A 55,009-nucleotide genomic window follows, 5' to 3' on the forward strand; every position below is an offset into this window, starting at 1 on the left:
GGCGCCGCGTCCGGCGATGATGACGACGCGCTTGCTGCCCTCGATCAGTTCGCGGGCCGCCTCGATGCGGGCCGGATCGGGCAGCGTCCGGGACCCCGGGAGCAGCTCGTGCGACGGGACGTAGTCGCCCGGCTCGAACTCCTGCGTCTGCACGTCGAACGGGGCGCTCAGCATCACCGGCCGGTTCTCGGTGCGGGCCAGGTAGAAGGCGCGCTGCACGGCCTCCTCGGCCTGGTCGGCCTTCGACAGGTGCACGAACCCGCACTCGATCGCGGCGGCGAACCGGCGCTGGTCGAGGTACTGCACGGCGCCCTCGTCGCCCCAACTCGTCTCGCCGCAGAACGCGACCAGCGGCGTGCCGGCCCGGCTCGCGCACAGCATGGACGTGGCGAGCTGGGAGACGCCGGGGCCGCTGGTGGTGGTGACGACGCCCGGCCGTCCCGCCGCGCGCGCCCAGCCGTCGGCCATGCCGAGGCCGGAGCCCTCGTGCCGCACCTCGTACAGGCGCACGCCGCGCTGGGCGAGCGCGTCCATCCAGTGCATGTTGGCGTCGCCCATCATGCCGAAGACGTCGGTCGTGCCTTCCTTGACGAACGCCTCGGCCATGGCCTCGTAGGCCTTCACTTGGTAACCCCCCTGGACTTCAGCCGGCCGAAGACGCGCAGGGCGTTGCCGCCGTACACCGCGGCGCGGTCCTCGCCGGTCAGGTCGATGCCGTCGAGCAGGAACTTGACGTCGTCGAAGTTGCGGCCGGTCTCGGGGTCGACGCCGCGGACGGCGCCGATCATCTCCGAGGCGAACAGCACGTTCTCCGCCGGGATCACGTCCAGCAGCAGTTCCAGGCCGCGGCGGTGGTAGACGCAGGTGTCGAAGAAGACGTTGCCGAGCACCGCGTCCTCCAGCGGCGGCAGTCCCTTGTCCTGCATGAAGCCCCGGTAGCGGCCCCAGTGGTAGGGCACCGCGCCGCCGCCGTGCGGGATCACGAAGCGCAGCCCGGGGAAGTCCTTGAAGAGGTCGGACGTGCAGAGCTGCATGAACGCGGCGGTGTCGCCGGCGAGGTAGTGCGCGCAGGTGCCCTGCAGGGCGTCGTTCCGCGACATCGCCACGTGGATCATCGCGGGGACGTCCAGCTCGACCATCTTCTCGTAGAGCGGGTAGTAGACCTTGTCGGTCAGCGGCGGCGCCTGGTAATAGCCGTCCGACGGGTCGGGGTTGAGCAGGCAGCCGACGAAGCCGAGGTCCTCGACGCAGCGCTCCAGCTCCTCGACCGAGTTGCGGATCGAGGTCTCCAGCGCGTCGCCGGGCGACTGCGGGAGCTGGCAGGCGCCGACGAACCGGTCGGGGAACAGCCCGCAGACGCGGGCGACCAGGTCGTTGGCGACCCGGGACCAGTCGAGGCTGGTGCGCTCGTCGCCGTAGTGGTGCGCCATCTTGCCCGCGCCCGGCGAGAAGACCGTCAGGTCGGTGCCGCGCTCGGTCTGCAGCTTGAGCTGGCCGTTCTCGATGGCCGTGCGGATCTCGTCGTCGCTGATCTCCAGCTCGTCCGGGCTCACCCGGACGCCCTCGCCGAACGCCTTGATCTGCCGTTCCCGCCACGCGCCGAGGGCCTTCGGCGCGGTGGTGAAGTGGCCGTGGCAGTCGATGATCATCACAGTCCTCCTCAGGCGCGGCCGGTCAGCTCGCGGCCCCGGTCGAGCCCCGGGTACGAGCGCACGGGCATGGTCATCAGGAAGCGGTAGCCGTCCTTGACGACCTGCTCGACGTTCCCGGCCGTCACGTGCGGGTGGCCGACGGCGACGCCGCGCTCGCCGCAGATCTCGAGGATGCGGCGCTTGCATTCGAGGAGCCTCGGGTGCTCGTACTGGCGCGGGATGCCGAGCTCCTGGCTCATGTCGCCCTCGCCGACGATCACCAGCCCGATGCCGGGGACCTGGTCGAGGATGTCCGGGAGGTTCCGGATGCCGAGCTGGTCCTCGATCATGAGGGCGACGAGGATCTCGCCGTCCGGGTCCAGCGGCCACACGCCGCTGCGGGCGTAGTACTCGTCGTTCGTCAGGCCCCAGTAGCGGGCGGCGGCCGCCGGGCTGTCGCCGCGCACGCCCGCGGGCTCGTAGCGCTCGGCGTCCGGCAGCCGCGGGTAGCGGCACGCGGCGACGGCGTTGTACGCCTCCTCCACCGTCGTGATGTGCGGCCAGACGATGCCGTAGGCGCCCAGGTCGAGGGCCTGCTTGGCGTGCCACTGGCCCTTCTCGGCGCCGTTGGTCGGGATCCGCACCAGCGGGGTCACCGCCGGCGCGATGTCGCCCGCGGCCGCGATCTGCCTGCGGTTCAGCAGGTACTGGAGGCTGTCCTTGAGGCCGACGACGTCCCAGGGCTTGTGCTCCATCTCGAAGATCAGCCCGTCGTACTTCGCGGTGCCGAACTCCAGGGCCGCGGCCGGGTCCGGCGGCGCGAACGACGCGAACGCGTGCTGCCCCGCCTCCAGTGCCCGGATGACCCCGTTGAGCCTGGTCACGCCGTACCTCCTTGACCGGTTCGTGCGGAACGCCCGCTCCAGAGCGCCGACCACCAGGCGCGGATCCGGGCGGCGAACGTGGCGGGCCGCGCCGGCGCCACCGCGGCCGGCGCCGCTGCCGCCGCCGGGGTCTCCGGCTCGGCGGGCCCGGCGCACAGCTCCACCAGCCGCACCGAGAAGTCCTTGGTCATGCGGGAGACCACGACCCCCGCGCCCGCCTCGATCAGCGAGGTGAGCTTTCCGGTCAGCGTGATCTCGCCGTCCATGGCGACCTTCGAGCCGGTCCCGTCCTCGACGACGCGGAAGCCCGCCTCGGCGGTGAAACGGGTCGCCGCCTGGCCGTCCTTGCCGCGGGCGGTGAGCCGTCCCTCGAACGCGTCCTCGTCCAGCTCCAGGTGCACCCGGGCGCCGAACCTGACCCGGACGGCGCCGAACTTGACGACGAGCGTCCCGTCGAAGGACCCGTCCTCGTGCTCCTCGCCGAGCTCGGCGCCCGCGATGCAGGACACGACGTCCGCGGGACTGGAGATGACCTCCCACACCCGTTTCCGCGGGCTCGGGACGGCGATCGTCTCGGTGATCGATATCAACGTTGAACCTCTGTCTCTACGCGGTGGCGCCGGACATCTGCAGCTCGGACTTGAACAGGCCCCACAGGTCGTTGTAGAGCTCCGCGAACTCGGGCGACTCCACGAGGGAGCCGATGGTGCGGGGCCGCTCGAACGGCACCTCCAGGACCCGCCGGACCGTGCCGGGGCCGCTGGACATGACGACGACCTCGTCGGCGAGGTAGAGCGCCTCGTTGAGGTCGTGGGTGACGAAGACGAGCGTCCCGTTCTGCTCCTCCCAGAGGTTGAGCAGGTCCTGCTGGAGCTTCAGCCGGGTGATGGCGTCCAGCGGGCCGAACGGCTCGTCCATCAGCACGATGGACGGGTCGTAGATGAGCGCCCGGGCGATGGAGACGCGCTTCTGCATGCCGCCGGACAGCTCGCGCGGGTAGTGGTCCTCGAAGCCGGTCAGCCCGACCAGCCTCACCCAGTGGTCGATGCGCTCGTCGCGCTCGTCCTTGGGCACCTTGCGGAACTTCAGCGCGAGCCCGATGTTGGCCCGCACGCTCAGCCACGGGAGCAGGTTGGCCTGCTGGGTGACGTAGGCCGCTGCGGAGTTCACGCCGCTGACGGGCTCGCCGGCGAAGTGGACCTCGCCCTCGGTCGGGGCGAGCAGCCCCGCGGCCAGGTTGAGGATCGTGCTCTTGCCGCAGCCGGACGGCCCGATCACGGCGACGAACCTGCCACGCCCGACCCGCAGCGAGACGTCCTCGATCGCCGGCCGGTGCGTCCCGGGGAACCGCAGCGTCACGTTCTCGAAGCGGAGGGCCTCCGCTGGTGGATGGCTCGACATCGTTCCCTCCCTGACCCCGGCCGGATTGTCCGACAAGCGATGCCGAGGAACGTAACACGCCGGACATCCCGCGGCAAGGATTCGCCAGGAAGAAGGCGAGATGGTCAGGAAACCCTCAGGTTGGACACAGAGGATTGTTAGACAATGAGGCGCGAAGCGCGGGCCGCGCTACGCCAGGCGGCCTCGGGCCCTGAACGCGAGGTACGCCGCGAGCGACGTCCCGGTGAGGGCGGCGGCGACGAGGAAGACCGAGCCGGTCCCGGCCGCCCCGGCGACGGCGCCCAGGGCCGGCGCGCCGACCGCCTGGGACAGGTCCATCGCCATGAAGAACGTCGAGGTGGCCCGCCCGCGCCGCTCCCTGCCGGCCGCCAGCACGGCCAGGGAGTTCAGCGTCGGCTGGGCGGCCCCCATCCCCAGCCCGTACGCCGCGCCGGCGAGCATCAGCACCTGCGGGTTCGGGCACCACCAGACGCCGGCCTGGCCGAGGACGAGCAGCGCGATGCCCGGCGCGAGGACCCAGACGGTCCCCCATCGCCGCTCCAGGCGTCCGGCCGTCAGCCGCGAGACGGCGAGCATGAGGCCGCTGGCGACGAAGAACAGGCCCGAGTCGCCGATGCCACGTCCGAGCGCGTAGGCGGCCATGAAGGTGTTGATGCCGGCGGTGCCGAACATCAGCAGGAACATCACCGACGCGGGCCGCCAGGCGTCCCGGTCGACGATGCGGGTCCACAGCGGCCGGGCGGACGGCGTCACCCGGCCATCGCCGCGTTGGACCGCCTTTCGCCGCGCGTCCGCGCCGACGGCGGCCGAGCGCAGCGGGATGCGCAGCAGCACGTTGACGAGGCCGCAGGCGAACGCGGCGGCGAACGCCCACCGGTACCCGCAGGAGCCGCGCAGTTCCAGGGCCAGCCATGGCCCCAGAAGCTGCGCCACGGTCTGCTCCACGCCGAGGTAGCCGATGCCCTCGGACATCCGGCGTTCCGGAATGAGGTCGGTGGCCAGCGTCATCACGGCGGTGCCGTTGAGCGAGAACCCGGCGCCCTGCGCCACCCGCGCGGCCAGCAGCGCCCAGATCGGCAGCGCCAGGACGTACAGGCCGGACGCCGCGCAGTACAGCACGGACCCCACCACCATGACCGCGTACCGCCCGCGGTCGTCGACCAGGCCGCCCGACAGCGGCCGCAGCACGACCGCGGCCATCATGTAGAAGGTCGTGGTCAGACCCGCGACCGCGGGCGAGGCCCCGTGGTCGAGCACGTACAGCGGGATCAGCGCGATGAGCATCTGGGTGCCGGTGCGCAGCAGCCCGTTGGCGGCCATGAGCAGCACGAACGGGACGGTGAGGATGCGCTCCCGGCGCTCTGCGGCGGGCACGCCGGAGAGGATAACCAATTAGTTTAGGTAACGAAATACTTTGGCGGTCCGGCCGGAGACGTCCCCTCGCGCACGTTCTGCGCATATGATCATTTCCACGGCGATGCGAGGGGGAGGCGGAGTGTCGGAGCGTGTCCGGAAAGCGTGGGAGGTGCCGAGCGCGGTGTCCCGTCCGGTCGGCGAACCGGTGCGGATCGACACCACCGTCGCGCACTCGGCCCGGATGTACGACTACTACCTGGGCGGCAAGGACCACTACCAGGTCGACCGGGACACCGCGGAGATCGCCGCGCGCAGCTGGCAGGCGGTGCGGATCGCCGTCCGGGAGAACCGCTCGTTCCTGGGCCGGGCCGTCCGGCACCTGGTCCGCGACCACGGGATCACCCAGTTCCTCGACATCGGCGCGGGCCTGCCCAGCGCCGGCAACGTCCACGAGATCGCCCAGGCGGAGGACCCGTCCTGCCGCGTCGTGTACGTCGACAACGACCCCATCGTGCTGGCGCACGCCCGGTCGCTGCTCATCGGCACCCCGGAGGGGAAGACCGCCTACGTCCACGCCGACCTGCGCGAACCGGCGGCGATCCTGGACGATCCCGCCGTCCGCGGCACCCTGGACCGCGACCGGCCGGTCGCGCTGATGCTGGTGGCGATCCTGCACTTCATCGTGGACGAGCAGGACCCCGGCCGGATCGTCCGGCACCTGATGGAGGCGCTGCCGTCCGGCAGCTTCCTCGTCGCCTCGCACGTCACCCCCGAACACGACCCGGACGGGGTGCACGGCCTGGAGCAGGCCTACCGCAACGGCGGCGTCCCCGCGCAGGCCCGCACCCGGGACGCGTTCACCGCCCTCGCCTTCGACGGCCTGGAACTGCTCGACCCGGGCGTGACCCTGGTGTCGGAATGGCGGCCCGACGGCGACGCTCCCCGCCCGCCGGCGAACCAGGTCAATTGGTACGGCGGCATCGCCCGCAAACCGTAGGTCGGCCTACCGAGTACGGCGGGACTTCCGGCTCGCCCGGGCCCGATCGGTAGAAATACCGAACAGCCGGAATCCGGCATGGAATGCCGCGGATTCTGGGTTACAGTCGCGTTGCCGCGAGAGCCGGGCCTTGCCCGGCGCTTGTGAGCAGGCACGATGCCCACGAATTCACGTGGCGGGGGAAAATGCTGGGTCGTGAACACGGCGGTGAGCACGCCGATCTTTCCGCGGAGCAGATCGCGGCGCTGATGATCGAAGGACGTGGCGGGCAGCCACGGGAGGCGGGTAATCCGGACGTCGTTCTCGGGGCGTCTCCCCGCGAGGGGGCGTGGGTGCCGTCGAAAAGCGGGCAGCCGATCCATATCGGAATGGATGTGCCGGCGCCCGCCATAGGTGCCCGGATGCCGCGTCCCACCATGCGCGTGTTCACCGGTGCCGCGGCCGACACCGACGTCGTCGTGTTCACGACCGCCGACGGCGCCGCGTGGCTCACGGTCGTCCACGGCCCGGGCGCCCCGGCCCCGTTCCGGTACGTGATCACGTTGCCGGAGGGGCTCGCGCTGGAGCCCATGCCGTCCGGCGGCCTCGACTTCATGCATCCGCACTACGGCGCGACCGTCGGCAGGCTGTACCGGCCGTGGGCGTGCGACGCGATGTTCCGCCCGCTGCCCGCGGAGTACCTCGCGCAGGAACCGGCGGTGCTGACGGTGAACGTCGATGCCGCGAGCGCGTCGTACCCGTTCGTCGTCGGCGTGGTCTACGGCAGCGCCCCACGCCCCGCCTGATCCCCGGCAGCCGTCAACTGCCGACGTCAGCCGGCGGGCGCGGCCGGCCGCGCCGGCATGAACAGGGCGCTGACGTTGGCGATGACACGGCCCTCCGCCGTGAACGTCGCCGTCCCGGCGGCGAGGCGCCGTCCGGACCGGGTCGGGACGACAGCGATGTCGACCCACGCGCCGTCCTCGGCGGCGCCGACCAGGTCGCAGGACAGGTTGACGGTGATGAGCGGCGCCGGCGGATCCCGCCGGACGGCCAGGGCGTGCCCGATCACCACGTCGCCGACGGCGGCGATCACCCCGCCGTGCAGCAGCCCGCGGGCGTTGGTCTTGGGCGCCTCGACCAGGAAGCCCGCGCGCAGCGGGTCGTCGCGGTGGCGCAGGAACCCGCCGATGGCGGTGAGCAGCGGGCTCGGCCGCTCGTAGGGGACGAAGCCCGGGCGTCCGTCGGTCACGGTGCCTCCTCGGCGGCGGGACGGGGGATCTCTGACGCGGTCGCGGCCAGGCCGCGCAGCGCCGCGGTGACCGTCGAGCGGAAACGCCGGTCGGCCGTCTCGGGGGCGCCGGCCAGCAGCCCGGAGGCGTCCAGCGCGAGGAGGCCCTGCACCGTCGCGAACAGGCCGATGGCGGCGTCCTTGGCCGTGCCCGGGGCGCGGCCGGGCCCGAGGACGGCCGCGACCCGGCCGACGACGATCGCGTAGATGTCCTCGGCGGCCCGGGCGTCGGACGCGTCCGGACGGAACTCGGCGAACGGCCGGGAGAACATCACCTCGTGCAGGTGGGGGGCGCGGCGGGCGAAGGACCGCACGGCGAGCGCCAGGGCGAGCACGTCCGCCTCGGGATCGCCGGTGGGCTCCAGGGCGCGCAGGTCCGCGGCCAGCCGCGCGAAGCCCTCGGCGAACAGCGCGCGGACCAGCCCGGCCTTCCCGCCGAACAGCTCGTTCACCGCGGCCAGGGACGTTCCGGCGCCGGCGGCGACCGCCCGGGTGGTCACCGCTCCGGTGCCGCCCGTCTCCAGCAGCCCGCCCGCGACCGCCAGCAGCTCGCCGCGCAGCGCCTCGGTGCGCGTCTTCCGCCGTCCCATCCCGCCACCCTACCCCTTTTTCGGATCGCTGATCCGAAAAAAAAGGGGGCGGTTCACCAGGAGCCGCCTCCCCCGCCGCCGTCACCGCCGCCGACCCCTCCCCCGTCGCCGCCGAAGCCGCCGAAGCCGCCGTGGTCCGAGCCGCCCCACCGGGACGTGGACCGCCGAACGGTGGAGGTCGTCCGGGGCCGCGTCCCCGAAGCGCGCTTCGCCTTCCGCGCGGACGCGTCGACGAACATCGTCGCGACCTCGCTGAAGCGGTCCGCGAGCCCCTCGTCCGGGCCGTCGTCGGCGTACCACTCGGGCGGGGCGCCGTGGCTCGCGACGTATCTGCGCAGGATTCCCTGGTATCCCTTCGCCACGGAGTACGGGAGGTCCTCGGCGGCCGGCACCTTCTTGGTCACGAGGCCCCCGATGTAGCGATCCGCCTGGTCCCTGAGCCGCTGGGCGTGGCGGGTGAAGGGGTCGATGCGCCGCGAGCGCAGCCAGACGACCGGGGCGACCGCGAGCATCGCCGCACCCAAGGCCGTCACGTCCGTCACCACGCCCTCGGCGGCCGGGCCGTACACCAGGCACAGGAACCCCGCCGCGCCCAGCAGCGCCGACGCGAACCGCAGCAGGGGCACGCCCGCCGACAGGGGCCGCCTCCAGCCGTGCGCATCGACGGCCTCCACGACCAGGGGACGCAGGCGCCGCGCGAGCCCGAGACCGTCGACGTCCTCGGGGTCGGCTCCGTCGCGGTCACCGAACACCTCGTCCACGAACGCCTTCTCGTAAGGGCGGAGGTCAGCGGTGTCGCGGCGGCCCGTCAGCCGGAGCCGCGGCCCCTTGCCCGCCGGGCGGGTGATCCGCAGGTGCCCGCGGACGGCGAGGTCCACGGCGATGGCCGCGCCGAGGTCGCGCTCGCCGGCCCAGCCGGTGCCCAGGACGGTCAGTTCCGCCGGCGCCACCGCGGGGACCGGCGCGGCCGGGTCCAGGCCCGCCCAGTGGAGCGGGCGCAGGAAGACCACCACCTCGGACGCGACGGCGAGCAGCGCCGCCGCGACCGCGAGCCAGCCGAGCGCGCCGACCTGCCAGCCGTCCTCGCCCGCGGGCTCCCGCACCGCGCCCTGCGGAAGCGTCGCGCGGACGGTGACGCCCTGCCCCGCCGCCAGCCGCTGCGCGAAGACGGCGTTGCCCTGGCCGGTGTTCCACGCGCCGGCGCACGGCGCCGTCGAGCCGCGAGGGCCGGCGTAGCAGGCCAGGGACCGGTAGGCGGCAGGCGCCTTGAGACGGACGGTCGCGACGTCGATCGGGACCTTCCATTCCGTGCCCACCGCGTTCCAGTCCAGGACGTCCGACCGGACGGCGTGCGTCGCGGTGTAGTCGAGCGTGTAGGTGTGCACGCCCGTCACCAGCGTCGCCGGGTCGCCGATCCGCACGTCCACGGCGCCCTTGGAGCGGGTGACGGACCGTCCGGCCGGCGCGTCGGGGCTCCCGGCGGCCAGGTGCCCGATCGTGGTGCGGCCGGACGGGATGCGCCGCTCGATGCCGTGCCGGCGGGCGTCCCCGAAGTCGTAGACGATCGTCTCGTGCACGTGGAGGGCACCGTCCCCGCCCACCGTCAGCTCGACCGCGTACGACCTGATGTGCTCGGGCGCGGGCGCCGCCGCGACCGCAGGAGCGAGGAAGAGGAGCGCGAGGCAGGCGACCGCCGCCCCGACCAAGATCCGCCGCATACGCCGTAGGACGCCGAAAACAGGCGTACGGTTCTGCCCCGGCGCGCTCGGCCGGCGGCGGCCGTCACGCTGTGGGCGTGCCGGCTCCCGCGCCCACGACCCGGTAGTGGTGGTCGCTCTGGCCGAACATGGCGTCGATGGCGAGGAGCCGCTTCAGGTAGTGGCCGATCGGCAGCTCGTCGGTCATGCCGATGCCTCCGTGGGTCTGCACGGCGGCCTCGCCGACGCCGCGGCCGAGCCGGCCGACCTGCGCCTTGAGGATGGCGAGATCGCGCGGGGCGGCGCGGCCCGCCTCGGCGAGCGCGGCCGTGTACAGCAGGGTCGCGCGGGCCTTGGTGCAGGCGATCTTCATGTCCGCGAGCCGGTGGCCGACGGCCTGGAAGCGCGCGATCGGGACGCCGAACTGCTCGCGCGTCGCGGCGTAGCCGGCGGTCTGGCGGAGCAGGGCGTCCATGGCGCCGACCGCCTCGGCGGCCAGGGCGATGACGGCGCCGTCGACGGTCGTCGCGATCGCCCGGTGGGCGTCGGTCGTCAGGACGTTCTCCGCGGCGATCTCGACGGAGTCGAAGGCGATATGGGCGGCGCTCCTGCCGTCCACGGTGGTGAAGGGGGCGAGCCGGACGCCCGGCGTTCCGGGTTCGACGGCGAGCAGCGCCAGGCCCGCGCGCTGCCCGGGCTCGCCGGCGACGCGCGCGGTGACGACGAGCACGTCGGCGTCCGCGCCGCCCAGCACCAGCCGCTTCTCGCCGTCGAGGCGGTACCCGCCGCCGGACTCGGCGCACCGGGCCGCCACCCGCGACGGTTCGGCGGTGCCGCCGTCCTCCTCGTGGGCGAAGGCGGCCAGCGCGTCCCCGGCCATGATCCGGTCGAGCCAGCGCCTCGCCGTCGGGTGCTCGCCGGCCTCGGCCAGTGCGCGCCCGGCCAGCAGCACCGACGGCACATAGGGCTCGACCACGAGGTGCTCGCCGAACGGCTCGCCGACCGCGACGAGGTCGACGACCGAGCCGCCGAGGCCGCCGAGCGCCTCCGGGAACGGCAGGGTCAGCAGCCCGAGGCCGGCGAACGCCCGCCAGGCGTCGGCCGAGAACGGCCGGCCGGACCGCACGGTCGCCTGGCGTGCCTCGAAGCCGTGGTTCTTCGCCAGGTAGCGGGCGACGCTCTCGCGCAGCATCGCCTGCTCGTCGGTGAAACCGAAGTCCATCGTCGCCCTCCTGCGGTCAGCGGTTCGTGAGCGAGCGCGCGATCAGGTCGCGCTGGACCTCGTTGGTGCCCGCGTAGATCGAGGTGGCCCGGCTGTTGAGGTAGTAGGGCATGGCGACGAGGTCGAAGCCGTCGCCGAGCGGATCGGCGCCGCCGCCGACCTCCAGTGCCCCGAGCTGGAGCGCGAGCCCTTCGAGGCCGCTCACCCGTGCCATCAGCGACGTCAGCCGCTGGGTCAGCTCGGAGCCGATGGTCTTGTTGAGCGAGGGGAAGGCCGGGTCGTCGCGGATCGGGTGCCCGCTGATCGCGAGCTTGTCCAGGTGCTCCACGGACGCCACCTCCGCCTCCAACTCGCCGAGGTCCCGCTGGAACACCGGGTCGTCGGCGAGCGGGCCGCCGAACGGCGAGGTCCGTGCCGCGGCCGCCTCGCGGATCATCCGGACGTAGCGGTGGAGCCACGGGGACTGCATCGACCCGCCGCGCTCGTACCGCAGCAGGTGCTTGGCGACCGCCCAGCCCTCGTTCTCCGCTCCGACGCGACCCGACTGCGGGACGCGGACGTCGTCGAAGAACACCTCGCACTGCTCCGGGAAGCCGTCGAGACCGACGATCGGCCGGATCTCCATGCCCGGGTAGTCGACGCGGTCGAGCAGCAGGAACGTGATGCCGTGCTGCTTCTTGCCGGAGCTGCTGGTCCGCACCAGCATGAACATGCGGTTCGCGCGGTGGGCGAGGGTCGTCCAGATCTTGCTGCCGTTGATCACGTAGTCGTCGCCGTCGGGCACGGCCGTGCAGTTCAGCGAGGCCAGGTCCGACCCGGCGCCCGGTTCGGAGTAGCCCTGCGTCCAGTAGTCCTCGCCGGACAGGATGCCGGGCAGGTGCCTGCGCTTCTGCTCCTCGGTGCCGAGGTCGATGAGCAGCGGGCCGATCATCTTGAGGGAGTTCGGCAGCAGCGGCGGCAGGTCCCGCCGGCAGTACTCCTCGGCGAAGACGAACCGCTGTTCGGCCGTCCAGCCGGTGCCGCCGTGCTCCACCGGCCAGTCGGGCGCGGCCCAGCCCTTCTTGTAGAGGATCCTGTGCCAGGCCATGGCCTCGTCGAAGGGCGCGAAGACGCTCGTCGTCTTGCGGCCCGCCTCGCGGATCGCGTCCGTCGGCGCCGTGTCGAGGAACGCGGCGACCTCCCGGCGGAAGGCCTCCAGCTCGGGTCCGGCTTCCAGGTTCATCAGCGCGTCACTCCGATCGAGGCCGCCCGGTGAAGGCGGCGATCCGCTCGTGCATGTCGGGGCCGTGCCCTTCGCTCTCCATCACTTCCCATTGCAGCCCGGCGTCGAGGGGGCCGCCGTCCGTGGCCTCGAGCAGCCGCTTGGCGGCGGCGTGGGAGAACGGGGAGTTCGCCGTGATCTCCTCGGCGAGCGCCTCGATCTCGGCGTCGAAGCGCTCGTACGGCACCGCGTACTCGGCCAGGCCGATGCGGACGGCCTCGTCCGCGTCGATCATCCGGGCGGTGAACATCAGCCGCTTCGCGGTCGCGGCGCCGACGCGGCGCGGCAGCCGCTGGCTCATCCCCCACACCGGCGTCAGGGCCCACTTGGCGTGCGTGTCGCCGAAGCGGGCGTTGTCGGCGGCGAGGATGAAATCGGCGGCCAGCGCCACTTCCAGCGCGCCCGTGTAGCAGTGGCCGTGGACGGCGGCGATCACGGGCTTGGGCAGTCGCTCCAGCATCCGAAGGGTCTCGCTGTGCCAGCCGGGCGACGGCGGGTCCTCGCCGTCGGCGATGGCGGACAGGTCATGCCCGGCCGAGAAGCACCTGCCGGCCCCTCGCAGCACCACGCACCGGACGGCGTCGTCGGCGCGCAGGTCGATGACGTGCCAGCGCAGCTCCCCGAACATCTCCACGGTCAGCGCGTTGAGCTTGTCGGGCCGGTTCAGCGTCAGCAGGGTCCAGCCGTTCCGGTCGGTCCGGCTCACGAGGTCCGTCATGCGGGCCCTCCTGCCGGGCGAGCGGACGTGACGAGGACGAAGATGTCGGTGGTGTGGTCGATCAGCTGCTCGCGCGTCATCGGGAGCTGGCCCTGCAGCCAGCCGCCGAGGACCATCACGAGCCCGCCGACGAGGTAGCCGGCCCGGAACCGCAGCGGCGCCGCCGGCGCCGAGGCGGCGTGACCGGCGCGTCCGGCGTGACCGGCGTGACCGGCGGCCGACGACGCGACGAGATCGGCGAAGGACGAGACGGCCTCCGCGGTGCGCGCCCGGGTCCGCGGGGTCGCGGCGGCGATGATCTGGGCGGCCCTGCCCTTGCGCGGGTCGTCGGCCAGGACGCCGACGCCCGCCGCGATGGCGGCGTGCGCGACGGTGCGCGCGTCCGCTCCCCGGTTCTCGGCGAGCGCCTCCGTGATCGCGGTGGTCAGCTCCTCGGTGAGGGCGTCGAGGAGCGCCGACAGCACGGCGTCGCGGCCGTCGAAGTGCTCGTAGTAGTACCGCTCGTTGAGCCCGGCCTCGGCGCACAGCCGCCCGACGGTCAGCTTGTCCAGCCCCTGCGCGCCGATGATCTCGAAGGCCGCGCCGAGCAGCGCGGCCCGGCGCTGCGCGCGGCGCTCGCCGGCCTTCACCCCGCCGTACGGGCGTGCTGCGGTCACGGCGCGATCCTGGCATACCGCCCCATGTCTGGCAATGAATCCTGCCAGAATTCGTCCTCGCCGCCCGGCCGATCGCCGGCGACGGTCAGGGCTTGAGGGCGACGCCGCTCCACATGGTGGACGGGGTGTCGGCCAGGGCGGGGTCGTCCGGACGCCATTCGGGCGCCCGCACGAGGCCGGGCTCGACGAGGTCGAGGCCGTCGAGGAAGGCCGCCACCTGGTCGCGGCTGCGCAGCGTGATGGTCTGCGCCATCGCCTCGTTCAGCCGGTCGGCCATGTTCGCCATCCGCGTGGCCTGGATGTCGGTGGCCGGGTGGGAGATCGCCACGTAGCTGCCGCTCGGCACCGCGTCGACCAGCGTGCGGACGACCCCGTACGGGTCCGACTCGTCCGGCACGTACTGCATGATCGCGATCAGCATCACCGCGACCGGGCGGCGGAAGTCCAGGATCTCCCGCGCGGCGTCCAGGATCACGCCGGTGTCGCGGATGTCGGCGTCGATGTAGGACGTGGCGCCGGCCGGGCTGCCGGTGAGCAGGGCCCGGGCGTGCGCGAGCACGACCGGGTCGTTGTCGACGTAGACGACGCGGCTGTCCGGGGCGGCGGCCTGCGCGACCTCGTGGGTGTTGTCGGCCGTCGGGATCCCGGTGCCGATGTCGAGGAACTGCCGCACGCCCCGTTCGGCGGCGAGGAACCGGACGGCGCGGGCCAGGAACGCCCGCGTGTTGCGCACCGAGGCGACCATGTCGGGCAGCGCCGCGATGGCCTGCTCAGCGGCCTCCCTGTCGGGCTCGTAGTTGTCCTTGCCGCCCAGCCAGTAGTCCTGGATGCGGGCGATGTGCGCGACGCTGGTGTCGAACGAGGGCGCGTCCGCGCCGTCATGCGTCTCCCCGGCCATCATGGGACCTCCAGACCTCCCGGCGCCGAGCCGCCGCCCAGCCTAGACCGGCATGATCGGCACGGTGGGCGGTTTGCGGAGGACGCGTCGGCGTGCGAGGCCGACGCCGCCAGGACCAGCAGGAGGATCGCCGCCGCGCCGAAGACGGCGTTGCCGGTCAGGGCGACGGGAACGGAGACGCCCATCTCCTTGGCGTGCGTGAACCCGACCCACACGTAGGTCAGCAGCGCGCCGCCCGCCAGCGCCAGCCGGTGGGAGGCGCCCCAGCCGCGGCTCCGCGACCAGCGCGCGCACAACGCGACGGCCCCGGCGAGCACGACGAACCATGCCGCCACCGGCCACCAGACCGACAATCCCTCCGGCAGCCGGTCGCGCAGCCAGTAGAGGCTCGTGACGGCGAAGGCCGCGGCGCCGACCGTCCATGGGCGCGGCGCGTCCGCGTCCGGCACGGGCGCCGGACGGCGGCCGAGGGCGAACGCCAGGGCGATCAGCCCGGCGATCGCGGCTCCCGCGACGGCGAACTGGTACGGGGACGCGACGAAGTGCTCCGACTGCGCCTGCGAGACGCCCAGCAGCACGGCGGCGGCGACGAAGAGCAGCCCGACGGCCGGCAGCCCGGCGCGCCCGAGCCAGGGCCGGCGCGGATCGCGCATGAACGCCTCCACGAGCGCGATCGGCACGCAGATGCTCCAGATCGTGTGCATCGACACGACGTCCTGCAGCATCTCCACGCTCGTGCCGAGCAGCGGGACGTGCGTCGACGCGTACGCCGACCCCATGTCGAACCCGCCGTAGTGCGGGTTCCACAGCATCTGGTCGACCGGCCCCTCCTCGATCAGGGCGTAGGAGGCCGCGAGCACGATCATCGTCGGCCAGCCGCGTCCGGTCCGCCGGGCGGTCTCGCGCACCAGCAGGGCGCCGCCGCCGTACAGCGGCGCCAGCAGGACCAGGCCGCCCAGTTCGGTGATCGGCTGGTTGCCGAGCAGGAACTCCCCCACCAGCGGCGCGAGCAGGAACAACGCCACGGCGGGCAGGAGCCGGCGGCGCACGGAACGGCACATGCTCGCGAGCCTAGGAACGGCGCCCCGGACGCCGAATCGGCCAACGGTCGATGCCCCGATGGCCACCTGGCCGTCCCGCCCGCTACCTCGGTTCGCCCCGCTCCGGGTCGTCGCCGCGCTGGTCAGCGTGCGGCGCCAGGTCCCAGTCCAGTTCCCACAGCCGGGTCGTTCCGTCGTCGCTCCCGGAGAGCGCGTACCGGCCGTCGGGCGTCACGGCCAGGGCGCCGACGCGGTCCCGGTGGCCGTCGAGGGTCCGGACGCACCGCCCGGTCGCGGCGTCCCACAGCCGGACGCCGGAGTCCTCGCCGCCGGACACCGCGAACCGCCCGCCGGCGGTGAAGCGGACCGCCGTCGCGTTGCCCGGACGCTCGTCGAACGCCCGGATCAGGGCGCCGGTCCCGGCGTCCCACGACCGGATCGGCCGCTCGCCGTACCCGCTGGACAGGATCGTCCGCGCGTCGGCGCCCAGGCACACCGACTTCACCCAGTGCCCGTGGCCGTGCTCGATCGTGCGCACGCACGCGCCGGCGTCCAGGTCCCAGAGCCGGATCGTGCCGTCGTTGCTCGCCGACGCCGCCAGCCGCCCGTCGCCGTGCAGCCAGGCCGCGTCGATCCGGGCCCGGTGGCCGGCCAGCGTCCGCACGCAGCGCGCCTCGTCCAGGTCCCACACCCTGACCGCGTAGTTGTGAGAGCAGGTGATCGCGGAACGGCCGTCGGCGCTGAGCGCGGCCGAGGTAGCGCCGCCGGTGGCGCGGCGGTCCAGCCCGGCCAGGCGCTCGCCGGTCGCGGCGGACCACAGCCCGACGGCGCCGGTGCCGCTCGCGGACAGGACCCGTTCGCCGTCGGCGCTCACCGCGACCACGTCCGCCGGAGCGCTCGTCTCGATCTCGTGCAGGAGCGTCCCCCGGTGCAGGTCCCACACGTGGACGGTGCCGATGCTGCTTCCGCACGCGGCGATCCGGCCGTCGCGCGACAGGCCGGCCGAACGGACGATCCGCGCCCCGGGCTCGGGGAGGACGCGCGCCGTCCATCCGCCGCGCGGCCGGGCCAGGCCGATGCGGCGGGACAGCGCCCACCAGGCGTCCAGGACCCGGGGCGCCCGCTCGTGGCCGGGGACCGCACGCGCCCTGGTGAGGAGTTCGCGGGCCTCGTGGAGGCGGCCGGCGGACAGCGCCCGCTCCGCCTCGTCGACCAGCCGTCCGGCATCGGCGGCCAAGCGGGACAGCTCCGCGTGGCGGCGTGGCCGGCTCGGCTGGAGTGCGGCGACCGGCTCGGCCTTCGGTGGCCAGGTCCAGGTGCGGGCCGTGCGGTCCTGGCCGAGGGAGATCCCCGACCGGCCGCCGGGGTCCATCAGCACGCCGAGGACCTCCTCGTCCCCGTGCCCGTCGAAGGTCCGCAGGCAGCGGCCTTCCGCGACATCCCACAGCCGTACGGCGCCGTCCTCACCGCCCGACAGCAGCCGCCGGCCGTCGGCGCTCAGCGACAGCGCCGCGACGAAGCCGGACGACCCGGCGAGCGTCCGGACGTGCCGGCCGTCGTCCAGGCTCCAGACGCCGATCCGGCGGTCGGCGGTGGCGATCACCGCGGTCCGGCCGTCGGCGCTCATGCCCATCGCGGTGACCGCCGCCGCGAGGTCGCCGTCCAGGACCACGCGGCACCGGCCCGCGCCGACGTCCCACAGCTGGACCGTGTAGCGCTCGCGGGCGGTGGCGAGGACCCGGCGTCCGTCCGCGCTCACCTCGACCGCCACGTCCGGGCCGTGGCCGCCGATCGTGAGGCGGGGCGTCCGGGCGGGCGGGTCCCAGACCAGGACGCGGCCGTCGCGGACGGCGGCCACGGCGACGCGTCCGTCTGCGCTCAGCCGGACGGACGTGACACCGAGCTCGCGCGCCGCCTGCCCGGTCGCGGCGGTCCACAGGCAGCGGCCGGACTCCAGGTCCCAGTACCGCATCACGGCGTCGAGTCCGACCGAGACGGCGAAACGCGCGTCGGCGCTCACGGCCACCGAGTCCACCTGACCGCGGTGCGCTTCCAGGCTCGACCGCTCCGTCCCGCCGGCCAGGTCCCACAGGCGGAGGACGCCGTCGGTGCCGCCGACGAGCGCGAGCCGCCCGTCCGGGGTGAACGCGACGGCCTGGAGGAGGCGGCGGAGCGGGTCCGCGTGCCCCGGCAGCGCGCGCGTTCCGGTGCGGGCGGCCCCGGCGGTCCGGCCGGTGTCGATCGCCCGCAGCGCCGCCGCGACCTGCGGTTCGCCGGGCCGTTCCCGCTCGGCGGCGGCGAGCAGCTCGCGCGCCGCGGGCAGGTCACCGCGCTCCATGTGCACCTGGGCGAGCAGGTACCGCGCCTCCCAGGAGTCGCCCGACTCGCGTCCGGCGACCTCGACCGCGGTGACGAGGTCCTCGTCCGTTGCCGCGCCCCGCCGCCAGCGCAGCAGCCCGGCGTTGTAGGTCGCCTGCAGGTGCCGTGGGTCGGCGAGGAGGGCCTGGGCGAACGCCTCGCCGGACGCGGCGGGACGGTCGAGGTCCAGCAGCGAGAGCGCCCGGTTGTTCAGCTCGTCCGCGCGCAGTTCGGCCTCGGCCGGCGCCGGGCGAGGGTGGGCGTGGCCGGTGACCTGCCGGTAGACGGCGTCCAGCTCGTCGGCGACCTCGGCCATCGAGGCGGGGCGGGCGGCGGGTTCCGCGCGCAGGCACCGTTCCAGCAGGTCCGCCAGGGCGGGCGGCAGTGCGGGCGGGCCCGGCTCCGCGGGGCCCTCGACGCGCAGCGCCGCGAGCGCCTCTCCCGCCGCCGCGCCGACCCGCCAGGTCGCCCCACCGTTGAACATCTCCAGCACCGACACCGCGAAGCTGTAGACGTCGGTGCGGCGATCGAGCGGCTCCCCCTGCAACTGCTCAGGCGAGGCGTACCGCACGGTCATCCCGGCGTTGGTCACCGGGTCGCCGTCCCCGCCGGGCGCCGCGGAGGTCACGGCCCGGGCCAACCCGAAGTCGGTGACCTTGGCGGTCCCGTCGCCGTCGAGCAGGACGTTGGCCGGTTTTATGTCCTGGTGGACGACGCCGCGCTCGTGCGCGTGCCGCAGCCCCCACGCCATCTGGATCGCGAGATCGAGGATCCGGGCGGCGGCGTCACCCTCGTACAGCGCGCGGTCGTCGATGCGTTCCTGGAGGCTGCCTCCCGCCACGTATTCGGCGAACACGCAGGGCACGCCGTCGAGCGTGCGCACGTAATGGCAGCCGCACACGTTGGGGTGCAGCCCGAGCGACACCCATGTCTCCGCCTCGGCGACGAATCGCTTCCGGCCGGAGGCGTCCGAGAACATCTCGGGGCGCGGACGCTTGACCGCCAGGTCCGTCCCCCAGGACAGGTGACGGACCCGGTACACCAGCCCCATGCCCCCGTGCTCGTTGACCCCGAGCACCGCGTACCGGCCGGCGACGACGTCCCCCACCCGCCACGGCAAGATCACACAGGAAGCGTAACCGACAAACAGACATTCTCGTCTACCAGGTGGCGTCCCCTTCACCGCGCAGGCTCCCGTCCGACCAGCCCGGGGCCCCGATCGCCGCCGCGAGCGCGACCGCGCCGACGCCGATCAGTACCGCGGTCGCGGCTACGGCTCCCACGTCGAAGAGCCGGCCGATGAGCAGGTCGCCCGCGAAGGCGAACAGGCCGGCGGCGGACTGCAGGACGCCGTAGTACGCGCCGAAGCGTCCGGGCGGGGCACGGCGGGCGGTGCGCTGGAAGATCGCAGGCTGGATCAGCCCGTTCGACACGCCGTTGAGGACGGCCGCCAGCAACAGGGGCACCACCTGGGTGCCGTCCAAGGGCGCGAGTATGAAGAACGCCGCCGCGGCGCACAGCAGACCGAGGCGCAGCACCCACGGACGCTCGCCGCGGTGACCGGCGGCCACGAAGGGCTGGGCGGCCGCGGCCACCGCCGCCAGGACGCAGAAGCAGAGCGTCGCCGCGGCCGGGGTGAAATCCAGCAGCGGGACGGCGGTCAGCATGCCGTTGGCCAGCAGCGTCGTCGGTGCGGTCGCGAGCGCGAAGAGCAGGAAGGCGCGGTCGCCGAGCACCGTCCGCACGCCCGCGAGGAGTTCCCTTCGTGGTCTCGCCGCGGGCTTCCGTCCGCGATTCGGGATCAGCAGGAACAGCACGCCGCCGACCGTCCAGAGGGCGGCCGCCGTCGCGGCCAGCGGCGTGAACCCTCGCCCGAGCGAGAGAAGGGCGAGGCCCAGGACGGGGCCGAGCACCGTTGCCGCGTGCTGGGTCGCGACGAACCCGGCGAACCCGCCTGGCCGCCGGTCCGGGCCGACGCCGGCCAGCAGGCACTGGGCCGCCGGGTTGTAGAGCGCGCCGCCGGCGGCGAGGACGACGGCCGCGCACAGCAGCGGCCCGATGCCGTCCACCGTGCCGAGCAGGACGAACCCTAGCGCGCGCAGGACGCAGGCGATCGCTCCGGTACGGCGCGGGCCGAGCAGGTCGGTGACCGCGCCGACCGGCAGCAGCAGCGCGGACTGCAGGCCGGCTTGAACCCCGAGGATCAGCCCGACCGCTCCGGCGAGCAGCCCCAGATCGTGCCGCAGGTGGGCGACCAGGTGCGCCGCCACCGCGAAGTAGCCCAGGCAGGCGGCGAGCTGGATCGCGATCACGGTCGTGATCACCCTGCGGCCGGCCGGTTCCCCGGCGGAGCGGGCGTCCGCCGGGGCGGGAGTATCGACGATCACTCGCCGCAGCACACCAGAAAGATGGGCGATGTCCCAACACGGGTCTCCAGCACGCCTGCACCCACGTGCGAAGATACGGTTTCTGCTATCGATCGATGATCCATATCGGGCTTGGACGCCGGCGGCGCGGCCGTGCTGTCATGACCGCCATGCCCAGCTCCCCGGGAACCGCGGAAAGCGGGTTCCACCCGATGCGCGCCGAAGGGCGCGGGCCCTCCCGCCGCGCCGTGCTGATCAGCGCGGCGCTCCTGCCGCTCGCGGGGTGCGATGACCACCGCCGTTCCAGCCCGACGCCCTCGGCGCCGGGACGCCGCACGCCCGCCTCCCCGGACACTTCGCGGTTCGCCGCGCTGGAACGCAAGCACGGCGCCCGTCTGGGCGTCTACGCCGTCGCGACCGGCACCGGGGCCACGGTCGCCTACCGCGCGGACGAGCGGTTCGCGTTCTGCTCCACCTTCAAAGCGCTCGCCGCGGCCGCCGTGCTGCACGGCAACCCGGTGAGCCATCTCGACAAGCGCGTCACCTATACCAGGGCCGACGTCGACTCCATCTCGCCGATCACCAAGGACCACATCGCGACGGGGATGACGATCAGGCAGCTGTGCGACGCCGCCATCCGGTACAGCGACGGCACCGCCGGCAACCTGCTGATGCGCGACATCGGCGGCCCCGCCAGGCTGACCGCCTACCTGCGCGGCCTCGGCGACAGCGTGGGCCGCATGGACGACTACGAGCCCGAACTCAACAAGATCGGCCCGGGCGACCCCCGCGACACCACCACGCCCCGCGCCATCGCCGCCGACTACCGCGCACTCGTGCTCGGCGACGCGCTGCCCGCCGGCAAGCGCGCCCTGCTCAAAGACTGGATGCTGCGCAGCAGGACCGGCGCCACCCGCATCCGCGCAGGCCTGCCCAAGGGCTGGACGGTGGCCGACAAGACCGGCAACGGCAACTGGGGCCGCGTCAACGACGTCGCCATCGCGTGGCCGCCCGAGGGCGCCCCGCTGGTGATGGCCGTCATGACCGACCGCCCCGGATTCGGCACGCCGTACAGGGACGCCCTGATCGCCGAAGCCACGACCCACATCGTCGCCCAGCTCGCGACGTGACGCCCGCGCCGCGCGCCCATTGGGTCTTGCCGGAGCGCGGGCGGTGAACTGTACTTGAGCCGAGGCGGCCGGCCCGATCGCCGTCTCCGACCTTCCCGCGCCGCATCCGAGGATCGCCGGTGGACACTGCACGGAAAGGCGCCGTCGGCCTGGTGGTGGTCGCGCTGATCATCTGGGCCGCGTTCATCGTGTGGTGGGCCACGGACGCCTACTCGGCCGCGCATCACCTGAGCGCCACGGACTGGCAGGGCAACCACCGCGCCAAGGTGCGCCTGCTGCACAAGGCGTTCGTGGTCGGCGGCCTGCCTCCGCTGGGCGCCGCCCTCGCCTGGGTGTTCGGTCCGCTGGTGGCGCGCTCGAAACCGGTGCCGCTGTGCACCGCGGTGGGGTTCCTGACCGGCGCGCTGGGCCTGGGAGTGGCCGCCGTCGTCGAGTTCGCCATCGCCCTGTCCCGCTTCGAATTCGTCTTCTAGTCCGCATCGCGGGTGCGCCCGGCGCGGTGGATGGGCGAGGATCGGGATCATGGGATTGTCGACGGCGTTCACGGACATGTTCGGCGTGGCGCACCCGATCGCCCTCGCCCCGATGGGCGGGTCGGCCGGTGGGGCGCTGGCGGCGGCGGTCTCGCGCGGCGGCGGCCTCGGCCTGCTGGGTGCCGGAAACGGCGACCCGGACTGGCTGGCCCGCGAACTGCCGGTCCTGGCCCGCGAGGTCGCGGGCAAGCCGTGGGGCATCGGCTTCCAGACCTGGGCGATCGACGACGGCGCGATCGCGCGGGCGCTGGAGCACGGGCCGGACGCGGTGATGCTGTCCTTCGGCGACCCCGGCCCGTTCGCGGAGCGCGTCCGCGCCGCGGGCACGGCCCTGATCCTTCAGGTGACGGACATGGAGGAGGCCCGCAGGGCGGTGGACCTGGGCGCGGACGTGATCGTGGCGCAGGGCACCGAGGCCGGCGGGCACGGCGCGCGGCACGGGCGGTCCACGCTGCCGTTCGTCCCGGTCGTCGTGGACCTGGCGGCGCCGGTGCCAGTGCTGGACATCGTGCGGGGCTCTCGGTGGCCGGCGCGGTACACCGCGCGCACACTCGCCCATCCTTTCCTGGACGAATGGCGCGGCCGGGAGGACGAGCTCGCCGCGTCCGCCGACGCCAAGCAGGCGTACCGGGACGCGGTGGCGGCGGCGGAGGTCCCCGCGCAGCCGCGGTGGGCGGGCGAGGGCGTCGACCTCATCGACGACCTGCCGTCCGCCGCCGACCTGGTCGGCGCCCTGGCCGTCCAGGCCGAGGAGGCCCTGGCCCGGGCCGGCGGACGGTGACCGCGATGGTGAAGTGCGGCCGGTGCGGCACCGCGCGGAGCCCCGGCGAGGGGATGCCGCCGCTCGCCGAGTTCGGCCGGGCCGGATGAGCGCCGGGCCGGAGGCCGCGCCGCCGGAGTGCCGCGAACCGGTCGACGCGGCACCGCGGCGGACGGCCGGGCGGCTGGCGGCGGCCGTCCTGCCGGTCGTGTTCGTGCCGATCTGGAGCAGCGGCTACCTCGCCGGGACGATCGGGGCGCGCAGCGGCGCGTCGCTCGCCCTGGTCGCCTGGCGGTTCCTCGTCGCGTTCGCCGTCCTCGGGGCGGTCTCCCTCGCCACCCGAGCGCCGTGGCCGAAGGAGCGGCGGACGTACGCGCACCTGCTCGTCACGGGCGTGCTGCTGCAGACGGTGCAGCTCGGCGGGGTGTTCTTCGGGCTGGCGCACGGGGTGCCGGCGGGGCTGTCGTCGCTGATCCTGAGCGCCTGCCCGCTGATCGTCGCGGCGGTCGCGGTCCCGATGTTCGCCGAGCGGCTGACCGGACGGCAGTGGGCCGGCCTCGCGCTCGGGCTGGCGGGCGTCGTCGTCTGCGTCAGCGGGAACCTGTCCGGCGGGGCGCGGACCGCCGGGTACGCCTACACGGGCCTGGCCCTGGCCGGCCTCGCCGCGGGGACGCTCTACCAGAAGCGGTTCGGCGGCTCGGTGGACCTGCGGACGGGGACCACCGTGCAGCTCCTCGGCGCGGCGCTCACCACGTTCCCGCTGGCGATGGCGCACGGCGGGCTGCGCGTCCCGCTGACCGGGCAGGCGCTCGGGTCGCTGGCATGGCTGGCGGTCGTCAACTCGATCGGCGCGCTCGTGCTGCTGTTCGTCCTGCTACGGCGCGGCACGGGCGGCGCGGCGACCAGCCTGCTGTACCTGGTGCCTCCGGTGACCGCCGTGCTCGCCGTCCCGATCCTCGGCCAGGCCCTCACCGCGAGCGTGATCGCCGGCATGGCGGTCTCGGGGGCCGGCGTCCTGCTCGTGCTGGCCCGCACACCCCGGCAGGCGCCGCCACGGCGGCCCTGGCATCGTGTCCTTGATCGGTCCCGTGGTCCGCGGGACGGTGCCCGCGCCGGGGAAGGAGACGCAGGATGAGCACCTTCATCGTCGTCGGAGCCGGTCTCGCCGGCGCGGCGACCGCGTGGCAGCTGACCCGGCGGGGGCACGAGGTCACCGTGCTGGAACGCTCCACCCCGGCCAACGCCGAGGGCAGCTCGCATGGATCCGCGCGCATCCTCCGCTACGCCTACCCCGACCCGTTCTACGCGCTGCTGGCCGTCGACGCGCGGCGCGAATGGGACGAGCTGGAACGCCTCGCGGGCGAGCGGCTCGTCAGCCCGGCGGGGGCGCTGGACTTCGGCCCCTCGCGGGCCCCGGCGGACCTGGCGGCCGTGTTCGAGGAGGCCGGCGTCGAGCACGAACTGCTCACGGCCGGCGAGGCGGCCGCGCGCTGGCCGCAGTTCGACTTCGGCGGCGGGGACGTGCTGTGGCACCCGGCCGCCGGGGTGATCGACGCGGAGTCCGCGGTGGCGGCGATGGTGCGGCTGGCGCGGGCCGGCGGCGCCCGGATCGAGACCGGATGGCCGGTGGCCTCGGTCGAGCGCGTGCACGCCGGCCTCCGCGTGGTCGGCTCGGACGGGCGCGCCGAGGAGGCCGAGAACGTCGTCGTCACGGCCGGCGGCTGGCTGCCCGGCCTGCTCGGCGACCTCGGCCTGCCGGCGGCGTTCCTGTCCGGGTTCCCGCCTCTGCAGGTGATGCAGGAGAACGCCTACCACTTCCCCTACCGCGCCGGCTCGGGCGGACCGTGGCCGACGTTCATCCACGGGACCCGCGACATGCTGGTCTACGGCCTGCCGGGCGGGCGCGACGCCGTCCTTCCCGACGGCCGGTCCGGGCTGAAGGTGGCCGAGTACAACGGCGGTCGGCCGATCTTCAGCGCGGCGGCGCAGGACGGCGTGATCGACCCCGCCAACCGGGACCGGGTCGCGGAGTACGTCCGCCGGACCCTGCCCGGCCTCGTCCCCGAGCCCTACGCCGAGACGACCTGCCTGTTCACCAACACCCCGACCGAGGACTTCGTGATCGACGGCGTCGGCGGGATCACCGTCGCCTCGCCCTGCTCGGGGCACGGCGCCAAGTTCGCGCCGCTGCTCGGCCGGATCATCGCCGACGCGGCGACCGGCGAGCGCCCAGCCCCGGCGCGATTCCGAGTAGATCGACGGGAATAGTTGGGAATAGGGAGGCTCCGGCCCGGGTTGCCGCCCGCATGAGCATCGGAGTAGCGCTGCATCCAGGCCAGACCGGAAACGCCGTCGACGATGTGGTCGCGGAGGCGAAACGCGCCGAGGCCGCGGGGTTGGACTCCGTCTGGCTCGGGCAGCGGTTCGACTACGACGCGATCGGGCTCGCGGGGCTGGTGGGCCGCGAGGCGCCCGGCCTGACCGTGGGGACGTCGGCCGTGCCGATCTTCGGGCGGCACCCGATCCTGGTCGCGAGCCAGGCGCAGACCGCACAGGCCGCGACGCACGGCCGGTTCGAGCTGGGCCTCGCGCTGGGCGCCAAGAGTTTCGTCGAGCCGGTGTTCGGCGTCCCGTACGACCGGCCCGTCACGCGGCTGGCGGAGTTCCTCACCGTGCTGCGGTCCCTGACCGAGACCGGCACCGCGGACTTCCACGGCGAGACGCTGACCGCCGCGCCGCCGATGCCCGCCGCCGTGCCGGGCGCGGAGCCCGCCGTTCCGCTCCTGGTCGCCGCGATGGGGCCGCGGGCCCTGCGCGTCACCGGCGAGCTGGGGGACGGGACGCTGCCGTTCCTGGCGGGCCCGCGGGCGCTCGGCGAGCACATCGTCCCGGCCATCACCGCGGCCGCCGCGAGCGCCGGGCGCCCGGCTCCCCGCGTCATCGCCCTGCTCCCCGGGGTGGTGACCGGCGACGTCGAGGCGGCGCGGGAGGCGGCCGCCCAGCAGTTCGCGTTCTACGACCGGATCCCCTCCTACCAGCGGGTCGTCGCGCTGGAAGGCGCGTCCAAGGCCGCGGAGCTGCTCGTCGCGGGAGACGAGGAGACCGTCGCGGCCGGAGTCCGGCGCTACTTCGACGCCGGCGCGACGGACGTCGTCCTCACCCAGACGGGCCTCACGGGTCCGGCCGACCAGGCCACGACGTGGCGCGTTCTGGGCGACCTGGCGGGCGCCTCGGCTTCCGCCGCCACCGGATGAGAGCGCTCATCGGGGGCGCGCGGCGACGACGGTCACCGGAGGCCCAGGACGGTCCTCACGGGACCCGTTCGACCTGGCGGCGGCCGAGGGCGGCGAGGCGGTCGGCAAGGGCGGCGGCCTGGGCGCGGATCTCGGGGACGGCCGTGGTCTCGTAGCGGACGCCGCGCAGGGGCGGCCCGAGGGCGAACAGGTCGCCGTGGGGCCGCCCCGCCGCGTCGCGGACGGCGCCGCCGGGGTCCGCGTCCAGCCCGAGGCCGAGCGGCCCGGGACGGGCGATGCCCGCGGCGACGAGGCCGGACAGCAGCGTGTCGGTCCCGGGGGCGCCCGCGGGCCCGGTGCCGTTGACGAGCCAGCCGACCGCCAGCTCCGAAATCCCGTCGTCGGTCCCGATGCGCACGGCGAGCCGGTCCTCCGCGCCGGCCCGGACGTCGTCGACGCGGCCGCGGTGGACGCGCAGGCGGCCGCCGGCGCGCAGCGCCTCGATCCGGGCGGCGGAGGCCGGCGGGATCCGGTGGCGGTGCACCTCCCAGTGCCGGGCGACCAGGTCGAGGAAGCGCCGCCGGTCGGCGTCGGACAGCCGGGCCCACAGGGCGGGGACGTGCGGCCGGACGGCGTCGACGAAGCCGTGCCACTCCCCGCCGTTGCGGCTCACGGCGAGCCTCGCCCAGCGCAGCAGCTCGCGCAGGCTCGTCGGCTCGGCGGGCAGGACGAGGTCGGCTTCGGGCGGGCGCGGCGGCGGATGGTGGGGCCGGGGCAGCAGCCCGTGCCGGGACACGGCGTGGACGACGCGGTCCGGATGCGTCCGGCTCAGGCTGATGGCCAGGTCGACCATGGTCAGTCCGGTGCCGACGATCAGCACGGGCGCGTCGTCGTCGATGGCGTCGAGGGCGCCGCGCCGCCACGGGTCCGCGATGTAGCGGGGCGGGGGCGGTTCCCAGGGCAGGCGTCCCGGCTGCTGGTTGCCGACGGCGAGCACGACCGCGTCGGCCCGGTGGGACGTGCCGTCGGCGAGGCGGAGCGTCCAGCCTCCGGCGGGCTCCGCCGCGAGGGAGAGGACGGTGCCGGTCAGCTCGGTCAGGTGCCCGGGCCGTCCGCGCGCCGAGGTGTCGAGGAGATCCCGCAGGTAGCGGCCGTACAGCGGGCGCGGGAGGAAGTCCTCGCCGGACGCCTCGATGCCCTGCGCGCGCGTCCAGTCGAGGAGGTGGCCGGGCTCGCCCTCGACACCGCTCATGTTCGCCGCGCGGGCGTTCAGCAGGTGGTGCGGGTCGCCGGTGGAGTACGCCTGGCCGCGCCCGTGCAGCCCCCACCGGTCGATGAGCAGGAGGCGCGGCACCGGGCCGGGGCGGCGCAGGAGGTGCGCGGCCACCAGCGTCGCGCTCGCGCCGCCGCCGGCCACGGCGACCAGGGGCTCGTCTCCGCTGCCAGCGGCGTGGTCGGCCATGCCTCCGAGAGTAGCTGATATTTCCTACAAGAATTATCCATTTTGCTCGCCGGCGGCACGCTCTCGATCTCCGGGTAGGACCCTGGTGACGCCCATTGGAGACGATCGGCACATGACGACGGCACCTGGTTCCGACGAGCGGATGCGCTTCACGCACCGCACCCTGCCCCAGCGGGTCCGGTTCGCCCCGGGCGACGCCGCCGCCGCGCTCGCCGAGGAGGTCACCGCCCTCGGCGCGTCCCGCGTGATGGTGATCGCGGCGGCGGGCAAGGCGGAGGTCGCGCGGCGGGTCGCCGACGGCCTCCCGGTCGCGCACTGGCACCACGAGACCGCCATGCACGTGCCGGTGCCGGTCGCCGAACGCGCCCGCGCCGCGGCCCGCGAGCACCGGGCCGACGCGCTCGCCTGCGTCGGCGGCGGGTCCACCACCGGGCTCGCCAAGGCGGTCGCGCTCACGACCGGGCTGCCGATCGTGGCGGTGCCGACGACGTACGCCGGCTCCGAGGCCACCGACGTCTGGGGCCTCACCGGCAACGGCCGCAAGACCACCGGCGCCGACGACCGCGTCCTCCCCCGCGCGATCGTCTACGACGCCGCGCTCACGCTCACGCTTCCCGCGGACCTCAGCGCCGCGTCCGGGCTCAACGCGCTGGCGCACTGCGTGGACGCGATGTGGGGCCCGCGCGCCGACCCGATCGACCGGGCACTGGCCGGCGAGGGCATCCGGGCGCTGCGGACCGGCCTGCCCCGGGTGGTGGACGACCCCGGCGGGCTCCCCGGTCGCGAGCTCGCCCTCTACGGCGCCTACCTGGCCGCGGTCGCGTTCGCGTCCGCCGGCTCCGGGCTGCACCACAAGATCTGCCACGTGCTGGGCGGGATGTTCGACCTGCCGCACGCGCGGACCCACGCGGTCGTCCTGCCGCACGTGCTCGCCTTCAACGCGCCGGCCGCCCCGGACGCCGAGGCGCGGATCGCCGCCGCCTTCGGCACCGGGACCGCGATCGCCGGGCTGGACCGGCTGCGCGCCCGGCTGCACGCCCCGACCGCCCTGCGCGACCTGGGCATGCCCGGGGACGGGATCGCGGCCGCGGTCCGGGCCGTCCTCGGCGCCGTCCCCGCGAACAACCCCCGCCCCGTCACCGCCGACGACCTGACCGCCCTGCTGCGCGCCGCATGGGAAGGAACCGAGCCCCGATGACCGAGGACCGCACGACGCCCGACGCCACCGCCGCCGCGGAGCAGGACCGGCGCGAGGAGGAACTCCTCGCCCGGGTGCTGCGCTCGTTCGACGGCTGCGCCGACCCCCGGCTCAAGGAACTGATGCGCGCGCTCGTCCGGCACCTGCACGCCTTCCTGCGCGAGGTCCGGCTCACCGAGGACGAATGGTGGAGGGCGATCGCGTTCCTCACCCGGACCGGCCACGTCACCGACGACCGGCGCCAGGAGTTCGTCCTGCTCTCCGACACGCTCGGCGCGTCGATGCAGACGATCACGATCAACAACCGGGCCTACCGGGACGCCACCGAGGCGACCGTGTTCGGGCCGTTCTTCGTCGACGGCGCGCCGCGGATCGAGCTCGGCGGCGACATCGGCGGCGCCGCGCCCGGCGAGCCGTGCTGGGTGGAGGGGACGGTGCGCGACGCGAGCGGCGCCCCCATCCCGGATGCCCGCATCGACGTGTGGGAGGCGGACGCCGACGGCTTCTACGACGTCCAGTACGACGACGGCCGCACCGCCGGGCGGGCGCACCTGTTCACCGGCCCTGACGGGGCGTACCGGTTCTGGGCCGTCACGCCGACGCCGTACCCCATCCCGGACGACGGGCCGGTCGGCGCGATGCTCGCCGCCGTCGGCCGCTCCCCCATGCGCGCCTCGCACCTGCACTTCAAAGTGACCGCCGCCGGGCACCGCACCCTGGTCACCCACATCTTCGTGCGCGGCGACGACCTGCTGGACGCCGACAGCGTCTTCGGCGTCCGGGAGTCGCTGGTCAAGGACTTCGAACGGCTGCCGGCGGGCACGCCGACCCCCGACGGCCGGGCGGTCGGCGGCACGTGGTCGAGGACCCGATTCGACATCGTCCTGGCCCCCGCCGGCGCGTGACCGGCGCGCCGCCTCCTCGTCCGGATCCACGGTCACGCCCGTCGCCTTCCGCCCGTCTGCGCCCGATCCCTTGACGTTCCCACAGATCTAGGCGTAAACAAATGGAAACGGACGCGAAACGGCGGTGAACCAACAGTGAGCTGCGAACGGCGCCGAGGCGGTGGGCGATGATCGTCACGCTGACGCTGAACCCGAGCCTGGACCGCACGATCGACGTCGACCGGCTCGTCACGGGCACGATGACGCGGGCGCGGTCCGCGCGCATCGACCCCGGCGGCAAGGGCGTGAACGTGTCCCGCGCGCTGCTGGCCAACCGGGTGCCGACGGTCGCGGTCGTCACCTCCGGCGGCGCGGACGGCGAGCAGCTCGTCCGGCTACTGGAGGGCGACGGCATCGCCGTCCACGCCGTCCCGGTGGCGGGGCGGACCCGCTCGAACGTGACGATCGTGGAGCCCGACGGCGTCGTCACCAAGCTCAACGAGCCGGGCGAGCCGCTGTCGCCCGCCGAGCTGGACGCGGTCGCCGGCGTCGTGCTCGACGAGGCCGAGGGCGCGAGCTGGGCGGTGACCTGCGGCAGCCTGCCGCCGGGGGTGCCCGACGACATCTACGCCCGGCTGTGCGCGTTCTTCACCTCCGCCGGGGTGCGGGTCGCCGTCGACGCCAGCGGCCCGGCGCTGCTGGCCGCCGTCGGCGCGGGCCCGCACCTGGTCAAGCCGAACCGGGAGGAGCTCGCCGAGGCCGTCGGGCGGCCGGTCGCCAGCGTCGGCGACGCGGTCGAGGCGGCCCGGGAGCTGCGCGAGCGCGGTGCGGGGACCGTGCTCGCCAGCCTGGGCGCCGACGGCGCCGTCCTCGTCGGCGAGGACGGCGTCACGATCGGGACGGCGCCCGTCGCCGAGCCGCGGAGCACGGTGGGCGCGGGCGACGCGCTGCTCGCCGGGTTCCTCGCGGCGGGCGCGGACGGCGCCCCGGCGCTGGCCGAGGGGCTGGCCTGGGGAGCCGCCGCGGTGCGGCTGCCGGCCAGCCGGATGCCGGGCCCGGACGACATCCGGCGCGACATCGTCCGCATCGACGCCCGGCCGGACCTCGGCCGTTCGCTCATCGCCTGATCCTCACGCAGACCCCCCGAACCCTGAGGAGGCCGAGATGGCCGCTGCGTACACACCAGCCGTCAGCGGAAGCGGGCTGAAAGCCGGAGTCCAGCGCCTGGGCGGCCATCTGGCCGGGATGGTGATGCCCAACATCGGCGCGTTCATCGCGTGGGGGCTGGTCACCGCGCTGTTCATCCCGACCGGCTGGCTTCCGAACAAGCACTTCGGGGAGCTGGTCGACCCGACCATCACCTACCTGCTGCCGATCCTCATCGGCTACACCGGCGGCCGGATGGTGCACGGCCAGCGCGGCGCGGTCGTCGGCGCGGTCGCCACGATGGGCGTCGTGGTGGGCTCCAAGATCCCCATGTTCCTCGGCGCGATGATCGTCGGGCCGTTCGCCGCCTACCTGCTGAAGAAGGTGGACGGCTACATCCAGGAGCGGACCCGCACCGGGTTCGAGATGCTGGTCGACAACTTCACCGCCGGCATCGTCGGCGGCGCCGTGGCCGTGTTCGGCGTCTGGGGCGTCGGCCCGATCGTCCGGCAGGTGACCAAGGGCGCCGGCAGCGGCGTCGAGTGGCTGATCCACCACCACCTGCTGCCGCTGGCGTCGGTGCTGATCGAACCGGCGAAGGTGCTGTTCCTCAACAACGCGGTGAACCACGGCGTGCTCGCCCCGCTGGGCTTCGCGGAGGCCGCGAAGGACGGCAGGTCGATCCTGTTCATGCTCGAGTCGAACCCGGGCCCGGGGCTGGGCGTGCTGCTGGCGTACCTGCTGTTCGGCCCGCGGTCGCTGCGGCCGAGCGTGCCCGCCGCGATCATCATCCACTTCCTCGGCGGCATCCACGAGATCTACTTCCCCTACATCCTGATGAAGCCGCGGCTCATCCTCGCGGCCATCGCCGGCGGCGCGGCGGGCATCGCCACCTTCATGGCCACCGACGCGGGGCTGGTCGCGACGCCGTCGCCCGGCAGCATCTTCGCCTACGTCGCCGAGACGCCCAAGCACGGCTGGGTCGGCGTCTACCTGGGCATCCTCATCGCCGCGGCCGTCTCGTTCGCGGTCGGCGCGGCGCTGCTCGGGTTCGGGAGGTTCGCCGAGAAGAAGCCGGACGAGGCCGGCGCGGAGGCGCCCGGCGGCGGCACCTCCGAGACCGCCGCGGAGGACCCGGCCGGGGCCGCCCCGGAGGACCCGGCCGGCGGCGCCGGCGCCCCGGCCGCACGAGAGACCGCCAGCCCCTCACCCCAGGAGGCGTGACCCCAGATGGACGGCAAGGACATCCGCAAGATCGTCGTGGCGTGCGACGCCGGGATGGGCAGCAGCGTCATGCTCGCGAGCAGCCTCCGCAAGGAGCTGCGGAAGGCCGGCGTCACCGTCGAGCACACCCCGGTGAACTCCATCCCCGGCGACGCCGACATCGTCGTCTGCCACGCGGGCCTCGGCGCCCGCGCCAGGAACAGCGCACCGGACAAGCCGGTCGTCACCTTCCAGGTGTTCCTCGGCGACCCGGCGGTGGCCCGCCTGGTGAAGGCCGTCAAGGACGGCGGCGAGATCGGTGCTTGACCTGCTGGCCCGCTCCGCCGTCCGGCTCGACGCGGCCGCGGCCGACCGGGACGACGCCGTCCGCCAGTGCGGGCGGGCGCTCGTCGCGGCCGGCGCGGCCGAGCCCGGCTACGTCGACGCGATGCTCGACCGCGAGCGGACGGTCTCCACGTACGTGGGCGAGGGCGTCGCGATCCCGCACGGCACGCTCGCCGGGAAGGAGCTGGTGCACCGCGACGCGCTGTGCGTCCTGCGCTTCCCCGGCGGGGTGGACTGGAACGGCGAGCGGGTCGCGCTGTGCGTCGGCATCGCCGCCCGCGGCGACGGCCACGTGCGGATCCTGGCCGAGCTCGCGCAGATCCTGCTCGACCCCGGCCGCGCGCGGAGGCTGCGCGAGACCGCCGACGCCGACGAAGTGATCCGGCTCCTGCGGCCGGACGGAGAGGAGATCGCCCCGTGAAGGTCGCCCGCTTCCACGCCCCCGGCGACATCCGCGCCGAGGACGCGCCCGAACCGGAACCCGGCCCCGGCGACGTCAAGATCAGGGTCCGCAACTGCTCGACCTGCGGCACCGACGTCAAGATCTTCAGGTTCGGGCACCACCACATCCGGCCGCCGCGCGTCATGGGGCACGAGATCGCCGGCGAGGTCGTCGCGGCCGGCGCGGACGTGACCGGCTGGGCGCCGGGCGACCGGGTCCAGGTCATCGCCGCCATCCCGTGCGGGCGGTGCGAGGAGTGCCGCCGCGGCCACCTCACCGTGTGCCCCGACCAGGAGTCGATGGGGTACCACTACGACGGCGGGTTCGCCGAGTACACCATCGTGCCCGCCAAGGTGCTCGCCGTCGACGGCCTCAACCGGATCCCGGACGGGGTCGGGTTCGCCGAGGCGTCCGTCGCCGAACCGCTCGCCTGCGTGCTGAACGGCCAGGAGCTCGCCCGGGTCGGGGACGGCGACGACGTCGTGGTGATCGGCGCCGGCCCGATCGGCTGCCTGCACGTCCGGCTGGCCCGTGCCCGCGGCGCCGCGCGCGTGTTCCTCGCGGACATCAACCCGGAGCGGCTGGAGATGTCGGCCGGCCGGGTCCGCCCCGACGCCGCGATCACCGGCCCGGACCTGGTCGAGCAGGTGCTGAAGCTGACCGACGGGCGCGGCGCCGACGTCGTCGTCACCGCCGCCGCGTCGGGCGCCGCCCAGGAGCAGGCGCTGCGGATGGCCGCCCGGCAGGGCCGGATCAGCTTCTTCGGCGGCCTGCCGAAGGACGACCCGGTCATCGCCTGCGACTCCAACCTGGTGCACTACCGGGAGCTGACGCTCGTCGGGGCGAACGGGTCCAGCCCCGCGCACAACGCCCGCGCCCTGCGGCTGATCGCCACCGGCGCGGTGCCCGTCGCCGACCTGATCACCGACCGGCTGCCGCTGGACGGCGTCCTCGACGCCATCGGCACCGTCGCCCGCGGCGCCGCGATCAAGGTCACCATCGAACCCTGACAGGAGCCGGCATGCCCCAGCGAACCGTGACCATCGCCTCCCGCACCGGGCTGCACGCGCGGCCCGCGAACCTGTTCGTCCAGGCCGCCGCGGCGCAGGGCGTCCCCGTCCGGATCCGGGCCGGGGACCGCTCCGCGCCCGCCAACAGCATCCTCGCCGTGCTGGCCCTCGGCGCCGCGCACGGCACCGAGGTGACGCTGGAGGCCGACGACGGGCCCGGCGCCGACGCGGCGCTGGACGCGCTCGCCGCCCTGCTCGCCCGCGACCTGGACGCGGAGGAGCCGGCCGGCGCCTGACCCGCTTCGCGCCCGCGTCCCGGGTCCGGCGACCAGGGGCGCGGGCCGTCAGACCCTGACGACCTCGGGGCCGGCCGCGGCGAGCTCCGCGGCCAGCCCCGCGTCCAGGCCGGTGTCGGTGATCAGCACGCTGATGTCGCTCAGGTCGGCGAACCGGGCCAGGTAGTCGTTGCCGATCTTGGTGTGGTCGGTGAGCACCACGCTGCGCCGGGACGCCCGGATCATCGCCGACTTCATCGCGGCCTCGGCCGGGTCGGGCGTCGTCAGCCCCGCCTCGACCGAGCAGCCGTTGGTGGCCATGAACGCCACGTCGACGCGCAGCCGGTCGAGCGGGCGCATCGCCCAGTCGTCGACCGTCGCCAGCGTCCGCCCCCGCACCCGGCCGCCGAGCATGATCACGCTGAGGTTCGACCGGGTCGCGAGCACCGTGGCCAGCGGCGGGGAGTTGACGATGACGGTCAGCTCGCGGTCGCTCGGCAGCACCTGGACGAGCCGCCCGGTCGTGGTCCCCGCGTCGATGACGACGGACCCGTCGGCGGGCAGCTCGGCGAGGGCGGCCTTCGCGATGCGCTCCTTCTCCGCCGTCATCACCGCGTCGCGGGCCGCGAGCGCCGGCTCGAAGCCGAGCCGCTCGACGGGGATCGCGCCGCCGTGCACGCGGCGCAGCGTCCCCGAGCGCTCCAGCGCCGTCAGGTCGCGGCGGATCGTCTCCATCGTGACGCCGAAGTCCTCGGCGAGGGTCATGACGTCCACCCGCCCGGCCTCGCGCGTGCGGCGGAGGATCTCCTGCTGCCGTTCCTCGGCGTACATGTCGGGCCACCACCGAATCCCACGTTGTTTTCTCTGTGCATAGCCCCGGATATGTGGCGCCGTCAAACCCCGGGGCGGGTGTTCAGCAGTCCGCTCGCAGGCCGGTCAGCGTCGTGCGGACGAGGCGGTGGACCGCCGCCTCCTCGTGCAGGGCACCGGCCGCGGCCAAAGCGTGCAGGCAGTAGGCGGCGAGCTCGCCGGCGGGCACGTCCTGCCGGACGGCCCCGGCGGCGGCCGCATCGGCGATCAACTCCCGGACGAACGCGTGGAGCCGCCGGTGGGCCGCGGCGACGTGCTCGCCGCGGTGCAGCCCGGCGGCCGCCCCGGTGTCGTGGGCCGCGCGGTGGGACACCATCGCCGCGTACCCGGCCAGCACCGCCTCCAGCCGCCGTCCGGCTCCTTCGTTCCCGTCGCGGATCTCGTGCAGCCGCTCCAGGTGGGCGTCGATCTGGCGCTCGTGCCACGCGCGCAGGATCGCGTCGACGTCCGGGAAGTACTTGTAGAGAGTGGCGCGTCCGATGCCGGAGTCCTTGGCGACCTGCGACATGGTCACGCCGGTCGGCCCGTGCGCGGCGACGAGCGCGGCGGCGGCGTCGAGGACCGCCTCGCGCACCGCGTCGCGGTGCGCCGCGACCGTCTCGCTCCAGAGCTTCGGCATGCCGCGATCATACAGCGCGTCCCTAATGGAGACATCTGTCTTGACATAGACACTGTGTATCGCAAAAGCTGGGGCCGGTCGCGCCCGACCGGGGCCGCGCCGTCGAGAGGGAGCCGCTCATGTCCGATCTGCCTTCGCACCCCGACACCGGCCGGCGGGACGAGCCCGCGATCGGCGGCGGCTCCCGGCGCGGCAGGCTCGTCGCGGTCGCCGCCGCCGTCGCCGTGGTCGTCCTGGTCGTCGTCCTGCACCTGACCGGCGTGATCAGCATGGGCGGGCACTGATGATCGAGGCCCGCGGGCTGGTCAAGCGCTACGGTCGCGTCACGGCGGTGGACGGCCTGTCCTTCACCGCCCCGCCCGGATCGGTGACCGGGTTCCTCGGCCCGAACGGGGCGGGGAAGTCGACGACGATGCGGATGGTCCTCGGCCTCGACGCGCCCACCGCGGGCACCGTCACGGTCAACGGCCGCCCCTACACCGGCCACCGCCGCCCGCTCCGCGAGGTCGGGGCCCTCCTGGACGCCGAAGCGGTGGCCGGCGGACGCCGGGCCGCCGACCACCTCACGTGGCTGGCACTGAGCAACGGCATCCCGCGCACGCGCGTCGGCGAGGTGCTCGACCAGGTCGGGCTCGCGTCGGCGGCGCGCCGCCGGGCGGGCGGGTTCTCGCTCGGCATGGCGCAGCGGCTCGGCATCGCCGCCGCGCTGCTGGGCGACCCGCCGGTCCTCATGTTCGACGAGCCCGTCAACGGCCTCGACCCCGACGGCGTCGCCTGGATCCGGACGCTGCTGAGGTCGCTGGCCGGCGAGGGCCGCACCGTGTTCCTGTCCAGCCACCTCATGAGCGAGATGGCGCTGACCGCCGACCGGCTCGTCGTCATCGGCCGCGGCCGGCTCATCGCCGAGACCACCGTCGCCGACCTGCTCGCCGGGGGCGGCGGCGACCACGTCCGGGTCCGCGCCGCGGAACCGGACGAGCTGGCGGAACTGCTCGCCGCGCGCGGCGCCGCCGTTTGCCGGGAGCCGGACGGCGCGCTCCGCGTCACCGGCGCCACCGCCGGCGAGATCGGCGACCTCGCCCGCGCCCGGGGGCTCGGGCTGCTGGAGCTGGCGCCGCAGCGGAAGTCGCTAGAGGAGCGCTACATGGAACTGACCCGCGGCGCCGCCGACTACCGGTCCGCTCCGTCACCCGAACCCGCCGCGAGCTGAAGGACCCGATATGACAGCCATCGCCGCCCCCGCCCGGGGCGATCTCGTCAACGTGGTGCGCGCCGAGTGGCACAAGCTGCGCACCGTCCGCTCCACCGCGTGGGTCGTCCTCATCGCGTTCGCATCCAACATCGGTTTCGCCGTGCTCACCGCGGCGGTCCTCGCGCCCCGGCTGGACGCCGGCGAGCGCGGCCGCGTCGACGTCGTCCAGCTGGCCCTGGCCGGGCTGCACCTGTCGCAGATCGCGTTCGGGGTGCTCGGCGCGCTGGTCATCACCGGCGAGCACGGCAGCGGCATGATCCGCACGACGTTCGCCGCCGTCCCGCGCCGCGGCGCCGTCCTGACCGCGAAGGCGCTGGTGCTCGCCGGGGTGACGCTGGTCGCGTCCACCGCGTCCGCGTTCGCCGCGTACCTGGCCTTCCGGGCGGCGCTGCCCGCGCACACGCTGACCGGGACGGCGCTGTCGGACCCCGGCGTCGCCCGCGCCGTGGCCGGCGGCGGCCTCTACCTCACCGCGCTCGCCCTGCTCGGCTTCGGCCTCGGCGCCGCCCTGCGGTCGTCCGCCGGCGCCATCGCGTCCCTGTTCGGGCTGCTGTTCGTCCCGCCGCTGCTGCTCGACCTGCTCCCGCGGTCCTGGAAGGACACCGCCGGGCCCTACATCCCGATGCAGGCGGGCGACCAGATCTACATCGCCTCGCACCGCGAGGCCGTGGCGCTCGGCCCCTGGACGGGGTTCGGCGTCTTCTGCTGCTACGCGGCCGTCGCCCTCCTGGCCGGCCGTCTCGTCACCGACCGCCGCGACGCCTGAGCCGGAGGGGCACTGCCATGTACGCATCGTGGGCCGGCGTTCCGACCGATCGCGCCGTCCGATACCTCGCGCAGCTCTGCAAGCACACCCATCAGGTGAACGACCTGGGCCCCGATCACGCGAACCGGAGCGGCCACGGCGGCGACGGAGCGGGGGTCCGTCTCCAGCACGTCGAATGGTCGGACGCCGAGGGCGTCATCCAGTTCGTGGAAGGGCGCTGCACGCTGCGCGCGACGAGCACGGCCCTCGTTCTGCACGCCGAGGCCGACAGCCCCGAACGGCTCCGGCGGATCCAGTCCGCCATCGCTCTGCGTCTCGAAGGAATCGGCCGCCGCGACCGGCTGGCCGTCGTCTGGGAGCCGGCCGGCGCCGGCCCGGCGACCGGCCGGGACGCGGGCCCGGGCCCGGGCGGCGAGGCGGTCAGGCGACCCGCACTCCCCCGGCGAACGGGCGTCCCGCGATCGGAGCGATCTTGACGACGTCGCCGGTCTGCGGGGCGTGGACCATCTTGCCGTTGCCGATGTACATGCCCATGTGGTGCAGGTCGCTGTAGAAGAAGACCAGGTCGCCGGGCTTGAGCTGGCTCTGGCTCACATGGGTTCCGGCGCTGTACTGGCTGCCGGTGTAGTGCCCGAGGCTGATGCCGACCTGGGCGTAGGCGTACAGGGTGAGGCCGGAGCAGTCGAAGCCCTTGATGCCGGCGCCCTGGGCGGTGCCGTAGCTCGGGCCGGACGCGGTGCCGCCGCCCCAGGAGTACGGCACGCCGAGCTGGCTCAGCGCGGCCCGCACCGCCCCCATCGCCTTGGCCGACGCACCGCCGGAGCCGACACTGGGGATGGACCCCGGCCGCGAACCGGTGCTGGAGTAGGTCCCCAGCTGGCGTTCGACCTTCTTGAGCTTGACCTGGAGCTCCTGGCGCTTCTTCTTGGCCTCGCCGGTCAGCCGGCGTACCTGGGTCGCGCGCGCTTCGGCGGCTTTGCGCGCGCGCTCGGCGCCCTGCATGGTCTGCAGCAGCTGGACGACACGCGTGTTGTCCTGGCCGGCGAAGTAGTTGAGCGCCGCCGAGCGGTCCAGCACGGCCTGCGGGTCGCCGGCCGAGGCGAAGCTGATCGCCGGGTCGACCGGGCCGTTCTTGTAGGCGTCGGCGGCGACCCTCGCCAGCCGGTCGCGCGCCTCAGCCAGCGCCTTCTTCTGCCGGTCGGCGCTGGTCCGGGCCACCGAGGCGGCCTTCTGCGCCTGCCGCAGCCGCTCCCGCAGCCCGTTGTACTGCTCGCTGAGCTTCTCGGCCTCGTCGGCGAGCTCCTTCTGCCGCGCCGTCAGCTCCTTCTGCGACGGCTTCGGCTTCGCCTCGGCGGTCGCCGGCGCCAGGAGCCCGGCGGAGAACACCACGGAGACCGTCCAGGCGGTGCCCGCGGTGATCCGGCGGCGGGCCGGCGTCGTGGTGCCGGCAGCTCGTCGCTGCATGCGCTGTCCTCTCCAGTACCGCCTGCCGGGACGGCGTCCGCGGGGTCCGGCGGGGCCGCCGGCCGTCCCCGGCGGGGACGCGTCGCCGCGACCTCCTACGGAGCGTAGGAGGTCGGGCGCCCGCACGCCACCCGAGTACCAGAATTCAGCCGATAACCTGACAAGCCCCTCAGCAGGTCGTGGACAGCTCCGCGATCGCCACGGCGCCCACCAGCAGCGGCGTGGCGACGGCCACGGCCGCGAACGCGCAGGCCGCGAGCCGGACGGACCGGCGCGGCCGCACGGGGGCCGACGTCTCCAGTCGCAGCACCCGCTCGACCAGCGCCGCCGGTCCGGACTCCCCCGCCGCGCCCAGCGCGCCCGCCGCGCCCGGCGCGGCCGACAGCCGGCACAGCGCGTCGACCAGCGTCCGCCGCCCGTACACGCTCGCGGCGGCGTCGTCCGCGGCCATCTCCAGCAGGAGCGGCAGCCTCGCCTTCGCGCGCCGGACCGTCGGCAGCCACGGCAGGAGCGCATGGACGAGATCCAGCATGAGCAGCAGCGCGTGGTGGCGCTGCCGCAGGTGAGCGCGCTCGTGCGCCAGGACCGCGCCGAGCTCGGCGTCGGTGAGCGCCTCCTGCGCGCCCGTGCTCACCACGATCGGCCGCCGCCGCGCGGGAAGCGAGTACGCCACCGGGACGGGGTGATCGAGCACCAGGACGTCGGCGTGCCGGCCGTCCTCCCGGGCGACCAGCCGCAGCATCTCCCGGTGCCGACGGCGGCGGCGGACGGCCCGGCCGAGCCGCGGAAGGCCGCTCGCCAGCCGCGAGCAGCAGGCCGTCATCAGGACCAGCGTCGCCGCCGCGGCCATGGCCACGGCCGGCGCCCCGTGGTGCGGCAGGCAGTCGCGCAGCCACTGCAGGAGACCGTGACCGGGCCCGGGCGGCGCGATCAGCGCGACCACCACGACGGCCGCGTTCGCGATGAAGGTCCCCGCCAGAGCCGCCGTCCAGCAGGCGATCGCCACCCCCGGCCCGGCGGGCCGCCGGCGCGACCGGTCGAGCACCGGCCCCGCGAGAAGGCCCAGCAGGACGGCCGACACCGCCAGGGCGAGCACCGGGAACAGCACGCGCTCAGGCCCGGTCGTCGGAGGCGCGGCGGCGGAGGACCTCCAGCAGCCGCCGGGCGTCCTCGGGCGGGACGCTCTCGGCGAACCTCGCCAGGATCGCGCCGTGGTCCGGGGCGTCGGTCAGCACGTCCAGCATCAGCTCGACGGCGTACTCCTCGCGCGCCCGGGTGGGGCTGTAGCGGAAGGCCAGGCCGTCCTGCGTGCGCTGCAGCATCCCCTTCTGCGCCAGGCGCTCGGCGACCGTCTGCACCGTGTTGTAGGCCAGCGCCTTGTCGGCGTTCTCGTTCAGCCTGGCCAGCAGCTCGCGGATCCGCAGCGGACCGGGCGCCGCCCACAGCACGTCCATGATGGAGCGCTCGAGCGATCCAGCCAGTCCGGCCACACGGCCACCTCCGTCCTCCCCACATTGTGCCGGAGAAGCGGCGCATGCCGGGCAGGACGACCGCGGCGACGATCGTGGCCGCGTCCGCGTGCCCCGCATGGCGTACTGGCCGCCAGTGGACGGCCGCTTCCGCGGGGCTCGTCTTGTCCTGGTGGAGCGCCGGTCCGATAGTTGCTGCCAGGGGCCGGGTGGGTGCGCCGGAGGCGGGGCGATCATGCAGATCATCGAGGTGACCGGTTTCGGGGTCCGGTCGGCCGTGATCACCATGCGGCGCGGGGACACGCCCTTGCGGTTCGTGCTCTTCCCCATGCTCCACGTCGCCTCACCGGCGTTCTACGCCCAGGTCAGGGCCCGGCTGGAGGGCTGCGATGTCATCGTCGCCGAAGGGATCCGCGGCCACTCCCGCCAGGTGGGCGCCCTGACCTTGGCCTACCGGTTCGCGCCGCGCCGGCGCCGCAACGGCCTCGTCGAGCAGAAGGACGCGATCGTGCTGCCCGCCGCCGTCCCGCTGCTCAATCCCGACGTGACCGCGGCCCAGGCCACGGCCGACCTCAAGACCCTGCCCCGCTGGATGTACGCGCTGCTTCTGGTGGCCGCTCCCGTGTTCGGCCTGGTGTTCACGGTGCGGGGTCCGCGGGCCTTCCTGGACACGGACCTCGAGGTCGACGACCTGCCGAAGACGAGCCGCGCCGAGGCGCTGGCCGACGGCCCGGTCATTGAGGCGCTGACGGCCCGGCGCGACCGGCTGCTGCTCGACGCGCTCGGCGAGATCCACGCGGAGTGCAGCGAGGAACCGATCACCGTCGCGGTCGTGTACGGGGCAGGCCACATCCCCGCCGTCGCCGCCGGGCTGAGAGACCGGTACGGCTACCGGCCGCGCGAGGCCGAGTGGCTCACCGTCTTCAGCCAGATGTAGCCGGGGTGGGGCGGGCATTCATTCGGCCGATGAGGCCGTCCTCGCCGCCCACCGCTCGGCCCATGTCTCGAGCCGCATGAGGTCGGCGCACAGCGCCCGGCCGTCCTCGGTCAGGGTGTAGCCGCGGTCGCCGCGCCGGACGATGGCGGCCTCGTCCAGCTCCGCCAGCCGCTGGGCGAGCACGCTGGAGGAGACGCCGTCGCACCGCTGCTGGAGCTCGCGGAAGGTGGCGGCGGGGCTCTGGGCGAGCTCCCAGATGACGCGGAGCGTCCAGCGCCGGCCGAGGAGGTCGAACAGCGCCATGATCGGCCGCCCGGTCGCCGAGCCCCGGACGGGCCGTCCCGGCAGCGGTGTGGACGGCGGGCCCGCCGGACCGTCCGCCATGGGCGTGCTCCTTTCGGTCGCCGGGCGCCCGGGAAGGGCGCTTCTTTTTCCGAAGCACCGGTGCTAGCGTGGCCGCATGCCTCGATTTTCAAAGCACACGGTAGCGCCGCGCGTCGCCCCCGTCGAACCGCCCCACGACCCGGAGACCGCCGCCGCGCTGGAGGCGCTGGGCCCGCCGATCGCCCTGTTCAGGGTGCTCGCCCGGCGGCCCGAGCGGGCGCACGGCGTCCACGGGTGGGGGCGGTACTACCTGTCCCGCCGGACGGCCCTGAGCCTGCGGCACCGGGAACTGGTGATCGACCGCACCACGGTGCGGTGCGGAGCCGAGTACGAGTGGGGCGTCCACATCGCGGTCTTCGCCGGCAAGGCCGGGCTCGACGACGAGCAGATCCGCTCCCTAGTCGCGGGCGGCCCGGACGACGGCTGCTGGACCGACCCCGCCGACCGCGCGGTGCTCCGCGCGGTCGACGCCCTCTGCACGGCGAACGACCTGTCGGACGGCCAGTGGCGGGAACTGGCCGGCGCGGTCGGCGACGAGGCCGCCGTGGACCTGCTCCTGGTCTGCGGCTGGTACCACGCGATCTCCTTCGCCGCGCGCGTCCTGCGGCTCCGCCCCGAACCCGGCACCCCGGCCTTCGCCGACTACCGCGACTCCTCGAGGTAGGCCATGGCCTTCGCCGGCTCGTCGGCGAAGAACACCAGGTCGGCGAGCGGCCGCGGCAGGAACCCCTCGTCCTCCATGCGCTTGAACTGCGCCTTCAGCCCGTCGTAGAAGCCCGCGGTGTTCAGCAGCACCAGCGGCATCTCCGTCTGGCCGTGCTTCTTCAGCTCCAGGATCTCGGTCGCCTCGTCCAGGGTCCCGGTCCCGCCCACCATGATCACCACGGCGTCCGCCTTCTCCAGGAGCAGCCGCTTGCGCTCGGCCAGGTCCGCCGCGATCACCATGTCGTCCACGCCGGGCCGGACCTTGTCCGCCAGGAACCGCACCGAGACCCCCATGAGCCGCCCGCCCGCCGCGTGCACGCCGTCCGCCACGACCCTCATGAGGCCCGTGTTCGAGCCGCCCCACACCAGGGTGTGGCCGGCCGAGCCGATCAGTTCGGCGAACTCCCGCGCCGGCCTCGTGTAGGTCTCGGACAGGTCGGCCGCGGACAGGAAAACGCAGATCTTCATGCGATCACCGTACGGCGGCTCGCCCGCGGGCGGTCGCGACGGCCCGGCTCGCTAGCGGGGGCTGAGGCGGACGGGCATGTGGCGGACGCCGGAATGCTTGTTGCTTCTCGTGTATTCGAGCGGGCCGGTCGGTTCGACCGAGTCCACCCGGTCGAGGAGGGTGTCGAAGACGACGCGCATCTCCACGCGGGCCAGCGCGGCGCCGAGGCAGAAATGGCCGCCGCGCCCCAGGGCCAGATGGGGGTTCGGGGTGCGCGCCATGTCGAAGCGGTACGGGTCGGGAAAGACCTCGTCGTCGCGGTTGGCCGACGCCCACCAGAGCGTGACCTTGTCTCCCGCCCGGATCCGACGGCCGCCCATCGTGACGTCCCGGGTCGCCGTGCGGCGATTGTAGGGCGTCGGGGAGGCCCACCTCAGCATCTCCTCGACCGCGGCCGGGAGCCGCGCCCGGTCGTCCCGGAGCCGCGCCCAGGCCCCCGGGTCGTCGATCATGGCGTGCATTCCGATGGCGATGGCGTTCCGCGTGGTCTCGCTGCCCGCCGCGATCAGCAGGTTGAAGAGCATCTGCTGTTCGAGATCCGGCAGCGGGTCCCCGTCGATGCGGGCGTGCGCCGCGAGCGAGAGCAGGTCGTCGGCCGGTTCGGCGCGCTTGCGCTCCAGCAATGCCGAGCCGTAGGCGAACATCTCCGCCGCGGCCTGCCGGGTGCGGTCGGTGCTCTCCCCCAGGCCCCGGTCTTCATGGTCGAGCGTGGCGTCGGCCCACAGCAGCAATTGGTGCCGGTCCTCCTGCGGGACGCCGAGCAGCTGCGCCACGGCCTGCAACGGCAGCTCGGCCGCGACGTCGGTCAGGAAGTCGCAGTCGCCCTTCGCCAGCGCCGCGTCCACGATCCGCCCGGCGCGCCGCCGCAGGTCGGCCTCGATCATCCGCAACGCGCGCGGGGCCAGGCTCGGCGTCAGCAGGCGCCGGAACCGCTGGTGCCGGGGGTCGTCCATCATGTTCAGCAGGACGCCCGCGGCGAACCCGCCGGGAAGGTCCTCGATGAGCGTTCCGCCGCCGTCGCGTCCCGGCCCGCCCTCGGAGGAGAACGCCGCGCCGTCGGACGCGGCGGCCACGATGTCGGCGTACCGGCTGATCACCCAGAACCCCTCGCCGCCCGGGGTGTTCGCGGTCGCGGGATGGAACCAGACCGGCGCGTCCCGCCGGAGCGCGTCGAAGACCTCGTACGGGAACCCGCGAGCGAACCGATCCAGATCGGTCAGATCAACGCCGTCCATCGTCCCAGGCTGGCAGCGGGAAGAATGAGAAGCAACTGCTTGGTTGGCTGGGTTCCGGCTAGGCGGCGAGGTAGGTCTCGTACACGACCCCGTCCGGGCGGCGGCCGCCGACGGTGACGAAGACGCCCTTGTTCAGCCACTCCAGATCAGGGGCGGCCGTCTCGATGCGGGTGGAGGCGCGGAAGACGTACTCGCCCGGGTCGACCTCCTCACCGCGGCCGAGCCGGGCGAGCACCTCCGCGCTACCGTGGCGCACCGAACGCGACCGGACGGAGAGCAGATCGCCGCCCTCGGTCCGCAGCGTGTAGCGGATGTCGCCGAGCGCGGAGCCGTCCGGCAGGACGGTCTGCCAGTCGGCGCTCACACCGGGCAGCAGGACACCCCGGAGGCTCGGGCCGGTGAAGGTCCCGCCCGTCAGCGCGACGATACGGCGGCGTCCACCGGCGGCCTCCCCCACGTCCAGCGGCGGGGCGAGGGCGGCTTCCAGCCGGTACACCAGCGACAGCCGGGGATCGGGCAAGCGCCCGCCGGCCGCGGCGGGATCGTTGGGATGGGCGTCCAGCGGCCTGACGGTGACGCGCATCCAGTCGTACAGCGGCAGGCCGCGGAGCAGGGCGTCGAGCTGGGAACGGTCGTCCGCGCGGTACAGCCCGAGGATCCGGTGTTCACCCGACTCGTCCCGCACCGACCAGATCCGGGCGATGTGGCCCCGCGCCGCCAGGTCGGCCGCGGCGGCCGCCTCCGCCTCCTGCCGCCGGGCGACGTCGTCCTCGGGAGTCCCGTCCGGGACGTCGACCTGGAACTGGACGAGGTATTCCATGACGATCTCCTCCCACCGGTGCGGTCACCCGGTGAACTGCTGGCCGCCGTCGATGTCGAAGGTCGCCCCGGTCACCGCCGTGTTGGCCATGAGGTGCAGGGCCAGCGCCGCGACGTCGCCCGGCTGGACGACGCGTCCGATCGGCAGGGAGCCGCGCAGCTCTTCGCGCCGCCGCTCCAACTGGTCGCCGAGCAACCGCGCCGACAGCGGCGTGTCCACGAAACCGGCGGCGATGAGGTTGGCCCGGACCGGCGCCAGCTCCAGCGCCAGCACGGCGACGAGCGCGGGAAGCGCCACCGTCAGCGGCGACGACACCGCGAGCCCGAGCGCGGGACGCCGCGCGCCGGTCCCGCCCATGAACACCAGCGAACCCCCCGCCGGCATCCGCGCGGCCGCCGCGCGGGCGATGCGGATCGGCAGCCACAGGTGCTCGTCGACCTGTCGCTGCGCCTCCGCGAAGTCGAGGTCGGCCAGGCGCGCGTAGTAGTTGCTCCCCGCCGTCACCATCACGTGGTCGACGGGGCCCGGCAGGCCGTCGAAGAACCGCTGGAGGCGTTCGGGGTCGGTCGCGTCGAACGCCACGGTGCCCGCCGCGCGGACGTCGGACGCCGCGTCCCGCAGCCGTTCCGGATCGCGGCCGACCAGGACGACGTCGGCGCCCTCGGCGCCCGCCAGGCGGGCCGTCTCCCGCCCGATGCCCGAGCTCCCGCCGATCACCACCACCGTCCGTCCCTGCAACGGCGCGTCGCGCTGCTGAGAAGAGCCGGGCTGCTGAGAAGAGCCGGGTTCCGTCATGCCGCTTTCCCCTGGTCACGAGATGTGTCGGTCCACCCGTGCCCTTCCCGCGACGCCCCCGATGCCCCCGCCCGCACCGAGATCCTGCCCCGCCCACCAACCACCCTTGACCACCCCTTGCCCCCGCCGACCTTCACGTCAGGTCATGAGGCGGCGTGCGAGATCGAGGAGGTCCGGCAGCCGCAGCACACGGTCGCCGAAGCCCGGCAGGGGGACGTGGAGGGCCTCGGTCCAGCGGGCCGGGATCGCGTCCAGGCCGTAGCGGGCGCCGGCGAGGCCGCCGGTGACCGCCGCGACGGTGTCGGTGTCGCCGCCGAGGTCGATCGCCGCCCGCACCGCTTCCTCGTAGCCGCCGGTGGTGCGCAGCGCGCAGACCGCCGAGCCGAGGCAGGGCCAGACGGCGCCGTTGAACTCCGTGGCCTGGTCGGGATGCCAATCGGGGGCGAGGACGACCGCATACCGCTCGCGATGTCCAAGGGGCACCGCGTCCAGGACGTCCGGGATCGCGGCGAGCGGATCAGCGCCGTGCAGCGCGCGGCGGACGAGCTCGTGGAAGACGGCGGTGCCCTCCCAGGCCGCGCGGTCCCCGTGGGTGAGGGCGGCGATGCGGCGGGCCGCGTCCATGGTGGTCTCTTGCCCGGCGCGCGCGAAGTGCACCGCCGACGTGGCGGCGCGCATCAGCGAGCCGTTGCCCGCAGCGCGACGGTTGACCTGGAAGTGGACGGCGGCGGCCAGGTCCCACGGCATGCCGCTGGTGAGGACGTCCTCGGTCTGCAGCCCGATGTCCTTCGGCTCGGACGCTGCCCATCTCTGGAAGCGGGCGAAGATGTCCGGCAGGTCCAGCCCGCCGCGGTCGATCAGGGAATCCGCGACCAGCACCGCCATCTGCGTGTCGTCCGTCGCCTCACCCGGGTCCCAGCCTCCGCCGCCGCACATCTCGCCGCCCGCGCCGGGCTCGGGGAAGCGAGCGGAGAACGCGCCTGGTGGGCCGAACTCGAATGGTGCTCCCAGTGCGTCGCCTGCCGCTGAGCCTATGACCGTGCCGAGCGCGCGTTCTTTCCAGTTCATCGGGTGGGGCCGTTCTCAGGGGTGGAGGTGCCAGTCGAGTTCCCAGCGGCGCAGGGTCCCGTCGGTGCCCGCGGAGAGCGCGAAGCGGGCGTCGGCGCTGACGGTGACGGCGTTCACCGCCCCGTTGTGGCCGTCGAGGACGCGCAGGCACCGCCCGCCGAGGTCCCAGATCCGCACCGCGGCGTCGGATCCGCCGGAGACCGCGAACCGCCCGTCCGGGGTGAAGCGGACCCGTTTGGACTGGACGGACGGCACCGAGTCGACTCCCCGGGGATCGTCGGGCTCGTCGCCGAAGACGCGGAGGCACTCGCCGGTCGCGGTGTCCCACAGGCGGATCGTCCGGTCGGTGTACCCGCCGGCGGACAGGACGCGGCGGCCGTCCGGGCTCAGGGCGACCGACAGCGCCTGATCGGTGTGCCCGTGCATGGTCCGCAGGCACCGCCCGGTCTCCGGGTCCCACAGCCGGACCGAGCCGTCCGCTCCCGCGGACGCGATCAGCCCCGGCGCGGTGTGGAGCGCGCCGACCCTTCCGACGTGGCCGCGCATCTCCCGTTCGCATTCGCCGGTGTCCAGGTTCCAGAGCCGGATCACCGCGTCCGCCCCGGCCACGGCGGCGAGCCGCGCGTCGCGGTCGAACGCGGCGGCGGACGCGCCGAGCGGACCCAGGAGCTGGATCGTCTCGATGCGCTCACCGGTCTCCAGCGACCACGCGCTGACGGTCCCGTCGCGGCTCACGGCCGCGGCCCGCGCTCCGTCGCCGCTCACCCCGGCGGCGTTGACGGCGCTCGGGTGCTTCGCGAGCGTGCGCAGGCAGGTCCCGCCGTCCACGTCCCAGAGCCGGACGGTGCCGTCCTGCCCTCCGGACACGGCGATCCGGCCGTCCGGGTGCAGCGCGACCGCGGTGGGCGCGGTGTCGGCCGGGAAGACGCCGGCCGTCCACACCGAGCGGAGCCCGGTCCGGACCGCGGAGCGGCCGAGGTCCCGCCACGCGCCGAGCAGCCGCGGTTCCCGCTCGTATCCGGGGACGGACCTGGCCTCGGCGAGCAGCGCCAGGGCCGTGCGGGGGTCCGGCGCCCGGCGGGCCCGGTCCATCAGGTCCGTCACCGCGGCGTCGAGCCCGGTCAGCTCGGCGTGCTCCCGCGGCCTGCTCAGCTGGAACGGCGCGACGTGCCGCGGCGGGACCGTCCACCAGTGCAGGCCGGACCGCCAGGCCGTCATCAGCACGCCCGCGTCCGTGTCGAGGTGAGCCGCCCGGACGGGGCCGTCGCCGCGGTAGGTGCGCAGGCACTGGACGCCGTCGAGCGCCCAGAGCCGGACGGTGTCGTCCGCGCCCACGGACACGAGGAACCCGCCGGAGATCGACAGCGAGCCGACCACGCGCGAATGCCCGGGCAGGCTGTGGACGTCTCCCGTGCGGAGGTCCCAGACGCGGATCCGCCCGCCCGCGGCCAGCGCGGCCCGGCTCCCACCGGTGTCGAGGCAGACCTCGTCGACCGCCTTGAAGCCGTCGCGGACGCGGGCGTCGAGGACGTGGACGCAGCGGCCCGTCGCCACGTCGAAGATCCGCGCCGTGCCGTCCGGGCGGCCCGCGGTGAGCACGAACCGCCCATCTCCGCTGAGCGCCGTGACGGCCCTGCCGTGGTGCCCGTCGATCGCCAGCCGGAGCCCGCCGCCGGGGAAGTCCCACACCAGGACCGTCCCGTCGTACCCGGCGGACGCGGCGGTCCGCCCGTCGTCGGAAAGGCTCACCGACGACGACCACATGGCCCGGTTCCAGTCCCGCGGTGCGCCGATCGCCCGCAGGCGGCGCCCTCCGGCGAGGTCCCAGAAGTGCACGGCGTCCGGACCGGTCGTGATCGCGGACCGGCCGTCCCCGCTGATGTCGAACGTGAACCCGCTGCCCGGGGCCGCCAGTTCCCGCAGGCACCGGCCCTCGCGGACGTCCCAGACGCGCAGGACGCCGTCGCACGCGACGACCGCGCGCCTGCCGTCGCCGGTGAACCGGACGCCCATCCTCGGGGGCTGCCGCGGGATCCGCATGCCCTGGAACGTCCCGACCTGCTCCTCGTAGGAGTACCAGGGGATGCGGCGCGTGCCGTCCGACGGCCCGGGCCGGGCGATCGCGTCGCGGCCGAGGACCGCGTCCGCCTGGTCGTGGTCGCCGCGTTCGCGGTGCACCTGCGCCAGCAGCCGGCGGCCGTCACCGTCATCGGAGCCGGCGGCCGCGACCGCCGAGACGAGGTCCTCATCGGTGCACTCGCCGCGCCGCCACCGGAGCAGGCCGGCGTTGTAGGTGGCGTTCGGGTGCTGCGGGTCGGCGGCCAGCGCCGCGGCGAACGCCTCGCCCGCCTCGGCCGGACGGCCCAGGTCGAGCAGGGACACGCCGCGGTTGTTGAGCTCGTCGGCCCGCAGGTCCGCGACGACGGGCGCCGGACGCGGGCGGGACGCCCCGGCCGCCCGCCGGTGGATCTCCGCGAGTTCGGCGGCGACCTCGTCCAGCGACGCGGGCCGCTCGGCCGGGTCCGGCCGCAGGCACCGGCCGAGCAGGCCGGCCAGTTCCGGGGGCGGGTCGGGGAGCCCCGGCTCGGGCTCCTCAAGGCGCGCGGCGAGGGCGGCGCCCGCCACCGTCCCCGACATCCAGGTGATCCCGCCGGTGAACATCTCCAGCACGGACACGGCGAAGCTGTAGATGTCGGTGCGCCGTCCCACCGGCCGCCCGGCGGCCTGTTCCGGCGAGGCATAGGCGGGGGTCAACCCGCTGGTGGACACCATGATGCTCGCGCCCGGCGGGGCGTCCGGGGCCGTCGGGCGATGCCCGTCCGGGGCCGTCGCTGCCGATCCGGCGACGGCCCGCGCCCTGGCCAGCCCGAAGTCGGTCACCTTCGCGACGGCCCGGTCCGCGGTGCCGTCCATCAGCACGTTCGCGGGCTTGACGTCCTGGTGCACGACGCCGCGGTCGTGGGCGTGCGCGAGCCCCCACGCGAACTGCACCGCCACGTCCAGGATCCGGGCGAGCGCCTCGGCCGGGCCGCCGGCGTACAGCCGGCGGTCGTCGATCCAGTCGCGCAGGCTGCCGCCGGGCACGTACTCGGCGAACACCCGCGGGACCCCGTCCAGGACGCGGACGTAGTGGCAGCCGCACACGTTCGGGTGGAGGCCCAGCGACACCCAGATCTCCGCCTCGGCGATGAACCGGTCCCGCTGCGCCTCGGCCGTGAACAGCTCCGGGCGCGGGCATTTCACCGCCAGGTCGGTGGCCCATTCCAGGTGCCGGACGCGGTACACGACGCCCATCGCGCCGCCCTCGTGGACCTGCAGGACCTTGTAGCGCCCGTCGACGACCTGGCCGACCCGCCACGCGTCGCCCGCCGCCACGCGTCCTCAGCCCCTCGACCGCATCGGGCTCATCGGGCTCATCGCCGCCCCGGTCGGTCAGCCGTGGTGGCCGGCGCCCGGGCCCGGGCGGCTGGGCACGAACTCGGGCAACGCCGCGAAGGCCGGGTCGACGGTCGCCGTGGCCGTCACCCACCGCACCCACGCCCGCACCCGCGTCAGCGGATGGTCGGGGTACTGCGCGTCCCACGCCGGGTCGTCGCCGCGGTGGAACGGCAGCGCGCTCCGCACCTCGGGGGCGTACGGGTGCGGGAGGACCCAGCCGTCCAGGCCCACGCCGAGCGTGGCCATGATCGTCGTTTCGCGCATCCCGGTGATGCCCTGCTCCGCGGCGGAGCAGCCGAACATCACGTAGCGGTCGGCCTTGGCCAGGAAGATGTTCGCCAGGAAGACCAGGCCCGCCGGGGCGTTCGGGATCGGCACCTTCACCAGCTGGACCACGCCGCGGACGCCGCCGAGCAGCACCGGTTCGGCCTCGATGAGGCAGCCCATCTGCGCGTACCCGGTGGCCAGGTTGCGGCGCATGGCCGGGACGTCCTCCAGCCAGACGGGCTCCCCCAGCGGGGAGTTCGTGACCTGCTGGATGATCCGATCGCCGGTGCCGGGATGCATCCAGGTCGTCTCGTCGACGCGCTGCAGGCCGGTTGTGTCGAAGGTGACGACCACGCCTCAGAACTCCTTGTCAGCCGGCCGGCTCCGCCCCGCGGCGGCGCGGCGTTCGCCCGAAGAATGATCACACCCTACTGAAGGGGCGTTTCCTCCCGTGGTCTTCTGGTCGATCCTGGACGCGGTGCCACGTCGCCCATACGCACCGAACTGCCCGTATGCATGTATAAGTACCTCGTGACGGATTCGATCGAGCTGGTGATCTTCGACTGCGACGGCGTGCTGGTCGACAGCGAGCCCATCGCGGTGCGCACCCACGTCGCGGTGCTGACCGCACTCGGCTGGCCGGTGAGCGAGGCGGAGGTGACCGAGCGGTTCGTGGGCCGGTCGACCGCGTCGATCAACGAGCTGATCGAGGCGCGGCTCGGCCCGGAGCGGGCCGCCGAGGCGGGCCGCCGGTTCGAGCGGCTGCACCGGGAGGCGGTGGACGCGGAACTCGCGCCGGTCGACGGCATCGCCGGGGCGCTCGCGGCGATCACCCTGCCGACCTGCGTCGCGTCCAGCGGCAGCCACGCCAAGATGCGCCACACGCTCGGCCGGACGGGCCTGCACGCGCACTTCGAGGGCCGCATCTTCAGCGCGACGCAGGTCGCGCACGGCAAGCCCGCACCGGACCTGTTCCTCCTCGCCGCCCGCGAGATGGGCGTCGCCCCCGGCCGCTGCGTCGTGGTGGAGGACAGCCGCTACGGCGTGCAGGCGGCCCGCGCCGCCGGGATGCGCGTCCTCGGATATGCCGGCGGCCTGACCCCGGCGGACTGGCTCGAAGGACCCGGAACGGTCGTCTTCGACGACATGCGCGACCTTCCGCGGCTGCTCGGCCTGATGGACGGCAGCGCCGGCCACGCCGCGGCGGCGGGTTCGACCGCCGCTTCTTGATGCGGCCTCCGGTAGCCAGGGAAAGGGATCTGCATGCGCGTCATCTCAGAGCGGCATCTCGCCCGGGTGCTGGCCGGCCTGCCGGGACGTCCGAGGATCGTGGCGGGCGGTAACTTCGCCACGCCGCGGCGCGCCCTGGAGATCGCCGACGCCGCGATCGGCGAGTACCGCCTGTTCATGCTCAACGCCCAGGGCGGCATCCCGGACCGCGAGGGGGTCGACCTGGAGACGCCGTTCGTCGGGGCCGGGATGCGCGGCCGCGCGAACCTGCGGTACTTCCCGTCGCGGCTGTCGCTGGTCCCGAACCTGCTCAAGGAGTCGCTGCCGCCGGACGTGGTGATCGTGCAGACCTCGCCGGCGTCCGCCGGGACCGTCTCGCTGGGCATCGAGGTCAACATCCTCCCGGCGGCGATCGAGGCGGTCCGGGCCCGCGGCGGCCTGGTCGTCGCGCAGCTCAACCCGCGGATGCCGTACACCTTCGGCGACGCCGTCCTGGCCGAGGACGAGATCGACTACGCGATCGAGGCCGAGGAGCCGCTCGCCTCGCCGGCGCCGCGCGAGCCCGGCGAGGTCGCCCACCGGATCGGGGAGCGGGTCGCGCGGCTCGTCCCCGAGCACGCCACGCTCCAGCTCGGCATCGGCGCCGTCCCGGACGCGGTGCTCGCCTCCCTGCTGGACCGCCGCGGCCTCGGCGTCTGGTCGGAGATGTTCAGCGACGGCGTCCTGGCGCTGGAGAAGGCCGGTGCGCTCGACACCGGCTCCCCGATCACCGCCTCGTTCGCCTTCGGGGGCCGCGAGCTGTACGACTGGGCCGACCGCAACGACCGGATCCGGATGCTGCGCACCGAGAAGACCAACGACCCGGGCCTCATCGCCCGCCGGCCCCGCATGGTCTCGTTGAACTCCGCGCTCCAGGTCGACCTGTTCGCGCAGGCCAACGCCAGCCGCGTGCGCGGGACGATCTACTCGGGCTTCGGCGGGCAGACCGACTTCGTCGTCGGCGCGCTGCACTCCCCCGGCGGGCACGCGATCATCGCCCTGCCGTCGTGGCATCCCCGCGCGGACGTCTCCACCGTGATCGCGCGGCTGGCCGGCCCGGTGACCTCGTTCCAGCACAGCTACATCGTCAGCGAGCAGGGCACGGCGACGGTCTGGGGCAACGACGCCGCGTCCCAGGCCGAGCAGATCATCGACAACGTGGCGCACCCGTCGGCCCGCGACGAGCTGCGCGCGCAGGGCCGCGAGCTGGGGTTCCCGCTGCCCTGACGGGACGGCGGGCGCGGGCGGCCGGTCAGGCGAGGGTGAGGAAGAGCTTCTCCAGCTGGGCCCGGTCGGCCGCGGCCCGCGCCGGGTCGTCGCCCTGGGCGACGCACTGCTCCAGGCCGGTGGCGATGATCTTGAATCCGGCCCGGTTCAGCGCCCGGGACACCGCGGCGAGCTGCGTGATCACGTCCTTGCAGTCGCGCTCGTTCTCGATCATCTGGATCACGCCGCCGAGCTGCCCCTGGGCGCGCTTCAACCGCACGATGACGTCGGCCAGTGAATCCCGCTCGAGCTCCATGCGTCTCCTCCCGGTTACCCCCCAGGGTATCTCGGCCGGCGGGTCGCCGGCATCCGGCAAAGGCGGCCCCACGTGCGGGTTCACTGTGAGATGAGATACCCCATGGGGTATTTGCAGGCCGCGCGCGCGGCGGGCTAACCTGGCGCCGAGAGATACCCCCTGGGGTATATATCCGACACCGGAGGAGGGCACGTTGATCGAGATCGTCTCCATCGACACGCCGGCCCTGGGCGACCGCGGCTACCTCGTCACGGACGGGCGCGTCGCCTTCGTCGTCGACCCGCAGCGCGACATCGACCGGGTCCTGGACCTGGCGGGCGAGCGGGGCGTCACCGTCACCGACGTCTTCGAGACCCACATCCACAACGACTACGTGACCGGCGGGCTCGCGCTCGCGCGGGCGACCGGGGCCGCCTACCACGTCAACGCGGCCGACCCCGTCGCGTTCGACCGCCACCCGGTGGGCGACGGCGACGTCGTCGCGGTCGGCGAGGAGATGCGCGTCCGCGCGATCGCGACTCCCGGCCACACCTTCACCCACCTGTCGTACGTGCTGGAGGCGCCGGGACGCGCTCCCGCCGTGTTCACCGGCGGATCCCTGCTGTACGGCTCGACGGGCAGGCCCGACCTGCTCGGCCCGGAGCACACCGGCGCGCTCGTCCACGCCCAGTACGGCTCCGCCCACCGGCTGGCGCGCGAGCTCCCCGAGGACGCGGAGATCTTCCCGACGCACGGGTTCGGCAGCTTCTGCTCCTCGACGCAGTCGCGGGCCACCGCGTCCACCATCGGGCGGGAGAGGCAGGCGAACCCGGTCCTGACCCTGGACGAGCAGGAGTACGTCGAGGAGCTGCTCGCCGGGCTCGACGCGTTCCCGGCGTACTACGCGCACACGGAACCGCTGAACACCGCCGGCCCGGGCGCCCCGGACCTGTCCGAGCCGCACCGCGCGGACGCGGCGGAGATCCGGAACCGGATCGACGCGGGTGAATGGGTCGTGGACCTGCGCAGCCGCACGGCGTTCGCGGCCGGGCACGCCGCGGGCGCGCTCAGCTTCGGGCTCGACGGCGCCTTCGCCACCTACCTCGGCTGGCTCATCCCCTGGGGGACGCCGGTGACCCTGCTGGGCGAGACGCCGCAGGACGTCGCGGCGGCGCAGCGCGAACTGGTCCGCATCGGCATCGACCGGCCCGCCGCGGCCGCGACCGGCGGCCCCGGGGACTGGTCGGCCGGCGACCCGAGGACCCTGCCGACCGCGACGTTCGCCGACCTCGCGTCCGTCCGCCACCACCGTCCGGTCGCGGTCCTGGACGTCCGCCGCGACCAGGAGCGGGCCGCGTCCCGCATCGACGGCGCCGCGCACATCCCGCTCCACGACCTGCTCCAGCGCCTGGACGACGTCCCGCCGGGAGAGGTCTGGGTGCACTGCCAGAGCGGCTACCGGGCCTCCATCGCGGCGTCGATCCTGGCCGCCGCCGGACGGCACGTCGTGCTGATCGACGACGAGTACCGCGCCGAGTCCCTCGCGGGCCTCCCCGTCGTCGCGACCGCCTGACCGCCGTCACGCCTCCTGACACTCGCCGCGACCGGCTGGCGCCCGCCGCGACCGCCCGACACCGAGGAGACCTCAGATGCCCCTCTCCCCCGCCCGGCTCGAC

58 protein-coding genes (2 of these 58 running past the window's edge) are annotated in these 55,009 nt (G+C 74.4%); 26 read left to right on the forward strand and 32 right to left on the reverse strand.

Going from position 1 to position 55,009, the window contains the following annotated elements:
• The 6 genes from AB0C78_RS21110 to AB0C78_RS21135 all read right to left on the reverse strand — a co-directional run.
• Positions 1–624 carry the 5' end (the start) of a thiamine pyrophosphate-binding protein gene (locus AB0C78_RS21110; RefSeq protein WP_360750373.1) on the reverse strand. Its footprint begins 1,017 nt before the window's first position, so the window shows 624 of its 1,641 coding nt (coding positions 1–624); the start codon lies at positions 622–624; the stop codon falls past the left edge of the window.
• Positions 621–1,649, reverse strand: a complete 1,029-nt coding sequence (locus AB0C78_RS21115; protein ID WP_360750375.1) for an amidohydrolase family protein — start codon at positions 1,647–1,649, stop codon at positions 621–623. Before AB0C78_RS21115 ends, AB0C78_RS21110 begins: the two co-directional genes overlap by 4 nt.
• An 11-nt stretch (positions 1,650–1,660) precedes the next feature.
• On the reverse strand, positions 1,661–2,515 hold the full coding sequence (locus AB0C78_RS21120) for an aldolase/citrate lyase family protein (RefSeq protein ID WP_360750377.1): 855 nt from the start codon (positions 2,513–2,515) through the stop codon (positions 1,661–1,663).
• Positions 2,512–3,105 (reverse strand): SRPBCC domain-containing protein, encoded by a 594-nt coding sequence (locus AB0C78_RS21125; RefSeq protein ID WP_360750379.1) that lies wholly within the window; start codon positions 3,103–3,105, stop codon positions 2,512–2,514. Before AB0C78_RS21125 ends, AB0C78_RS21120 begins: the two co-directional genes overlap by 4 nt.
• A 16-nt stretch (positions 3,106–3,121) precedes the next feature.
• Complete coding sequence (locus AB0C78_RS21130; protein ID WP_360750381.1) at positions 3,122–3,916, reverse strand: ABC transporter ATP-binding protein; 795 nt, start codon at positions 3,914–3,916, stop codon at positions 3,122–3,124.
• Between the two features lie 168 nt (positions 3,917–4,084).
• Positions 4,085–5,290, reverse strand: coding sequence for an MFS transporter (locus AB0C78_RS21135; protein WP_360750383.1), 1,206 nt, complete (start codon positions 5,288–5,290; stop codon positions 4,085–4,087).
• A gap of 121 nt (positions 5,291–5,411) precedes the next feature.
• On the opposite strand from AB0C78_RS21135, the gene AB0C78_RS21140 reads away from it, so the two are divergent.
• Both AB0C78_RS21140 and AB0C78_RS21145 read left to right on the forward strand, forming a co-directional pair.
• Positions 5,412–6,269, forward strand: a complete 858-nt coding sequence (locus AB0C78_RS21140) for an SAM-dependent methyltransferase (protein ID WP_360750385.1) — start codon at positions 5,412–5,414, stop codon at positions 6,267–6,269.
• A 401-nt stretch (positions 6,270–6,670) separates the two neighbouring features.
• Positions 6,671–7,054, forward strand: coding sequence for a hypothetical protein (locus tag AB0C78_RS21145; protein WP_360750387.1), 384 nt, complete (start codon positions 6,671–6,673; stop codon positions 7,052–7,054).
• 26 nt (positions 7,055–7,080) lie between these two features.
• Here the strand turns inward: AB0C78_RS21145 and AB0C78_RS21150 are convergent, their stop codons facing one another.
• From AB0C78_RS21150 to AB0C78_RS21200, 11 genes are all read right to left on the reverse strand, one after another.
• Entirely contained in the window at positions 7,081–7,500 is a 420-nt protein-coding gene (locus AB0C78_RS21150) for a PaaI family thioesterase (protein ID WP_360750389.1), read from the reverse strand.
• Positions 7,497–8,129: a TetR-like C-terminal domain-containing protein gene (locus AB0C78_RS21155; protein WP_360750391.1), complete on the reverse strand. Its 633-nt coding sequence runs from the start codon at positions 8,127–8,129 to the stop codon at positions 7,497–7,499. The genes AB0C78_RS21150 and AB0C78_RS21155 overlap by 4 nt, the downstream gene beginning before the upstream one ends.
• A gap of 53 nt (positions 8,130–8,182) precedes the next feature.
• Positions 8,183–9,847, reverse strand: a complete 1,665-nt coding sequence (locus AB0C78_RS21160) for a DUF2207 domain-containing protein (RefSeq protein WP_360750393.1) — start codon at positions 9,845–9,847, stop codon at positions 8,183–8,185.
• A gap of 64 nt (positions 9,848–9,911) precedes the next feature.
• Entirely contained in the window at positions 9,912–11,048 is a 1,137-nt protein-coding gene (locus AB0C78_RS21165; protein ID WP_360750395.1) for an acyl-CoA dehydrogenase family protein, read from the reverse strand.
• A gap of 16 nt (positions 11,049–11,064) precedes the next feature.
• A complete protein-coding gene (locus tag AB0C78_RS21170) occupies positions 11,065–12,270 on the reverse strand; it encodes an acyl-CoA dehydrogenase family protein (protein WP_360750397.1) in 1,206 nt (401 codons plus the stop codon).
• 7 nt (positions 12,271–12,277) lie between these two features.
• Positions 12,278–13,027 carry an enoyl-CoA hydratase/isomerase family protein gene (locus tag AB0C78_RS21175; RefSeq protein WP_360750399.1) on the reverse strand — a complete coding sequence of 250 codons (750 nt, stop codon included), beginning with the start codon at positions 13,025–13,027 and terminating at the stop codon, positions 12,278–12,280.
• Complete coding sequence (locus AB0C78_RS21180) at positions 13,024–13,683, reverse strand: TetR/AcrR family transcriptional regulator (RefSeq protein WP_360750401.1); 660 nt, start codon at positions 13,681–13,683, stop codon at positions 13,024–13,026. Before AB0C78_RS21180 ends, AB0C78_RS21175 begins: the two co-directional genes overlap by 4 nt.
• Before the next feature lie 85 nt (positions 13,684–13,768).
• Positions 13,769–14,584 (reverse strand): SAM-dependent methyltransferase, encoded by an 816-nt coding sequence (locus AB0C78_RS21185; protein ID WP_360750403.1) that lies wholly within the window; start codon positions 14,582–14,584, stop codon positions 13,769–13,771.
• Positions 14,581–15,642, reverse strand: coding sequence for a hypothetical protein (locus AB0C78_RS21190; RefSeq protein ID WP_360750405.1), 1,062 nt, complete (start codon positions 15,640–15,642; stop codon positions 14,581–14,583). The genes AB0C78_RS21185 and AB0C78_RS21190 overlap by 4 nt, the downstream gene beginning before the upstream one ends.
• Positions 15,643–15,724: 82 nt before the next feature.
• The gene (locus AB0C78_RS21195; protein WP_360750407.1) at positions 15,725–19,105 is read right to left on the reverse strand and encodes a serine/threonine-protein kinase; all 3,381 of its coding nucleotides are present in this window, start codon (positions 19,103–19,105) and stop codon (positions 15,725–15,727) included.
• A gap of 34 nt (positions 19,106–19,139) precedes the next feature.
• A complete protein-coding gene (locus AB0C78_RS21200) occupies positions 19,140–20,378 on the reverse strand; it encodes an MFS transporter (protein WP_360750409.1) in 1,239 nt (412 codons plus the stop codon).
• A 137-nt stretch (positions 20,379–20,515) separates the two neighbouring features.
• Between AB0C78_RS21200 and bla the strand changes: the two genes are divergently transcribed.
• The 6 genes from bla to AB0C78_RS21230 all read left to right on the forward strand — a co-directional run bounded on the left by bla (position 20,516) and on the right by AB0C78_RS21230 (position 26,022).
• Positions 20,516–21,475, forward strand: a complete 960-nt coding sequence (bla, locus tag AB0C78_RS21205; RefSeq protein WP_360750411.1) for a class A beta-lactamase — start codon at positions 20,516–20,518, stop codon at positions 21,473–21,475.
• A 119-nt stretch (positions 21,476–21,594) separates the two neighbouring features.
• A complete protein-coding gene (locus AB0C78_RS21210; RefSeq protein ID WP_360750413.1) occupies positions 21,595–21,948 on the forward strand; it encodes a hypothetical protein in 354 nt (117 codons plus the stop codon).
• Positions 21,949–21,997: 49 nt separating this feature from the next.
• Positions 21,998–22,789: a nitronate monooxygenase gene (locus tag AB0C78_RS21215; protein ID WP_360750415.1), complete on the forward strand. Its 792-nt coding sequence runs from the start codon at positions 21,998–22,000 to the stop codon at positions 22,787–22,789.
• Positions 22,790–22,874: 85 nt separating this feature from the next.
• Positions 22,875–23,903, forward strand: a complete 1,029-nt coding sequence (locus AB0C78_RS21220; protein ID WP_360750417.1) for a DMT family transporter — start codon at positions 22,875–22,877, stop codon at positions 23,901–23,903.
• Positions 23,900–25,036: an FAD-dependent oxidoreductase gene (locus AB0C78_RS21225; protein WP_360750419.1), complete on the forward strand. Its 1,137-nt coding sequence runs from the start codon at positions 23,900–23,902 to the stop codon at positions 25,034–25,036. Before AB0C78_RS21220 ends, AB0C78_RS21225 begins: the two co-directional genes overlap by 4 nt.
• A 38-nt stretch (positions 25,037–25,074) precedes the next feature.
• The gene (locus AB0C78_RS21230) at positions 25,075–26,022 is read left to right on the forward strand and encodes a TIGR03564 family F420-dependent LLM class oxidoreductase (RefSeq protein ID WP_360750421.1); all 948 of its coding nucleotides are present in this window, start codon (positions 25,075–25,077) and stop codon (positions 26,020–26,022) included.
• Positions 26,023–26,077: 55 nt separating this feature from the next.
• Here AB0C78_RS21230 and AB0C78_RS21235 read toward each other — a convergent pair whose 3' ends face one another.
• Entirely contained in the window at positions 26,078–27,463 is a 1,386-nt protein-coding gene (locus tag AB0C78_RS21235) for an FAD/NAD(P)-binding protein (protein WP_360750423.1), read from the reverse strand.
• Positions 27,464–27,575: 112 nt separating this feature from the next.
• Here AB0C78_RS21235 and AB0C78_RS21240 point away from each other — a divergent pair, with 112 nt between their 5' ends.
• The 8 genes from AB0C78_RS21240 to AB0C78_RS21275 all read left to right on the forward strand — a co-directional run bounded on the left by AB0C78_RS21240 (position 27,576) and on the right by AB0C78_RS21275 (position 33,987).
• Positions 27,576–28,661: a maleylacetate reductase gene (locus AB0C78_RS21240; protein WP_360750424.1), complete on the forward strand. Its 1,086-nt coding sequence runs from the start codon at positions 27,576–27,578 to the stop codon at positions 28,659–28,661.
• Positions 28,658–29,566 (forward strand): dioxygenase, encoded by a 909-nt coding sequence (locus tag AB0C78_RS21245; RefSeq protein ID WP_360750426.1) that lies wholly within the window; start codon positions 28,658–28,660, stop codon positions 29,564–29,566. Before AB0C78_RS21240 ends, AB0C78_RS21245 begins: the two co-directional genes overlap by 4 nt.
• A 167-nt stretch (positions 29,567–29,733) precedes the next feature.
• Positions 29,734–30,672: a 1-phosphofructokinase gene (gene pfkB, locus AB0C78_RS21250; protein WP_360750428.1), complete on the forward strand. Its 939-nt coding sequence runs from the start codon at positions 29,734–29,736 to the stop codon at positions 30,670–30,672.
• 37 nt (positions 30,673–30,709) lie between these two features.
• On the forward strand, positions 30,710–31,915 hold the full coding sequence (locus tag AB0C78_RS21255; RefSeq protein ID WP_360750430.1) for a PTS mannitol transporter subunit IICB: 1,206 nt from the start codon (positions 30,710–30,712) through the stop codon (positions 31,913–31,915).
• A 6-nt stretch (positions 31,916–31,921) separates the two neighbouring features.
• Complete coding sequence (locus AB0C78_RS21260) at positions 31,922–32,221, forward strand: PTS lactose transporter subunit IIB (protein ID WP_360750432.1); 300 nt, start codon at positions 31,922–31,924, stop codon at positions 32,219–32,221.
• Positions 32,214–32,660: a PTS sugar transporter subunit IIA gene (locus AB0C78_RS21265; protein WP_360750434.1), complete on the forward strand. Its 447-nt coding sequence runs from the start codon at positions 32,214–32,216 to the stop codon at positions 32,658–32,660. Before AB0C78_RS21260 ends, AB0C78_RS21265 begins: the two co-directional genes overlap by 8 nt.
• A complete protein-coding gene (locus tag AB0C78_RS21270) occupies positions 32,657–33,691 on the forward strand; it encodes a zinc-dependent dehydrogenase (RefSeq protein ID WP_360750436.1) in 1,035 nt (344 codons plus the stop codon). Before AB0C78_RS21265 ends, AB0C78_RS21270 begins: the two co-directional genes overlap by 4 nt.
• Before the next feature lie 11 nt (positions 33,692–33,702).
• Positions 33,703–33,987 carry an HPr family phosphocarrier protein gene (locus AB0C78_RS21275; protein WP_360750438.1) on the forward strand — a complete coding sequence of 95 codons (285 nt, stop codon included), beginning with the start codon at positions 33,703–33,705 and terminating at the stop codon, positions 33,985–33,987.
• A gap of 48 nt (positions 33,988–34,035) precedes the next feature.
• On the opposite strand, the gene AB0C78_RS21280 is transcribed toward AB0C78_RS21275, so the two are convergent.
• Together AB0C78_RS21280 and AB0C78_RS21285 are read right to left on the reverse strand one after the other, a co-directional pair.
• A complete protein-coding gene (locus tag AB0C78_RS21280) occupies positions 34,036–34,797 on the reverse strand; it encodes a DeoR/GlpR family DNA-binding transcription regulator (RefSeq protein WP_151543486.1) in 762 nt (253 codons plus the stop codon).
• An 82-nt stretch (positions 34,798–34,879) separates the two neighbouring features.
• Entirely contained in the window at positions 34,880–35,455 is a 576-nt protein-coding gene (locus tag AB0C78_RS21285) for a TetR/AcrR family transcriptional regulator (protein ID WP_360750440.1), read from the reverse strand.
• A gap of 119 nt (positions 35,456–35,574) precedes the next feature.
• On the opposite strand from AB0C78_RS21285, the gene AB0C78_RS21290 reads away from it, so the two are divergent.
• The 4 genes from AB0C78_RS21290 to AB0C78_RS21305 are packed head-to-tail and all read left to right on the forward strand — an operon-like array spanning position 35,575 to position 37,949.
• Entirely contained in the window at positions 35,575–35,739 is a 165-nt protein-coding gene (locus AB0C78_RS21290) for a hypothetical protein (RefSeq protein ID WP_360750442.1), read from the forward strand.
• Positions 35,739–36,665 (forward strand): ATP-binding cassette domain-containing protein, encoded by a 927-nt coding sequence (locus tag AB0C78_RS21295; RefSeq protein ID WP_360750444.1) that lies wholly within the window; start codon positions 35,739–35,741, stop codon positions 36,663–36,665. The genes AB0C78_RS21290 and AB0C78_RS21295 overlap by 1 nt, the downstream gene beginning before the upstream one ends.
• 10 nt (positions 36,666–36,675) lie before the next feature.
• Complete coding sequence (locus tag AB0C78_RS21300; protein ID WP_360750446.1) at positions 36,676–37,473, forward strand: ABC transporter permease; 798 nt, start codon at positions 36,676–36,678, stop codon at positions 37,471–37,473.
• A gap of 17 nt (positions 37,474–37,490) precedes the next feature.
• Positions 37,491–37,949 carry a DUF2218 domain-containing protein gene (locus AB0C78_RS21305; protein ID WP_360750447.1) on the forward strand — a complete coding sequence of 153 codons (459 nt, stop codon included), beginning with the start codon at positions 37,491–37,493 and terminating at the stop codon, positions 37,947–37,949.
• Here AB0C78_RS21305 and AB0C78_RS21310 read toward each other — a convergent pair.
• The 3 genes from AB0C78_RS21310 to AB0C78_RS21320 form a co-directional block, all read right to left on the reverse strand.
• On the reverse strand, positions 37,894–38,937 hold the full coding sequence (locus AB0C78_RS21310; protein WP_360750449.1) for an NlpC/P60 family protein: 1,044 nt from the start codon (positions 38,935–38,937) through the stop codon (positions 37,894–37,896). The two genes, AB0C78_RS21305 and AB0C78_RS21310, sit on opposite strands and share 56 nt — an antisense overlap.
• A 169-nt stretch (positions 38,938–39,106) precedes the next feature.
• Entirely contained in the window at positions 39,107–40,045 is a 939-nt protein-coding gene (locus AB0C78_RS21315) for a M56 family metallopeptidase (protein WP_360750451.1), read from the reverse strand.
• A gap of 4 nt (positions 40,046–40,049) precedes the next feature.
• A complete protein-coding gene (locus tag AB0C78_RS21320; protein ID WP_360750453.1) occupies positions 40,050–40,427 on the reverse strand; it encodes a BlaI/MecI/CopY family transcriptional regulator in 378 nt (125 codons plus the stop codon).
• A 214-nt stretch (positions 40,428–40,641) separates the two neighbouring features.
• Here AB0C78_RS21320 and AB0C78_RS21325 point away from each other — a divergent pair, with 214 nt between their 5' ends.
• The gene (locus AB0C78_RS21325; protein ID WP_360750455.1) at positions 40,642–41,343 is read left to right on the forward strand and encodes a hypothetical protein; all 702 of its coding nucleotides are present in this window, start codon (positions 40,642–40,644) and stop codon (positions 41,341–41,343) included.
• An 18-nt stretch (positions 41,344–41,361) separates the two neighbouring features.
• Here the strand turns inward: AB0C78_RS21325 and AB0C78_RS21330 are convergent, their stop codons facing one another.
• Complete coding sequence (locus AB0C78_RS21330) at positions 41,362–41,727, reverse strand: helix-turn-helix domain-containing protein (RefSeq protein WP_360750457.1); 366 nt, start codon at positions 41,725–41,727, stop codon at positions 41,362–41,364.
• A 76-nt stretch (positions 41,728–41,803) separates the two neighbouring features.
• Between AB0C78_RS21330 and AB0C78_RS21335 the strand changes: the two genes are divergently transcribed.
• The gene (locus AB0C78_RS21335) at positions 41,804–42,391 is read left to right on the forward strand and encodes a carboxymuconolactone decarboxylase family protein (protein ID WP_360750459.1); all 588 of its coding nucleotides are present in this window, start codon (positions 41,804–41,806) and stop codon (positions 42,389–42,391) included.
• Here AB0C78_RS21335 and AB0C78_RS21340 read toward each other — a convergent pair.
• From AB0C78_RS21340 to AB0C78_RS21370, 7 genes are all read right to left on the reverse strand, one after another.
• Entirely contained in the window at positions 42,370–42,900 is a 531-nt protein-coding gene (locus AB0C78_RS21340) for a TIGR00730 family Rossman fold protein (protein WP_360750461.1), read from the reverse strand. The genes AB0C78_RS21335 and AB0C78_RS21340 overlap by 22 nt on opposite strands.
• Positions 42,901–42,951: 51 nt before the next feature.
• The gene (locus tag AB0C78_RS21345; protein ID WP_360750463.1) at positions 42,952–44,175 is read right to left on the reverse strand and encodes a cytochrome P450; all 1,224 of its coding nucleotides are present in this window, start codon (positions 44,173–44,175) and stop codon (positions 42,952–42,954) included.
• A 58-nt stretch (positions 44,176–44,233) separates the two neighbouring features.
• Positions 44,234–44,995, reverse strand: a complete 762-nt coding sequence (locus AB0C78_RS21350) for a muconolactone Delta-isomerase family protein (protein WP_360750465.1) — start codon at positions 44,993–44,995, stop codon at positions 44,234–44,236.
• Positions 44,996–45,019: 24 nt separating this feature from the next.
• Positions 45,020–45,790, reverse strand: a complete 771-nt coding sequence (locus AB0C78_RS21355) for an SDR family oxidoreductase (RefSeq protein WP_360750467.1) — start codon at positions 45,788–45,790, stop codon at positions 45,020–45,022.
• A gap of 138 nt (positions 45,791–45,928) precedes the next feature.
• Positions 45,929–46,858, reverse strand: coding sequence for an ADP-ribosylglycohydrolase family protein (locus AB0C78_RS21360; RefSeq protein ID WP_360750469.1), 930 nt, complete (start codon positions 46,856–46,858; stop codon positions 45,929–45,931).
• A gap of 15 nt (positions 46,859–46,873) precedes the next feature.
• On the reverse strand, positions 46,874–50,233 hold the full coding sequence (locus AB0C78_RS21365; protein ID WP_360750471.1) for a serine/threonine-protein kinase: 3,360 nt from the start codon (positions 50,231–50,233) through the stop codon (positions 46,874–46,876).
• A gap of 57 nt (positions 50,234–50,290) precedes the next feature.
• Complete coding sequence (locus AB0C78_RS21370) at positions 50,291–50,917, reverse strand: hypothetical protein (protein ID WP_360750473.1); 627 nt, start codon at positions 50,915–50,917, stop codon at positions 50,291–50,293.
• A 177-nt stretch (positions 50,918–51,094) separates the two neighbouring features.
• On the opposite strand from AB0C78_RS21370, the gene AB0C78_RS21375 reads away from it, so the two are divergent.
• On the forward strand, positions 51,095–51,793 hold the full coding sequence (locus AB0C78_RS21375) for an HAD family hydrolase (protein WP_360750475.1): 699 nt from the start codon (positions 51,095–51,097) through the stop codon (positions 51,791–51,793).
• 33 nt (positions 51,794–51,826) lie between these two features.
• Positions 51,827–53,059, forward strand: coding sequence for an acetyl-CoA hydrolase/transferase C-terminal domain-containing protein (locus AB0C78_RS21380; protein ID WP_360750477.1), 1,233 nt, complete (start codon positions 51,827–51,829; stop codon positions 53,057–53,059).
• A 25-nt stretch (positions 53,060–53,084) separates the two neighbouring features.
• Here AB0C78_RS21380 and AB0C78_RS21385 read toward each other — a convergent pair whose 3' ends face one another.
• The gene (locus tag AB0C78_RS21385; RefSeq protein ID WP_360750479.1) at positions 53,085–53,354 is read right to left on the reverse strand and encodes a metal-sensitive transcriptional regulator; all 270 of its coding nucleotides are present in this window, start codon (positions 53,352–53,354) and stop codon (positions 53,085–53,087) included.
• 193 nt (positions 53,355–53,547) lie between these two features.
• Here AB0C78_RS21385 and AB0C78_RS21390 point away from each other — a divergent pair, with 193 nt between their 5' ends.
• Together AB0C78_RS21390 and AB0C78_RS21395 are read left to right on the forward strand one after the other, a co-directional pair.
• On the forward strand, positions 53,548–54,906 hold the full coding sequence (locus AB0C78_RS21390; RefSeq protein ID WP_360750481.1) for an MBL fold metallo-hydrolase: 1,359 nt from the start codon (positions 53,548–53,550) through the stop codon (positions 54,904–54,906).
• Positions 54,907–54,982: 76 nt separating this feature from the next.
• Positions 54,983–55,009, forward strand: the beginning of a protein-coding gene (locus AB0C78_RS21395) for a rhodanese-like domain-containing protein (protein ID WP_360750483.1). The gene runs 552 nt beyond the window's last position; the window shows 27 of its 579 coding nt (coding positions 1–27); it begins with the start codon at positions 54,983–54,985; its stop codon lies beyond the right edge, outside the window.

Source organism: Actinomadura sp. NPDC048394, assembly GCF_040651755.1.
In the GTDB taxonomy this organism is placed as follows: domain Bacteria; phylum Actinomycetota; class Actinomycetes; order Streptosporangiales; family Streptosporangiaceae; genus Spirillospora; species Spirillospora montaniterrae.

Bases quoted from the DNA above. Each gene is read 5' to 3' on its own strand.
- AB0C78_RS21345 (WP_360750463.1), bottom strand. From the start codon at position 44,175: ATGGACGGCGTTGATCTGACCGATCTGGATCGGTTCGCTCGCGGGTTC.
- AB0C78_RS21295 (WP_360750444.1), top strand. From the start codon at position 35,739: ATGATCGAGGCCCGCGGGCTGGTCAAGCGCTACGGTCGCGTCACGGCG.
- AB0C78_RS21155 (WP_360750391.1), bottom strand. From the start codon at position 8,129: ATGGGACGGCGGAAGACGCGCACCGAGGCGCTGCGCGGCGAGCTGCTG.
- pfkB (WP_360750428.1), top strand. From the start codon at position 29,734: ATGATCGTCACGCTGACGCTGAACCCGAGCCTGGACCGCACGATCGAC.
- AB0C78_RS21230 (WP_360750421.1), top strand. From the start codon at position 25,075: ATGAGCATCGGAGTAGCGCTGCATCCAGGCCAGACCGGAAACGCCGTC.
- AB0C78_RS21290 (WP_360750442.1), top strand. From the start codon at position 35,575: ATGTCCGATCTGCCTTCGCACCCCGACACCGGCCGGCGGGACGAGCCC.
- AB0C78_RS21275 (WP_360750438.1), top strand. From the start codon at position 33,703: ATGCCCCAGCGAACCGTGACCATCGCCTCCCGCACCGGGCTGCACGCG.
- AB0C78_RS21240 (WP_360750424.1), top strand. From the start codon at position 27,576: ATGACGACGGCACCTGGTTCCGACGAGCGGATGCGCTTCACGCACCGC.
- AB0C78_RS21130 (WP_360750381.1), bottom strand. From the start codon at position 3,916: ATGTCGAGCCATCCACCAGCGGAGGCCCTCCGCTTCGAGAACGTGACG.
- AB0C78_RS21145 (WP_360750387.1), top strand. From the start codon at position 6,671: ATGCCGCGTCCCACCATGCGCGTGTTCACCGGTGCCGCGGCCGACACC.
- AB0C78_RS21165 (WP_360750395.1), bottom strand. From the start codon at position 11,048: ATGGACTTCGGTTTCACCGACGAGCAGGCGATGCTGCGCGAGAGCGTC.
- AB0C78_RS21285 (WP_360750440.1), bottom strand. From the start codon at position 35,455: ATGCCGAAGCTCTGGAGCGAGACGGTCGCGGCGCACCGCGACGCGGTG.
- AB0C78_RS21330 (WP_360750457.1), bottom strand. From the start codon at position 41,727: ATGGCGGACGGTCCGGCGGGCCCGCCGTCCACACCGCTGCCGGGACGG.
- AB0C78_RS21310 (WP_360750449.1), bottom strand. From the start codon at position 38,937: ATGCAGCGACGAGCTGCCGGCACCACGACGCCGGCCCGCCGCCGGATC.
- AB0C78_RS21280 (WP_151543486.1), bottom strand. From the start codon at position 34,797: ATGTACGCCGAGGAACGGCAGCAGGAGATCCTCCGCCGCACGCGCGAG.
- bla (WP_360750411.1), top strand. From the start codon at position 20,516: ATGCCCAGCTCCCCGGGAACCGCGGAAAGCGGGTTCCACCCGATGCGC.
- AB0C78_RS21220 (WP_360750417.1), top strand. From the start codon at position 22,875: ATGAGCGCCGGGCCGGAGGCCGCGCCGCCGGAGTGCCGCGAACCGGTC.
- AB0C78_RS21215 (WP_360750415.1), top strand. From the start codon at position 21,998: ATGGGATTGTCGACGGCGTTCACGGACATGTTCGGCGTGGCGCACCCG.
- AB0C78_RS21340 (WP_360750461.1), bottom strand. From the start codon at position 42,900: ATGAAGATCTGCGTTTTCCTGTCCGCGGCCGACCTGTCCGAGACCTAC.
- AB0C78_RS21360 (WP_360750469.1), bottom strand. From the start codon at position 46,858: ATGAACTGGAAAGAACGCGCGCTCGGCACGGTCATAGGCTCAGCGGCA.
- AB0C78_RS21380 (WP_360750477.1), top strand. From the start codon at position 51,827: ATGCGCGTCATCTCAGAGCGGCATCTCGCCCGGGTGCTGGCCGGCCTG.
- AB0C78_RS21260 (WP_360750432.1), top strand. From the start codon at position 31,922: ATGGACGGCAAGGACATCCGCAAGATCGTCGTGGCGTGCGACGCCGGG.
- AB0C78_RS21225 (WP_360750419.1), top strand. From the start codon at position 23,900: ATGAGCACCTTCATCGTCGTCGGAGCCGGTCTCGCCGGCGCGGCGACC.
- AB0C78_RS21160 (WP_360750393.1), bottom strand. From the start codon at position 9,847: ATGCGGCGGATCTTGGTCGGGGCGGCGGTCGCCTGCCTCGCGCTCCTC.
- AB0C78_RS21175 (WP_360750399.1), bottom strand. From the start codon at position 13,027: ATGACGGACCTCGTGAGCCGGACCGACCGGAACGGCTGGACCCTGCTG.
- AB0C78_RS21325 (WP_360750455.1), top strand. From the start codon at position 40,642: ATGCAGATCATCGAGGTGACCGGTTTCGGGGTCCGGTCGGCCGTGATC.
- AB0C78_RS21385 (WP_360750479.1), bottom strand. From the start codon at position 53,354: ATGGAGCTCGAGCGGGATTCACTGGCCGACGTCATCGTGCGGTTGAAG.
- AB0C78_RS21185 (WP_360750403.1), bottom strand. From the start codon at position 14,584: ATGATGGCCGGGGAGACGCATGACGGCGCGGACGCGCCCTCGTTCGAC.
- AB0C78_RS21300 (WP_360750446.1), top strand. From the start codon at position 36,676: ATGACAGCCATCGCCGCCCCCGCCCGGGGCGATCTCGTCAACGTGGTG.
- AB0C78_RS21245 (WP_360750426.1), top strand. From the start codon at position 28,658: ATGACCGAGGACCGCACGACGCCCGACGCCACCGCCGCCGCGGAGCAG.
- AB0C78_RS21170 (WP_360750397.1), bottom strand. From the start codon at position 12,270: ATGAACCTGGAAGCCGGACCCGAGCTGGAGGCCTTCCGCCGGGAGGTC.
- AB0C78_RS21335 (WP_360750459.1), top strand. From the start codon at position 41,804: ATGCCTCGATTTTCAAAGCACACGGTAGCGCCGCGCGTCGCCCCCGTC.
- AB0C78_RS21305 (WP_360750447.1), top strand. From the start codon at position 37,491: ATGTACGCATCGTGGGCCGGCGTTCCGACCGATCGCGCCGTCCGATAC.
- AB0C78_RS21255 (WP_360750430.1), top strand. From the start codon at position 30,710: ATGGCCGCTGCGTACACACCAGCCGTCAGCGGAAGCGGGCTGAAAGCC.
- AB0C78_RS21355 (WP_360750467.1), bottom strand. From the start codon at position 45,790: ATGACGGAACCCGGCTCTTCTCAGCAGCCCGGCTCTTCTCAGCAGCGC.
- AB0C78_RS21235 (WP_360750423.1), bottom strand. From the start codon at position 27,463: ATGGCCGACCACGCCGCTGGCAGCGGAGACGAGCCCCTGGTCGCCGTG.
- AB0C78_RS21350 (WP_360750465.1), bottom strand. From the start codon at position 44,995: ATGGAATACCTCGTCCAGTTCCAGGTCGACGTCCCGGACGGGACTCCC.
- AB0C78_RS21190 (WP_360750405.1), bottom strand. From the start codon at position 15,642: ATGTGCCGTTCCGTGCGCCGCCGGCTCCTGCCCGCCGTGGCGTTGTTC.
- AB0C78_RS21115 (WP_360750375.1), bottom strand. From the start codon at position 1,649: ATGATCATCGACTGCCACGGCCACTTCACCACCGCGCCGAAGGCCCTC.